This is a genomic window from Bacteroidales bacterium, assembly GCA_029210725.1.
Classification (GTDB): domain Bacteria; phylum Bacteroidota; class Bacteroidia; order Bacteroidales.
The window spans coordinates 1-53,061 of record JARGFM010000022.1; the positions used below are offsets into that span (position 1 = coordinate 1).

The window sequence follows — 53,061 nt, forward strand, 5'->3', positions numbered from 1 at the left end:
TAACAATCCTGCTGCTTTTTTCTTTCTATATCTTGTTAGTTTTCAACATCTAAGAGAACTGCGAAACTTTAATTAATAATAAGTAATTTTGCCTGATGGAGAGAAGGCTGATGATGACCGGGGACGGCTCCCATACCATGTTTGTACATGGAATGGAAGAGCCCTATCATTCTACCCACGGGGCTCTCCAGGAATCCTGGCATATCTTTATTAAACATGGCCTTTTTACCATGGATAAGCCTTCTGTCAGAATTCTGGAACTGGGTTTTGGTACCGGGCTGAATGCCCTTCTTACTTTGCGGGAATCGACCAGACTTAAGAAAGATATCTACTACCACACTGTTGAAAAATATCCCCTGACGGAATCCGAATATGATTTGTTGAACTATGAGTCCCTGCTTGAAATGTTACCAGAAGGCATTTTTCATCGCATCCACAGCTGTCCGTGGGGAGAAAACGTTCAGATTACCGACCGGTTTCTGCTCTTCAAGGAGAAGGCAGACTTCCGGTCCATGAATCCCCCTTCAGCGTTCAACCTGGTCTATTTTGATGCCTTTTCGCCCGATAAACAACCCGGGCTGTGGAGCGATGCAATCTTTCACTCCATCGTCCAGGTCACAGATCCGGAAGCCGTTCTTTTAACCTACTCCTCCAAGGGGCTTGTTCGCAAAACTCTGGAATCCTGTGGATTCGAAGTGAATAAGGTGGCGGGGCCTCCGGGAAAACGGGAGATAATCAGAGCCGTAAAAAGATCATTGTAATCTGTAATATTTCTTTTAACTTCGCAAACATTATTTAAACAATAACTTACATGAATAACAAACAGATTATCACACTCGTTGTAGTGGCAGTAGCAGCCCTGGTTACAGGGTACTTTATTGGAACAGGTACCAGCAGTGGGGTAAAACCGGAAAGTCAGATCACCATGAAAACCCAGTCCGACTCCCTGAACTATTTTCTTGGATTAAACTGGGGCTACAGTGTTGGGGAAGCACCCTGGGAAGTGGATGCCGACCTTCTTGCAGCCGGACTGCTCCAGGTTTTAAAAGACTCCTCTTCCTTTGATCCCATGAGTGCACAAAGTGTCTTCCGCGATCTGAGCATCTCATTTTCAGATGCCGAAGCGATGAAAGCTGAAGAGGAATCGATTAAAACCATGGAGGAGGGCATTGCTTTTCTGGATGAAAACGGTAAAAAAGAAGGCGTGATTACCACCGAATCCGGCCTGCAGTATGAAATCATTTCCAAAGGTGAAGGTCCCATGCCTGTTGAGACTTCTGAAGTCTCTGTGTTTTATGAAGGCACCCTGATCGACGGAACTGTTTTTGATAGCAGCTACGAAACCGGAGACACCGTAACCTTTCCGTTGAATGGGGTGATCCCGGGCTGGACAGAAGGCCTCCAGTTGATGCCTGCAGGATCCACCTTTAAATTTTATATTCCTTCCAACCTTGCGTACGGACCGAGAGCCACAGGTCCTATTCCCGCTAACTCAACTTTGATTTTCAAAGTGGAGTTACTTGATGTGAAATAGTCCGCCAGCTAAAAAAAGGCTGTCCGCCAAGCGTACAGCCTTTTTTTATGATCATAAAGTTCGAATTGTGGCTTTCTTCAATATACTATCCTTAAATTTATATTCTCACTGAAAAATATCGAGTATGAGCTTCGAGATTAATGGCCGCCTGGCAGAAAAATACGAAACGCAACAGGTCTCGGACCGGTTCCAGAAACGTGAATTTGTCCTTGAGATCAAATCCACCGGTGCCACCGGATACGAATTTATTGACTTTATTAAATTCCAGTCTACCCAGGATAAATGCTCATTGCTTGACCAGTTTAATATCGACGACACGGTAAAAGTCTCCTTCAACCTTAGAGGTCGCAAATGGGAAAAAGACGGCCAGGTATCCTATTTTACAAACCTGGAAGCCTGGCGCATCGAGAAAGTCCCGGGCGCCGCAGGCAATTTGGCTGACGAATTCCCAATGGATAGCGCTGCGCCGGCTCAGGATGCTCCATTTCCTCCCAATCCTCCCGAAAATGATTCCGGTTTTGATGATCTGCCCTTTTGAAAACCTGAAAACAAAAACAAAATCCCTAATTAATTTCAGGCAGAAGCATCAATCCGTTTCGTTTCCAAAGAGTGATAATACTTTGGAGTTACCATTCTCACTGGAATTGAAAATTCAATGGTAATACCTTTAAAGGAACTGTCTGTAACCCTGATCTCTCCGTTCATGGATTTTACCAGTCCGCTGGCCAACTTATAGCCAAGTCCGATTGTATCATTGGTATTAAACCAGTCCTCTTCTTTTTCAGCTGTTTCAAAGATCTTCTTGATCCCATCCTGTAACAACATGCTGCTGCTGTCCTTAATGGTAAAAATCAAGGTGTTTTTATCGGCGAAAGATGCGCCAAATTCTACGACACCCTTTTTTGTCTGGTTCAGGGAATTTTCAATCAGGCAGCTTAATGCTCTCGACAGGCGCTGCTTATCAGCAATGATTATAGCCTTTTTAAAAGCCTCCCTGGCATTTAAAAGTAAGGCGACCCTTTCCCTGTTAACCTTGTATCTGTCCAGATTATACTTATCATTTAAGTCTTTCAACAAATCATAAATTGCAACTTCATCCTCCTTGAGTTGAAGATTACCTGTTTCGATCAGAGTCAGATCAATCAGGTTGTCCATCATGTTTAAGAGCGAATTGCTGTTACGGGTAATGTGATCGATATATGCATCCCTCTGATTGCAATCCACATCTTCATCACCAAGAAGGTGTGAAAAACCGATGATGGCATTCATGGGAGTCCTGATCTCATGCGAAATATTGGACAGAAACCTGGTCTTCACCCGGGTACCATCGGACTGAAACTGTTTCAGGGTCTCCTCCAGTCCGGCAACCTTCTGTTCCAGTTGCCTGGTGTATTCCAGAAGCTCGTTATATGCAAGCTTTTCTACCATCACCCGTTATCCGCAATATTTCAAATATCAGTTCTGCTTCATCCTTTTAAGGATCTTAGCAGCATCATCTTTATAATAATGACTGGAGGAAGATGCGATTTTAGCCAGTTTTCTCCTGGCGTTTTCTGTTTCATCCATCGCCAGCAGGCATCCTGCCAGGAACCACTCGGCCTTCTGAATATAGAGGTTATCATCATGTTCAATAACCCGGATAAAGGATTCGCTTGCCTCCTTGTGTTGTTCAATCTCCATATAAGATACGCCCATATAAAAATCGGCTTCCATCTTATTTGTATTGATTTCAAGCACCTCGTCGAAACAATCAATGGCTCCTTCAAATTCCCCTTTGAGAAAATGCTCCTGGGCCTTATTCATCCAGTAGGTGGTAACTTCATTGTCCACAGAACGATTGGTAAGAACCAGTTCATAGGGTTTCATGTACTTGGCAAATAAATCGTTATTAGAGAGTGGCCTCCCAAGTACAGTGGCCAGACCTATGGCCACGAGCAGAGCAAGTGCTGCCGATGCTGCATAGTGCCATGGCCGGGTGAACCGAAAAACCCTTTTTCCGGTTTCCGATCTTCGTGTCTCTTCCCGCAGATCACTCAACTGGGCCCGGAAATCCAATACCTCCGTATCGGCAATTGCTTCATCAACCTCCTTATACAGGTTCAGGTCGATCAACAACTCCGGACTGGAGTTGAGCTTCTGCTCGAACCTGGCCAACTCTTTCTCCGAAAGCTCGTTGTCCAGGTACTTTTGTAAAATGTGCCTGTCTCGATTCATATCAATAAATGTTAAATTTGGTTTCAAGGATGCAAGATCCATGTACAGCCACTTCTGACCATACATTCCGGCTCTTGTTCTCCCTGGCCTCAGTATGCACGCCTGCATACTGTCCAGAACATCTTGCACAAATAATTGTGCACCCATGCAGGAAGCCCCGTTTCCGGTTTTTCCTTACCGTTTCATTGTCAGGGGGAAATTATTCGCCCTTTCAAGTTCACGGATCCATATGTTGCGGTCAAAGGACCGTCTTTTAGTCAAATCAAAATTTCCGGAATACCGGTTTACTTCGTCGGAGGATGGACCAGATCGGATACTGGATCTCCTTTGGTCAATCCGCCTTTTAAATAATTCAGTTCCACTTCACGGATCGCATCTTTTGCAAATAATTTAAAGTCTACAGTTTTCATGGCTTTTAAATTAGGGATTCAACTTCTGTTTGTTTTTGTTTTCAATAGTTAATTCCAGAAAAGGGGCAAACGTTACCCGGAAAAGTGAACTTTTTTTTTACTTTCTTTTTTGACAGCTTACATATATCTGATTTTCTGAAGATTAATCGCCGTAATTTTTATATCATTTCACAGAAATACTTGCATCCTATCCCATAATTTCGTTCATTTAAGCTTTATTCCCTGCAATGAAACAGAGCCCTGCCTGCCACTTCCTGTGTATGCTGCTTCTTGCATCCCTTTTTTCCTTCCCGGGGTCCGCTCAGGAAAGGATGGAGGAGGACCCCCAGGTGGCGGAGCTGATCTTTGATATCAGCAATAAGGCTTATGATTATTTTAAGATCAATATCAACCTGGATTCGGCCGAAATCTTTTATAAAAAGGCCATTGAGCTGGCCCATAGCTCCAACACCTACAACATCGATTACCGGGTTGCAAATAACTATATTTCCCTGGCTTCCCTGTACCGGGATATTTATAATAACAGTACAGCTCTTACATATTTAGATGAGGCCGAAAAGATCTTAAGGCAAAACGATCCCAACCACCGCTATTTTGGGACCATTTATCACAACAAGGGGAATATCTATAAGGTGCAGAATGACCTGTACAGGACCAAAGAGTATTACGAATATGCCCTGGATTTTCTGATCCGGAACGGCTACCAGAACAGCATTGATTTTACTTTTGTCTACTCTAATTATGTTGAACTGCTATTTGAACTGGAGGAGTATGAACTGGCCGAGGAAAAGCTTTCGATGATCGATCTGAAAAAGCTTAATATTAATCCGGTTATTGAATTCCGCCTGCACACTACAAAAGCATCCCTTTATTCGTTGCTGAACAATTATGATTTGGCACAAAAACATTTCGAGGAAGCCCTTAAAATTTTCAAACATCCATCTACATTAAAGGAGCATATTAGAGATGTCATCAATTACTTTTATGATGTCATTGGGTTTCATATGTTGTATGAGGAGTATGATCTGGCACTGGAGGAGTGTGACAATGCCTATATCTTTATTGAGACCCTGGACCCCCACGCCATTAAATCCAAGATTATTTACCAATCCGATATTTCTTACCGGTCTGCCACCATTCATTACCGGCTGGGAAATCTTGAAAAAGCCCTGTGGATTGTCAATAGCAGCATCGAGGTTCTGAACACTTTCCTCAGCCGCTTTTCCATTGAGGGATCAAGTAATGCCAGAAGTAACGAACTGGCCACCGGCCTCCCGGAACTTCATGTTCTGAGAAGCCGGATCCTTTTTGAACAGTTCCAAAGGTCCCGGAATTTTGAGGACCTGCTCAGGTCCTACGAGGCTTACCAGAAGGCCATTGAGACCCTGAATTATATGAAGCTGGCCATGAGCGACGAGGATAGCCGGCTGTTCGCCACGTCCCAGATTCTGGAGGTATACAGGGAGGCGGTTTACACCGGAAAGATGCTTTACGATTTGACCGGCGAGACCAGCTATCTGGAACAGTCCTTTATGTTTGCCGAGACCAGCAAGTCCTTTGCCCTCTACAGTGAAATTAAGGATGTGGAAGCCATACAGTTTGCCGATCTGCCCGAAGAGGTCAGGCAAAAGGAGAATCGCTTTATGGGAGAGATACAGGCCTATGAGGAGCTGCTCTATAAGGAGCAGATCAAGTCCGATCCGGATAGTTCCCTGATAGAGTTTTTTAAGGAAACCCTGTTTCACCTGAAAGATGACTATGACTATCTCAAGCAGGATATTGAAGAAAAATACGCAAACTACTATGAGTTAAAGTACAATCCCAGATTTGTTTCTTTAAAGGATGTTCAGGATAAACTATCCTACCGTGATGCCCTGATCGAATATGTTTTATCCGATACTTTGCTGATCACCTACGTGGTGGACAGGAAAGGGATCCATGTGTTCTCTCAGGAAATCGGGCCGGAGTTTGACACAGAATGTCTGGAGTATTATGCTCTCCTTAATAATCAGAATTTCAGCGGGGGGGTACACGACAATTACCGGAGGTTTGTGAATCTTGGATCCAAGTTCTACAAGATCCTGATAGAACCCTGCCTGGAATATACCGACCGGGAGAACTTTACCATTGTTCCCGATGGTGCCATCACCTACATTCCATTTGAAGGGCTTATCACCCGGGCTACGGATACGGAGCACATAAATTATATGGACCTGCCTTATATGATCAGAGATTTCTCTGTGGGCTATTCCCACTCCTCAACGCTCCTTTTCAGCAAGCGTTTTAAATCCAAATCGCCGGAAGAGAAGGTGCTCGCTTTTGCTCCTAAATATGAGAATTCACTGAACACCATGGATACGGCACAATTCCGCCAGATCAGCGAAAACTCCGAATTTCTTTTTCCTCTCGTGGGGACCATCAAAGAGGTACAAAGCATTCATGAAACCGTTCCGTCGAAGGTTTTTATCAATGAACAGGCCACTGAAGCCAATTTTAAAAAGTATGCCGCCGATTACAATGTTCTGCATCTGGCCACGCATACGATCATGAAAGATGATGCGCCGCTATACTCCTTACTGGCTTTTACAAACGCGAAATCGGCCGACAGCACTGAAGATAACAGGCTCTATGCCTATGAGATCTACAATATGAAGCTGAACGCCCAGATGGCAGTGCTGAGTTCATGCAACAGTGGTTTTGGAAAAATGCAAAAGGGAGAAGGAATGATGAGCCTGGCCCGGGGGTTTATTTATGCCGGCTGCCCTTCCATTATCATGACGCTCTGGCAGGTGGCCGATAAATCGAGTTCGGAGCTGATGACTTCCTTTTATAAATACCTGAAAAGAGGAAAGAGCAAACAGGAAGCCATGCGGCATGCAAAAATCGATTACCTGGAGTTAGCTGACGATCTGACCTCCAATCCATATTTCTGGTCGGGATTTGTAGTACTGGGAGACGGAAGCCCCATTTACCGGAAATCCGGATTTGCCTACTGGATGATATTGATTACCCTCTTTGCCGGGGTACTGATCTTTCTTCAATACCGGAAATCCAGAGCCAGGCTGTAAAAGCCTCAGACACCAGCCAGCCCGGCTCCCCCTTCAATGATCCCGGGGCCTGGTTCCAGGGTAATTTTCTATTCGTCCTGCGACCGTTTTCCGGTTTTTTGAACATTTGATAATCAAAAGCGTTATTATATAGGAATAATTCTTATCTAAGATTTTTTATTATGAAATCAGGTGATCATCAGATCAATCAGAAGTTAAAGGATGCCGGGATGAGAGTTACCCCTCAGCGTTTTGCCATCCTGGAAGCTGTCTGCACCCTTGGCAACCATCCCACTGCCGACCAAATTATTGATTATATCCGGAGTTCCCATCCGGGTATTGCCACAGGTACGGTTTACAATGTACTGGATGTGATGGTGGAAAAGAAACTGGTGCGTCGTGTCAAAACAGATAAAGATGCCATGCGCTACGATGGAATCCTGAAAAAGCATCATCATATCTATTGCTCTGAAACGGACCGGATCGAAGATTATTTCGATGAAGAACTGAATCAGTTGCTCCAGGAATACTTCAGCAAAAAAAGTCTGCCTCATTTTAATATTGAGGATATCATTCTGCAGATCAAAGGAAATTTTAAGCATAATAAACAAGCAATTTGATTAATCTTTAAAAACAACAAGCACAATGGAAGAACAAGTAAAAGTGACAAGCATGCCCCGTATTGGCGACAAAGCGCCCGAGTTTAAGGCCAAAACCACTCAGGGCGACATTAATTACCCCTCCGATTATAAAGGAAGCTGGACCATCCTGTTCAGTCACCCCGCTGATTTTACCCCGGTTTGCACCACCGAATTTATGACCTTCGCTACGCTGGAGGAGAAGTTTGAAAAGGCCAATTGCAAACTGGTAGGGCTCTCCGTGGATGGTCTTTACAGCCATATTGCATGGCTCAGGAGGATCCAGGAAACCATGGAATTTAATGGAATGAAAAATGTGGAGGTGAAATTTCCCCTGATTGAGGATATCACCATGGATGTTGCCAGACTTTATGGCATGATCCAGCCCAATGAAGATACCACCAAGGCGGTCAGGGCTGTATTCTTTGTGGATCCCAAGGGGATCATCCGGGCAATCGTTTATTATCCGCTCAGCCTGGGACGTAATTTCGATGAGCTGTACCGGGCATTGATTGCCATGCAGACAGCCGATGCTTTTGATTGCGCCACACCGGCCGACTGGCGTCCGGGAGATGATGTGATCGTTCCCCCTGCCGGGTCCTGTGGAACTGCAGCAGATCGTATGGAAGGAAAAGAAGATGGAGTCGAGTGTGTCGATTGGTTCTTCTGCACCAGGAAGATCAGCGAAGAGACAGTACTGAAAAAAATCCTGAACAAGTAGTTTTTCACCTTTGTTCCAGCTTAATAAGAGGCCGTCTCAAAAGTCAATTTGAGACGGTTTCTTTTTTTTATGTATTGAGCCAGGGAGATAAGCCTCCAATGGTGCGCTGGCACAAATGTCCTTTTAAACACGGCTGCCCTCAGGGGCTTTGGCCTTTATCATCCGGGGTCCGGGAGAAAGGGCTAATCGCTGAACATGGCCTGATAATCGGGATCATCCTTGATCCTGTTGATCAGGTACTCTTTGCAGAAATGCCGGCGCTTTCGAACATAGCCCTCGCTTCTGAATCCCAGTTGATGAGCAATTTCAGAGGAACTCAGATCCTGGGCAGTCAGCTGAAGTATCTTTTGACAATCTTCGGGTATGCCAAGCAGAGTACGCTGATAAATAGCCATCCGGAGATCATTGTCTTCAACAGGTAAAGGTTCTTCAAATTCGATGCGTTCTTCCATATCCCGGTTGAGCGGATCAATCTCAATCCTCTTGATCTGCCGAAGATGTTTCAACCAGAGCAAACGCGAAATGGAATAGATATAGGTGGAAAACGCTGCCTCAAGCCTGAAACTCTGGCCATTCTTTAACTTCTTGAAAATGATGATTAAAGACTCCTGGAAGATATCTTCAGCATCCGATTCAGAACCGGCATTATGAAGGACCAGCTGCCTGACCGCGGTGAAGCTGTTTTTATATATGTACTGCAGAACACGGTTGTCCCGTTTTCTGAGTCCGGCTATTATTTCTTCATCAGACAGCCTTTTCACTTGACCAGGGTTGGATTTTGCTGAACGACAAATATAAAAATTATAATGTTCTAAAGCCCTGTAACTCGTTTTATCATCCTGAGCAGTGCTTCGGAACAAACCGGACAAAAGACAGCCTCATTGGTATGCATCCGGCAATCCATCATGGGCCGGAACACCCCTTTGGCCACATATCCGCCTCCTTCATATACTCCGACTATATCCCTGTTCTTGTCTTCAGCAGGGGTCGGGACGGGAGTCCCTTCAGGGACCATCTGTTTCCATTTTGAATCAAAGTCAAGCAGGGTGGTCAGGTTGGGGTTCCATGGTTCCACATCCAGGGGAAAGTAGTCGTTATAGGCCACTGCCGAAGAGTAGTATTCATCGGCCAGTCCGCAGAATGAATGTCCGAATTCATGGATCACCACCGCCCTGGACTGGATATTGTCGGCGGCCGAGATGCTGTAGTGGTTGTAGATGCCACCTCCCCCGTACTTATCTGTGTTTACCAGGATATAAATCTGATCATAGTGCTCACAGGCTGCCACATCACAGACTGCCCGGTAATCCATGGTGGTCATATAACGCTCCACTCCAAAGGTGTAGAAGCTGGAGTTCAGCACGGTATTTTTCCATATCCCCTCTCCCGGAATATCGGTGCCTGAATCCCGGCTGAACGATTTTACAGCCCGGATGTTAAATTGTTTCCTCTTGCCTGTAAAAGGCTCCTCAGAAAAAATGTAGCCGGCCGATCGCCTGGCATCCTCCAGGAATTTATCCATCTCTTCCCGTTGATATCCCTCTGCGAGGAAAAGAATATCGACCTTCTCTTCAGGAGAGCCATGGATCTCCAGGTCGGCCGATTCAAACTGAAAGGGGTTTCCGGGATCCCAGTAGATCGATGCCGGATCAAAAGAAGCCGACCAGCCTTTTTCGAACACTCCGGCACTGTTGCGGTCATGGATCTCAACCACAACGGCTGCTTTGGGCCATGGGAACCTGAGTACGTGAGGATAGGCCCTCCTGATCTTCTGCGATTCTTCCGTTGTCTGCCACTCCCGAAAAAGGGTGCAATAACTGTGGCTGAAAATAATCTCACCGCTGGAGTCACTCTTCACCACAAATTTGTGGTCGCCGTAGTCGAAAGGGTCTGTCAGATTTAAACGGGATCCACTGTAAAACTGCTCTTTTTTCACGCCGGATAAGGCATAGCTGGTCTCCCCGGCGCTTCCCGAAAACACCAGATCGATCCTCATCACGCCCTGGTCAAAATACTGATCAAAATCCTGGCTCCTGGCAGTTTGAAAAACCAGCAGCAGACAAATGCCTGCCATAAGGGGGGAGATATTTTTCATTCCGGGGAATTTTAGATTTAAAGATCGCAATATAAGTGCTATTCCTGATTTAATATTGATATTTTAGTATCTTATTTGTGCATCAGAAAAAACTTAAATATGATGATTGAAAGATGGATTACCTGGTATATTGAGCTGCTATCCGGAACCGGACTGTCGGAGGGCATGCAGGTTATTATTGAAAATGCCACCGTTATTCTGCTTACAATCATCCTGGCAATCCTGGCCGATTTTATCGTAAAAAGGATGATCATCAGTTCCATCACCAGACTGGCAAAACGGTCGAAGAACGACTGGGACGATGTTTTTGTGAAACGGAGGGTATTTAACCGTTTTGCTCATCTGGCACCGGCCCTGATTGTTTACTATGCGCTTCAGTATATTTTTGAGGCTGAGAAACTGGTCAACTTCCTGGGTAACATCACCCAGGCTTACATGGTACTGGTGGTCCTGCTGGTCATTGATTCTTTACTTAATGCCATCCATGAAATCTACCAGAAACTGCCCATTTCAAAGGGAAGGAACATTAAGGGCTACATGCAGGTGGTGAAGATTGTATTCTATTTCGCCGCAGTGATCCTGATTATTTCCATTTTCAGCGGGAAGGCTCCCAATTCCCTGTTAACGGGTTTGGGTGCGATGGCCGCTGTTTTGATACTGGTCTTTAAGGATACCATCCTGGGATTTGTGGCCAGCATACAGCTTTCGGCCAATCAGATGGTCAATGTGGGCGACTGGATCTCCATGCCCAAATACAATGCCGACGGGGATGTGATCGACATCAGCCTCAATACGGTGAAAGTGCAGAACTGGGATAAGACCATTGCCACTATTCCCACCTATGCCCTGGTTTCCGAATCCTTCAATAACTGGAAGGGGATGGAGAAAAGTGGTGGCCGAAGGATCAAACGCTCCGTAAACATCGATATGAGCAGTGTCACCTTCCTGAATGCTGAACAAATTGAAAAACTTGGCAATTTCCACCTGCTAAAGGATTATATCAGCAGCAAGCAAAAGGAGATTGCCGAATACAACAAATCCCTCAAGCTGGAGGAGGGGGTAGTGACCAACGGACGGAAAATGACCAATCTGGGTACCTTCCGGAAATATCTGGAGGAATACCTGTTGCAGCATCCGAAGATCCATAAGGATATGACCTTCCTGGTCAGGCACCTTCAGCCCACCGACAAAGGTTTGCCACTGGAGATTTATGTCTTCTCCAGGGACCAGGCCTGGGCGAAGTATGAGGCGCTCCAGGCAGATATCTTTGACCATATCCTGGCCATCTTGCCGGAATTTGACCTGCGTATATTCCAGAATCCTACCGGTCAGGATTTTCATAAACTCACCGAATAAAATCAGATGTAAGGGTTTTGGGGGCTAATATGTTTAAAATCACACCTCCGCTTGTTAACTTCTTTCAAATTGTAACTACATTTGAATATTCATAACAGATTATAAATTCGCTTCCGCATGGATGAGACGCATCATATTGACGACCTTGATCGCAAGATCCTCTCCCTGATTACTAAAAATGCCCGCATTCCTTACCTGGAGGTTGCCAGAGAGTGCAAGGTTTCGGGTGCTGCCATTCATCAACGAATCCAGCGCCTTTCTAAACTGGGTGTGATTACCGGATCAGAATTTAGTATCAGCCCGAAAAAGATTGGCTTTAATACCTGCGCCTATGTGGGTATTTTCCTGGACAGTGCCAGCCTGTATCCCCAGGTGGTGGAGCAGCTGAAAGATATTCCCGAAATCACTCAATGCCACTATATTACAGGCGGGTACTCTATCTTTATTAAAATATACACCAGGAACAACGAAGACCTGAAACTTCTTCTGGTCGATAAAGTACAGGCTATCAAGGGTATATCAAGAACTGAAACCTTCATTTCCCTGGAGGAGAGTTTCAACCGGCAGCTCCCCCTGGGATAGGGCCTCCTGAGTTTATTTGCTCCTTTGCCGGAGTGTCTCAAACAGGATCACGCCTGCAGCCACAGACACGTTCAGCGAAGAGATAGAGCCTTTCATCGGGATGGAGATCCAGGAAGCGGCCACCTTAAGCAAGGGGGCGGAGATTCCCGAATCTTCACTTCCCAGAACGATTCCGGCCGGACCGGTCATATCGCTGTCATAAATGGAATCGCTGGCTTTTTCCGTGGCGGCAAACAGTCGCAGTCCGCTATCTGCCAGGAACCTCATTACTGTCAGCAGATCGCGGTGCCGGCATACCGGGATCCGGTGCAGCGCTCCTGCCGAAGTTTTGATGGCATCGGCATTTACAGCCGCGCTTCCCGAGGCAGGAATAACCAGGGCATGAACACCGGCACATTCCGCACTGCGCGCTATCGCGCCGAAATTGCGAACATCTGATATCCCGTCGAGCAGGAGGATCAGGGGGTCCTCCCCTTTTTCAAAAATGGACGGAAGCAGGCTGGTAATATCCGCGTAGGATATCTCCGAAAGGTAAGCGATTACTCCCTGGTGGTTCTTCCCGGTAATCCTGTTCAGTTTTTCCACCGGGACCTGATGAACAGGAATCTCCATCCTGCTCAGAACTGCCAGCAGTTTTTTCAGAAGATCCGATCCTGCTCCTCTTCTTACAAGCACCTTATCCAGATCCTTTCCAGCCTGGACAGCTTCCAGAACCGCATGTATGCCGAAAATATAGTTGTTGTTTTTTACCATCAGGAACCCATTGAATACACCTTTCCGTTTCTCCAGGACCTGATGGCTTCGTTCCGGAAAGACTGCGACTCGGGGGTCTTCTGCCACATCATATTCTGGTCGGAAAAGGCATCCTGCACACGCTCAAATCTGAACTCCACAACTTTGCTTCTGCGCTTTGCAAAATAATACCAGCTCTCTCCCCTGCTGGTCATCTGGATCCTTGCAGGAGGTCCGAAAAGTATAAATATCATTCCCTGGTCGGTCTTCCAGCCCTCCTTATTGGAGGAGAAGTACAAATTTGAATAGACCACCCTGTTGTAGTAGATCCGGATCAGTTCCCTGGATCTTTCCACACTGTTTCCCATTTTTAACCAGAAATTATCTACGGCCAGCTTCCTGTTTGGCTGTGTTCTCAGATCCCTGTATTCGGCAAGGGTAGCCAGGTAAAAGAGTGGCTCCATCAACTCCCTGGTGGTCTTTACTTCGGGAAAAGAGCCTCCGAAATTAAAAAGGGTAAGCCCCTTTTCGTGTTCTTTATCCACTTTTACATGGTACATACCTTCCTGGCGGAGATCATAATCAAAGGTGTCGATCAGGGGAAATATATAACTGGTATCTGGTGTGTAATTCATGGTATAATCAGAAGTGGCTGTGACGGGAGGACGGGGCAGTTCACTGGAGAACCTGAAATAGTCCACATAGATCGAGTCATATCCCCGGTCCCTGTACCTTATATTGAATTTTTCGCCCGCCAGGAAAAAACGCATGAATTTGGGATATCCCGAATAGGAGGAAATTACTTTGAAATTCTGGGGACTGAAGAGACTGGTTTTATCCACATAGAGGTACTCCAGGCCAATGCTGCCACGGTTCAGATCTGTTGTTTCCACCTTAAGCAGGTAACGGGAACCCTGTCTGACCGGGATGGTGAGCGATGCAAAAAAAGCCGGGCTCTTCTCATCCTTTTCCAGTAACTTGTAAACCACCGAAGCCGAATCGGCCAGAAGGTCCTCCTCTCCGTTTTCTCCCATGATTAAAAGCTCGTAGTTGACTTTAAGCAAGGCGCGGTATTCGAACTCTTCGTTGGTCTGGTTAAACCTCAATTCCGAAGGATAGGCCCTGATATACAGAACGCTGTAGTTATCGTTCTCATGATAAAGAGAGAAATCGGGATGCAGCGAAAGCTTACTGGGGTTGTACAGGGAGGCCATCTGCCCCTCCTTTTCGCTGCCGGCTGTATTTTTTGAAGAGCTGCATCCGGCAGTCAGCCCGGCTAAGATACAGCAGGTCATCAAGCATACATGGATCCGTCCCATATCCCTAAAATTAACTATTTTCTTTTTCCCATCGCTTTTTCAAGCAAGAGAGTCTGCTTTTCCCAGGAAGCCAGGGCCTCATCATGCTTCAATTTGAGCTGCTCATAGGTCTCATAGACATGCATTCCATCAATATTGTCGGGATTCATTAACATCTTATCCATTTTTGAAAGCTCCTCCTCGATCTGCTCAATTTCATGCTCCAGCCCTTTTACCCGGTTCGCAATCTTTCTGACCTTCTTCTCCTCCATCTTCTTCTCTTCATACTGCTCCTTGTTCGACTGTTTTACAGGCTCCTGAGGATCCCGTGCAGCCTGCGTTTTCTTTCCGGAAGAGGCGGAAGCCTCCCTGTTTCCTGCTTTTACGGGCTGCTCTTTTCGTTCGATCTCCCGGAGCGATGTGAGTTTCCTTCGCTGCAGGAAGTCGTAAATGCCTCCCAGGTGCTCCTTCACCTTCTGTTCCCTGAACTCATACACTTTATCAACCAGTCCGTTCAGAAACTCCCTGTCGTGAGAAACCACAATAAGCGTACCATCAAAGGCCAGCAATGCCTTTTTCAGGATATCTTTTGAACGCATATCCAGATGATTGGTGGGTTCATCCAGGATCAACAGGTTGAAAGGCTGCAGCAACATCCTGGCCATGGCCAGCCTGGAGCGTTCCCCTCCCGACAATACGCTCACCTTTTTATCCACATCCTCACCCCTGAACAGGAAGGCTCCCAGGATATCACGGATTTTGTTACGGATATCCCCTACCGCAGCATGATCGACCGTTTCCATCACAGTGAGCCTGCCATCCATGATCTCATCCTGGTTCTGGGCAAAATATCCAAGCTCCACATTATGTCCCATCTTTAATAGTCCGCTATAATCAAGCTCTCCCACCAGAATCCTTGATAAAGTGGTTTTTCCTTCCCCGTTCTTTCCCACAAAAGCAACTTTTTCGCCCCGTTCGATCACCATATCCAGACCATCGAGCACCTTGATCTCTCCAAAACTTTTCTTCAGTCCCACTGCTTCCACCACGATGGTCCCTGAACGTTTCGAAGGGGGAAATTTCAGGTTCATGACCAGGTCATCCTCCTTCTCCACCTCGAGGCGGTCCAGCTTCTCCAGCTGCTTGATCCGCGACTGAACCTGCACGGCCTTTGTCGCCTTATACCGGAAGCGGTTGATAAATTCCTCCGTATCCTGGATCAGCTTTTGCTGGTTCTCATAGGAGGCATGCTGTACGGCGATCCGCTCCTTCTTCAGATCCACATATTTGCTGTAGGAGACTTTATAGTCGTATATCCTGCCCAGGGACAGCTCCAGAGTCCGGTTGGTGACATTATCGAGGAAGGCACGGTCGTGGGAAATGATCAGGACCCCTCCCGGGTAGGATCCAAGAAATTCTTCCAGCCACTGGATGGACTCAATATCCAGGTGATTGGTGGGTTCATCCAGCAGGATATAATCCGGCCGGCGCAGCAGGATCTTGGCCAGTTCCACGCGCATGCGCCAGCCACCGCTGAATTCATGCACCGGGCGCTCCATATCGCTCTTCCTGAAACCCAGACCCAGTAAGGTCTGCTCCACTTCGGCATGGATGGCATGCCCGCCTTCCAGTTCAAAGAGTTCGTTGGCGTTGGCAAGCTCCTGGATCAGATCCAGGTACGCACTCGATTCATAGTCACTTCGTTCACCCAGTTCCCTGTTTATGGCATCGATTCTTTTTTTCAGAGCAATCACCGACGCAAAAGCATTCAGGGCCTCCCGGTAGAGCGTCTTCCCTTTTTTATGCTTCATCTGCTGCGGCAGGTACCCGACTTCAATACCCGAGCTTTTAACCACCCTCCCCTGATCCGGATCCTGTCGCCCCTCAATCAGGTTCAGAATGCTTGTCTTTCCGGCCCCGTTACGCCCTACCAGTCCGATACGGTCTCCAGGGTTCACCTGAAAGCTAATCTTGTCGAAGAGGACAAAAGCCCCGAAACGGATCGTTACATTATCTATGGATATCATTCTGCGGGCAAAAATAGAACAATTCAGCGAGTCAGTTGTATATTAGGCATTACAAACACTAATCTGATTTATTAATGAACCGCATGTTAACAGGAATTATTATCGGAGTTGTATCAGGATTGCTTCTTGGACTGCTCATCGTTTTTTTTATCTCCCCGTCCCTGATGTTCCGGGAGGACAGGAATACAAAAGATTTTGAAACAACAGTCGCTGATCTGGAAAAGGCCATTGAAAATCAAGGTTGGAAAACTCCCGTGGTTCACGACCTGCAGGCTACTATGAAGAAATTTGGAAAGGATGTAAGAAGCGTCAAGGTCCTGGAGATATGTAACCCGGATCTTTCCTATGAAATTCTGAGTCAAAACGATGAAATGATTGTCTCCAGCATGATGCCCTGCAGGATCTCTGTCGACGAAAAAGAGGACGATTCTTTCTGGATCTCCAGGATGAATACCGGCTTTCTCTCCAGGCCCATGTCGCCGCTTATCCGGAAGACCATGTCGAAAGCTGCCAGGGAAGTGGAGGAGATCATTGCAGATGTGATGAAGGAATAATACTTTTGTTCCCAAATCTGATATATGGGCAGAAGAAAGAATTTACCTCTGCTGGAAAAGGTAAGCATTGAGAATATTGGTGCGGAAGGTAAATCTCTTGCCAGAGCCGATGGCATGGTGGTATTTGTGAAGGATGCCGTTCCCGGGGATGTGGTGGATCTCCAGGTATTCAGAAAAAAGGGGAGGTATATGGAGGCCCGCGTGGTCAGGTACCACAGCTACTCGGAGCAAAGAACAGATCCTTTCTGCGAACACTTCGGGGTCTGTGGCGGATGCAAATGGCAGCACCTTCCCTATGAGCGTCAACTGCACTACAAGGAACAACAGGTGGTGGATGCCTTCCGGCATATCGCCGGGGTCGAGATTCCCCGGGCTCTGCCCATCCTGGCTTCCGACCCGGTCACCCAATACAGAAATAAACTGGAGTACACCTTTTCGAACCACCGGTGGCTGCTGGAACATGAAGCCAGACAGGATATTCCTTTTGAACATACCAATGCCCTGGGACTGCATGTCCCGGGCCGCTTCGATAAGGTGGTAGATATTTTTACCTGCTACCTGCAGGGCGAACCCACGAATGCATTGCGCAATTTTCTCAGGGAGACAGCCCTGAAAATGAAACTCAGCTTTTACGACCACCGAAGTAATGAGGGTTTGCTGAGGAACCTGATCATCCGGACAAGCACCCTGGGGGAGGTGATGGTGATCCTCTCGGTTCAGTTCGATGTGCCGGAGGTGTATAAGGTGCTGGATGCCATCAGGGAGAAGTTCCCCGGTCTGACCAGCCTGATGTATGTGATTAATCCCAAGAAAAATGAGACCCTTTATGACCAGGAGATCCTCACCTGGTTCGGAAGGGATCATATTTTTGAACAGCTGGAGGATTTGAAATTTAAGATCGGGCCCAAATCTTTTTTCCAGACTAATTCGTACCAGGCTCTCAGGCTCTACCAGGTGGCCAGGGACTTTACAGATCTGAAAGGTCATGAGGTCCTGTATGACCTCTATACGGGAACCGGGACCATAGCCAATTTCATGGCTGGAAGGGCCCGTTCGGTGGTGGGTATTGAGTCCGTGCCCGAATCCATCGAGGACGCAAAACAGAACTCGGAGCTAAACGGAATCCGGAACACCCGGTTCTTTGCCGGCGATATGAAAGATCTTTTTACCGACCACTTTATCGAGAAGAATGGCAAACCCGATGTGATCATCAGCGATCCTCCCAGGGCAGGCATGCATGCCAGGGTGATCGGGCAGATTCTGAAGATTGCTCCCAAACGGATCGTTTATGTCTCCTGTAATCCGGCCACCCAGGCCAGGGATGTGGAGCTGCTTTCCGGCGCGTACAGGGTCACCCGGATCCAGCCCGTGGATATGTTCCCCCATACCCATCATGTAGAGAATGTAGCGCTCCTGGAGGCTGTCTAAGATCGTTTTATTCCCATGGGAAGTTTCTCGGCGGGCCAGTCCTTTCTAAAATCTGACCAGTAGGTCCCGATGGTGCTTTTTATATCCTTCCGGAGAACCAGAAGTCCAAAGAGGTTGGGGATGGTCATCACCGCAATGGTGATATAGGAGAGGTTCCACACAATGGTGGTATCGGTAAAGGAGGCCAGGAAAAACCCCAGTACATAGATCATGCGGTATACGATCACATAACGGGTACCAAAAAGATAGGTCACCGCCCTTCCCCCGTAGTAGGACCATGAGATGGCTGTTGAAAAGGCAAAAAGAAGCAATCCTATGGAAACAATGTACTGTCCCCAGTCGCCCAGAACACTTCTTTTAAAAGCCTCGGTAGTCAGCGCCGCACTATGAATCAGTGAGTTTCCGGTAAAATATACCGTTTCACTTTCAGAAGACAGTTCGCTGAACTGCACCACCCCTGCGGACACCGGTATGGCGCCGGTGAATAAGCCTTCCCCCTGGGTGATCACCACATCCTCAGCAAAAGACTCCGCATGAATAATGGTAATCCCATTTGTTATCACGGTCCCCTCTTCCACCTGAAGGGAGCCTGTAAACAGGGCCAGCGTGGTATCCATGCTGAAGGTCCTTGACATCAGGGCACGGTCGCTTTCCTTATCCTCGAGGTAAGTCCCCTCGATAATCTGCAAGTCGGCCTGCTGAAAGCGGTTCTCAATCTTCTCGTTCCATACTCCCGATGACAGCAGCACCAGTCCGGTTATGGTGCATATGATAATGGTATCGATGAATGGTTCCAGGATGGCCACCATTCCCTCTGATACGGGTTCCTGGGCTTTGGCTGCACTGTGCGCTATGGGAGCGGAACCCTGTCCCGCTTCATTGGAAAAAAGACCCCTGTTAACCCCCTTGTTAAAGGTAAAGGCAAAGCCTGCTCCAAGAAAGCCCCCAACTGCAGCACTGCCAGTAAAGGCATCGGTAAAGATGGAAGCCACGGAGGGTAGTATATTCTGATAGTTGGAAGAAATCACCAGGATGGCTCCAATTACATAGATCAGTGCCATTAAAGGAACCAGTGTGGAAGTCACTTTGGCAATCCGCCTGATGCCCCCGATGATAACCAGTCCCAGCAGCACTGCCAGTATGCCTCCGGTGAGTGTATGGTTGATCCCGAAGGAAGTAAACATCGATTCGGAGATGCTGTTGATCTGCGGCAGACTCCCCGTCCCGAAGGAGGAGAGAATCGTGGCAAAAGCAAAGAATGCTCCCAGCACGGCTCCGGTTTTGATAATTTTACCCTTCCTGGTGGTAATATTCATGCGCTTCTTCATGTAATACATAGGACCGCCGGAAATGGAGCCATCAGGAAGTATGTCCCTGTATTTATGAGAAATGGTAACTTCCACAAATTTGGTGGTCATTCCCAGAAGTGCGGTAATCAACATCCAGAAAAGGGCGGCAGGCCCCCCCAGGTGAATGGCCAGTGCAACTCCTGCAATGTTCCCGGTCCCTACCGTGCCTGAAAGAGCGGTGGTCAGAGCCTGAAAATGAGAGGTGTCCCCAATGTCTCCCTTTCGATCATATCTGCCCTTGACGATCCGCAGGGCATGACCAAAATACCTGATCTGGGGCAGGCCCAGGTACAGGGTGAAAAAGATGCCGGTTCCAAGCAGAAAATAGACAAACCACTGGTGTCCCCCCAGATAGCCGTTCAGGAAAAGCAGGAATTCATTGACTTTTTGCATGCAATAGGGATTAGTTCAATTACAAATTGGAAGGAATAAAAGTAACAATTATTTGAAAAGGGGAAAACCTCTTACTTCAGACCTGCTTATCAGCGAGATTCAAAAGGACCTGTTCCAGCTGCGCGGCTGTAAACGGTTTGGAAAGATAGTCGTCGTACCCTTCTCCGAGGAAACGCTCCCGGTCGCCTCTTAAGGCATGGGCCGATTGTGCAACAACCTTTAAATCCGGATATCGCCCCCTGATCAGCTTCAGCGTATCTGTCCCGCTCATCACCGGCATGGAGACATCCATCAGGACCAGGTCGGGCAAAGGAAACAGCTCCAGAATCCGGAGGGCTTCATATCCGGTTTCGGCAACCGTGACATGATGACCCATCTGGGTAAGAAGGGCACTGTACAGCTCGAGAGTATCTGGTTCATCGTCTACCGCCAGGATCGCAGCTTTCCTCCCGCTTAAGCCTTTGTCCGCAATTCTGTCCGGTTCTTTTCCGGCCAGCGGATCCGTTTCAGAGGATTTAAGTGGGAGTTCCACCTGGAAAAGAGCCCCTCCGCCCATTTCCGACTCCACCCAGATCCGGCCACCCATTAAACGGACAAGATTCTTACAAATGGCCAGTCCCAGCCCGGTTCCTCCATATTTCCTGGTATTGGATCCGTCAATCTGTCGGAATTGATCGAAGATAAGCTCAAAATGCTCAGGCGCAATGCCGATTCCGGTGTCTCTGACATAAAAACGAACCGTCCGGTCTGAATCCCCTTTCACACAAGCAATCTCTATACTTCCCTTATCTGTAAATTTAATGGCATTATTTATCAGGTTTTTCATTACCTGGGCAATCCGGATCACATCCATCTCCATTTCAAGATCTTTCGATTCCATAGCCGTCACTACCCCGATATCCTCTTTTTTCAGCCGCAAAACTTCATTATGCGCATACTGCTCCAGATCCGAAATCAGCTCAGATACCCTGAGCCTTCCATAAATAATACGGAGCTGACCGCTCTCAATTTTTGCCAGGTCTATGATATCGGAGATCAGGGTCAGCAGCATCTTCGAATTAGTGATTATCCGGTGCACATAAAGCTCCCGCAATGGTTCCTCCAGATCTGACTGATTCAGGAGATTGGAAAATCCGATGATAGAATTCATGGGAGTTCTGATCTCATGGGACATATTGGCCAGGAAGGCAGATTTCAGCTGATCGCTCTCTTCCGCTCTTTCTTTTGCCTGCTTCAGTTCCTCCATGGCCTTTTTTAAGCCGGAAACGTCACGAATAATCGTTAAAATCAGGTCATCATCCCTCTGTTCACCCTTTATAAGCACATTCCTGGAGGACATATGAAGAAAATAACCCTCCTTATGCTGAGCGCGGAAATCAACAGCCACCGCTCCTTCCTGGTGAAGTTTTTGCTCCATCCTTCCCAGGAGTTCTTTGTCATCCGGATGGACAATATCCATCATAGTAAGTGCCTCGTACTCCTCCTTGGTATATCCAATCACCTCATGCATGGCCGAATTCATAAGAATAATCTTACGGTCCCGGGTAAAAAGCCCGATGGAGTCTTCTGCAGCCTCAAAAAGGACCCGGTACAGCTTTTCACTTTCCCGGAGAGCTGCCTCGGTCCTCTTTCCCGAAGTCTTGTCTTTAATCAGGGCAATCATCAGGTTTTCGCCGGTCAGGGTAAAGGCATGTAAAGTAAATTCCAGCCACAGATCTTTTCCGTCGTCCAGTTTTACTTTCTGCTCCACCCTGCTAAATCCTTTCTCCACGATGTCTTTCATCAGCGCCCCCCCCCTGCCGATCACTTTATCCTGCAGGATGTTATCCGGTAAAGGCCTGCCGAAGACCTCCGGCCCCTTATTAAACAAATCCAGGGCGGCTTTATTGGCATCCAGCACCACTCCTGCTTTTCCTTCAGCCAATTCAATAATAACGATGGCTTCATTGGAATGCCTGACAATGAATTCGAACTTCTCCTTCTCCTCGACCATGGAGAGAAGGCGCCTGAACTGACCGGAAATATCCATGGATATGCCGCCTATAACCAAAGGTTTGCCCGCCTCGCTTTTCTGAACAATGCTCCCTCTGTTATAATACCACCGCCACTTCCCGGTCTTATCTTTTATCCGGTATTCTATTTCGTAGAGATCATCTTTACCGCCATAAAGATGCTCTAATAAAACCTTGTTCCGCTGCGCATCCTCGGGATGCACATTCTGATAGATGGAATCCGGATCATATCCTTCTGGGTGATGCGCCAGACCAAGGATACGGGCCAGTCCATCACTCATCCGGATCCTTCTGCTTTTATAATCCCAGTGCCACCAGTACAGGCCCACACTGTCCGATGCTGCCTGGAACTCCTGTGAAGGGGATAGAAGCTCCCCGGGTACCTCTGTATGATTGCCTGCCATGTATTTTAAGAGCTGTACTAATCTAAAGATACTAATTCTGTCGAGATGTCCGACTGAGCTGCTGCAAGCCTTTGAACTTTCTACCCCTTCTGCTGTTCATACTTTTAAACTTTCTTTTATGCAATCCGTTCTCAGCTTCATCGGGGAGCTTAGCGAAAACAACAACCGCGATTGGTTTAATGCCAACAAGCAGCGCTACCAGGAGTCGCTGGAGATTTTCAGGAATTTTGCCGGCGAACTGTTAAGCGGAATTACAAAATTTGATCCTTCGGTGGGAAACCTGTTACCCAAAGACACCATCTTCAGAATCTATAAAGATGTGCGGTTCTCCAGGGACAAGCTTCCATATAAGACACATTTCGGTTGCTGGATGGCCAAAGGGGGACGCAAATCGACAGATGCCGGGTACTATTTTCACCTGGAGCCGGGAAAAAGTTTTATGGCTGCAGGGGTCTGGATGCCTCCGGGCGAGCAGCTTAAACTCATCCGGCAGGAGATCCTGTTCAATCCGGAACCCTATCTGAAGTTGCTCCGAACTACCGAAATGAAAGAATACTATGAACGGGGAGGAATGGAGGACAGGCTTAAAAAAGGTCCGGCCGGTGTCCCCAAAGATTTTATTCACCTGGAGGAATTAAAATACAAACACTACATATGGTCCAGAAATTACGGGGATGAGGTCATCCGGAAAGCAGGTTTTTCCGGCAGGCTTGTTGAAGATTACAAGGGGCTCTTTCCGCTGGTCAGCTACCTGAACCATGCCATGTCCTTTACAGGAAATCAGTGAGTGTGACTAAAGTTACAGTGGGAGTGTAAGTTTCCCTTTATTTTTGCGACAGAATCAAACAAAGAGTGCATATAACAAAAAAACATACAACATGAAACTGGAACATTTAACAAACGAGACTTTTAAAGAAAAGATTTTCAATTACGAAACCAATAAGGAATGGAAATTCGAAGGTAGCACTCCTGCCATTATCGATTTCTATGCCGACTGGTGCCAGCCCTGTAAGGTGGTTGCACCCATCCTGGAAGAACTGAAAGAGGAGTATGGCGACAAGCTTGATATTTTCAAAGTAAATACCGAGGAGCAGCGTGAACTTTCATCCGTATTCGGGATCCAGAGTATCCCCTCCCTGCTTTTCATACCCAAAGAGGGTCAGCCTCAGATGGCCATGGGAGCCCTTCCAAAAGAGACTTTCAAGCAGGCCATCTCTGAAGTTTTAAGTGTAACCCAGTAATATAACCCCCGGCAGATCATGCCGGCAAAAAAGAAACAATTATGAAAAAAATCATATTAAGCCTTACTGCAGCAGCATTCCTGAGCATATCCTGCACCAATGGTTCAGCCACATCGCTGGAGAATACCGGCCAGGCCGCAGTTCCGGTGGTAAATGCGCCTGCTGTACAAGCAGGGGACAACCAGTCCCAGGCATCCGGGAAACCGGTTTACCTGACCAAACAGGATTTTCTGGAGAAAGTAATGAATTACGAAAAAAACCAGAGCGAATGGGTCTACGAAGGGAACATGCCCGCCCTGATCGATTTTTACGCCGACTGGTGTGGCCCCTGCCGTAAAGCAGCCCCGATCCTTGAGGAGCTGGCCAAAGAGTATGAAGGTCAGATACACATTTATAAAGTAGATACTGAGAAAGAGCAGGAACTGGCAGCAGTTTTTGGAATCCGGAGCATCCCCGCCTTCCTTTTTGTCCCGCAGGATGGCAAGCCCACTATGAGCAACGGGATTGCCCAGACCGATGAGGAGACAAAAGCCATGTTCAAGCAGATGATTGATGAGCTCTTGCTTGGCAAAACCAGCAGCTAGAAAATAGTAGTTTAGGTACATAGTCTGAAAGTTGACAAGAGGCAGTCTCATATGAGGCAGCCTCTTTTCATTGATACCGGGTTGAAATAAAAGTGACGATTTATAGAAAGTAAATTTCCTGATTCAATCCATTAAGAATACCTTTGTTTCCAAAGACCCAATGATGCGACACGAAAGATCCCACACCAAAGTTATTGCCACCATCGGACCCAGAACAAGGAACAAGGAGATTCTGGAAAAAATGATCCACGAAGGCGTGGATGTACTGCGAATAAACCTGTCGCACGACACGCACGACGAACATCTAAAAACGATCAGGTTCGTCCAGGAGCTCAATAAGGAGCTGGGCTCCAGCGTGGCCCTTCTGGGCGATCTCCAGGGGCCCAAATTACGGATAGGGATGATGGAAAATGATGAGGTGCTGCTGGAGGACGGACAGGAATTCTCCTTTGTGACCACTCCCTGCACGGGCACCAGAGAGAAAGCCTACCTGAGCTACGGTCACCTGCCGGCCGATGTCTCCCGGGGGGATAAAATTCTGGTGGATGACGGGAAACTGATTTTTGAAGTAAGTGCAAGCAACCTGACAGACACCGTTACAACCAGAGTTATTTCCGGCGGGCCTCTCTCCAGCAATAAGGGTGTGAATCTGCCGCACACCAGGATCTCCCAGCCCAGTCTGACCGAAAAGGATATCAGGGATGCAAAATTCCTGCTGGATAACCAGGTCGACTGGATTGCACTCTCCTTTGTAAGAAAAGAGAAAGATATCAGGGATCTCCGGAAGATCATAGACGAACACCCCTCTAATGCGAGGATCATCGCAAAAATTGAAAAACCGGAAGCCCTGAATGAGCTTGATGCTATTATAGAGGCATCCGATGCTGTGATGGTGGCCCGGGGCGACCTGGGGGTGGAGGTCGATTTCCATAAGGTGCCCCTGATCCAGAAGAATATCATCAAAAGATGCATAGAGAAATCCAAGCCGGTGATCGTGGCCACACAAATGATGGAGAGCATGGTAAACAATCCCTCTCCCACCAGGGCCGAAGCCAATGACGTGGCCAATGCTGTTCTGGACGGAGCCGATTCGGTCATGCTAAGCGGCGAAACATCAGTGGGCAAATACCCGGTTGAGACCATCAGGAGCATGCAGATGATTATTGACTCCACCGAAACCGAAGAGTACATCTATTACAAGGAGCATCGCTCCATACCGTCAGCGAAGAACTATCTGGCCGACTCCATCTGCTACTCTGCGGTGCAACTTGCCGAGCAGGTAAATGCTGCAGCCATTGTCAGTCTTACCTACTCCGGGTTTACTGCCATCCGGATCAGTTCACACAGGCCTAAAGCGCCCATTTTTACCTTTACCATGAACCAGGATCTGATCAATGACATGTCCCTGGTCTGGGGCGTCAGGGCCTTCTATTTCGGAAAATGCAATCACATTAACGAATATATAGAGTATACCGAAGAGTTCCTGATCAGTCAGAACCTGTTAAAGAAAGGGGACCTGGTTGTCCATGTGGGCAGCATTCCAATTATGGAGAAGGGAAAGACCAATATGTTGAAGCTGACCCGGGTAAGCTGATCATATTTGAATCCTGAGCTGAAAATATGGATGGATATGGCCGAAGCCGGATGGCTGGAAAATTTGTACAAGCATGCAAAGGCCCTTTTTCGGAACAGCGACCTTCCTTCTCACGATCACACCCATCATATAAGAGTCTGGAACCTCTGCAAATCTCTGCTTGGGGAGATCGCCACATTTAACTCCGGCACAGACCAATCACTGGTGGAAGGGGTATTGATTGCTGCACTCTTCCACGATCTGGGGATGGTGCACTCCACCCGCGAAGATCATGGCAAAGGGGGGAGCGGACTTTGCCAGTCCTGGTTCAGAGAAACCGGCAGAACAAAACCGGAACGATTTGAGGAAATCCTGCGAGCCATTGAACTGCATGACCGGAAAAAAGTGCAGATATATAACTCTTTCACCACGGAGTCGCCACCCGGGATCCTGGAGATTCTGTCCGTGGCTGATGACCTGGAAGCTATGGGTACTATCGGGATTTATCGTTATGCTGAAATTTACCTCAAACGCGGTATTCCAATGGAAGAGCTTGGCATCAGGGTCCTCCGGAATGCCTTTGCCAGATTTGAAAATCTTAAGCTTTCCTGCCGGCTTTGCAGCCGGGTGCTTGAGCGCTTCCGGCCGCAGTATAAGGAACTGCGCCATTTCTATGAACAATATAATCTGCAGCTCCATAAGACTCCGGAACCGGAATCCGTACAATCAGGACCCCTGGGGGTGATTAACTGTATCCGCCGCGGCGAAGCGAATAATGCAGGGCACAGCCATAGATATCCGGAGCTAAAGGACTATTTTAGAAAACTGAACGATGAACTGGAACAGGCACGCCTATAAATATATTTTTCACCATCTGGCAGCATTCTCCCTCGTGCTGAACGGAATCTTCATTCCGGCCGCTGCCCAGGTCGAACTGAGGTATAAAAACAACGAGACGGTCACCTGGCAGGAGGCCATAGATATGTATGAATGGCTGGACGAGCAATATGAGGATGCCCGCCTGCTTCAGGTGGGATTAAGTGATGCAGGCAAAGCCCTTCATCTCTTTGTCATCGACCGCAGCCGGACTTTCTCGCCGGAAAAAATACGGGAATCCGGAAGGAATATCCTCTTTATCAACAACGGGATCCACGCGGGTGAGCCCTGCGGTGTGGATGCCAGCCTGAAACTGGCCGGCGATCTGCTGTCGGGTGCCGACAGCTGTGCACATTACCTCGATCATACCGCTGTGGCCATTGTTCCCCTGTTTAACGTGGGGGGTGCCCTCAACCGCGGATCTTACCACCGGGCCAACCAGAACGGACCGGTGGAGCACGGATTCAGGGGCAACGCCCGAAACCTGGATCTGAACCGCGATTTTATCAAGCTCGACTCCAGGAACACCCAATCGCTGGTCGCCTTGCTCAGAAGCTGGGATCCGGATATTTTTGTGGATACCCATACTTCCAATGGCTCCGACTATCCCTACACCATCACTCTAATCAACAGCCACAGTCAGCGCCATGAACCGTCCCAGGCCGGGTTCCTGAATTCGACGCTACTACCCTTTCTCTACGAAGGGATGGCCCGGTCCCCCTACCTGATGAGCCCCTACGTCTGGAGCTTCAATCGTACACCCGACGAGGGGATCATTGCATTCATGGACTATCCCAGGTTCACCTCGGGCTACGTCAGCCTCTTCAATACCTTCGCTTTCACCGTGGAAACCCATATGTTTAAGTCCTTCGAAGACCGGGTTCTTTCCACCTGGCACCTCTTAAGAGAAACCCTGCGCTTCAGCGGGATATACGGAAAAGATCTGGCCCGGGTAAAAAGAGAGGCATGGAAAGAGAAGCTGAACCGCAGGGAGTTTACCCTGCAGTGGCAGCTCGATAGCTCCAGGGCCGACCCGGTTCACTTCAGCGGATATGCGGTGAAGCAGAGAAAAAGCAAAGTAACAGGACAAAATAACTATTACTTCGACAGAAACGATCCCTGGGAAAAGGTGATCCCCTATTATAAGTACTTCAGTCCCCTGATCACGGTCCCGGTACCGGACTATTATATTCTCCCCTCTGCATGGAGAGAAGTGGTCAAGCGCCTTCAGCTTAACGGGGTGAAGATGGAGCAACTGGAGAGGGACAGCCTCATGGAGCTGGAAATCTATTACATCGACAAGTATAAAACCCTGGATCATGCCTATAACGGGCATTACCGCCATTACGATGTGGAGACCAGGACCCTTACCGGCGAGGTGCAGCTGTTTTCGGGCGACTGGATCATTCCGGCCCGACAGGAGGCTGTCGAGTACCTGGTTCAGACGCTGGAACCCCGGGCTTATGACTCCTTCTTCAGCTGGAACTTTTTTGATGAGATCCTCTCCAGAAATGAGTACTTCTCCCCCTATATCTTTGAAGAGACCGCCGGGGAGCTGCTGAAGAGTGATCCCCTTTTAAAAAAGGAATTTAAAAGGAGACAGGATGAAGATCCTGAGTTTGCCAAAAATGCCCATAGCCAGCTCCGCTTTATTTATGAACACTCCCCCTGGTCGGAATCCACCTATCTGCGCTATCCCGTATACCGCATGAGTCACTAATCTGATAATGAGCCTATGAAAAAGCTATTCCTTACCTGGGCCCTTCTGGTTCTTGTTGTATTACAGGGCCTTGCGGCCATCAGCCTGGACGAATTCCTGAACAGGAAAGAGGTCAGGGAGGTCCGGACCATTCAGAATGAATCGGGCTTTGAACGTATACTGGAGCTAATGATCGAACAGCCCCTGGATCACCACCGGCCCGACGGGGAAACTTTCTGGCAACGGGTCTATATCTCTCATGTGGATCCCTCCAGACCGGTGGTCATGGTGACTGCAGGATATGATGCAAAATACTACTACACCTCCGAAATCACCGCTCAGCTCAGCTGCAACCAGCTGATGATCGAACACCGCTATTTCGGGGAGAGCGTACCCGACAGCATTCAGTGGGAGTATCTGGATACCTGGCAGGCGGCCTCGGATCACCACCGGATCGTTGGTATGTTCAGAGAGCTCTATCCCGGACCATGGATCTCCACAGGGATCAGCAAAGGGGGACAGACCGTCATGTACCATAGCTTCTATTACCCCGGAGATGTGGATGTAAGGGTACCCTATGTGGCTCCCCTGAATTTCGGACTTGAAGATAAGCGTATCTACTCCTTCCTGGACCAGGTGGGGAGTGCCGGGGAGCGCAGGAAGGTGATGAAATTCCAGAAGATGGCCCTGAAAAGGCAGGAGGAATATCTGGAAGCTTTCAGATCCTTCTCTGAAGACAAGGGATATAGCTATGAGCTGGCCGGCGGTGTGGAAAAAGCTTACGAGTATTGTGTGCTGGAGTACTCCTTTGCATTCTGGCAATGGGGCTATGTTCCTTCCGGTAAAATTCCCGGCAGGCAGGCTTCGCCTGAGAGGGTCATTGAACACATGAACCGCGTAGCCGGATTCGACTACTTTTCCGACCAGTTTATCATTGAAAACAGGCCCTTCTTTTACCAGGCTCTCACGGAAATGGGTTACTACGGCTATGATCTGGAAGCTTTCAAAAAGTACCTGAAACATGTCGATAATCCGGTCTTTACCTTCACCATTCCTGAAAACGTGGAGCTTTCATTCAAAAAGGAGTTGTCTTATAAACTTCAGGAATACCTCAGCCAGGAGGCGGATGACTTCATCTTTATCTACGGGGAATACGACACCTGGTCGGCTACAGCCGTCACTTCCACCGGCCAGACCAACTCCAGGATTTTTGTAAAGGAGGGGGGATCGCACCGGACCAGGATCAACAATATGCCGGAAGAACAGAGGAAAAAGGTCTACGCCACCCTGGAAACTTTCCTTGATTAACTTCCGTACCTGGCTATGGCCGTATCATACTCCTCCAGGAATTTATCAAAGGAGAAGGGACGGCCGTGGGCCGGATAGATGCTCTTCACCGGAAGGTTCCGGATCAGCTTCCAGCTCCGGACCAGTGCACCCGGATCCTCGGCAAAGGGAGGAAAGTGCAGTTTATTGGCCAGTCCGAACAGGGTATCCCCACTGATCAACTCCCCATTCTCCATCAGTAAGATCATGGATCCCGGGGTATGACCGGGAGTGTGCAGCACCCTGCCGGGAAAGCCGTAATCCCCCAGGTCAAATTGCTCATCCGCCAGAAGATCGGGATCAACACCCGGGAATTTCATCAGTTTCCTGGCAAAAATCCTCCCCAATCCCACCAGCAACCTGGCCTTCCATCGGGTTCCCGGCGGAATGGGCGAATACCCCCAGGAGAGACGTTCACTCTCGGAGCGATGGACCACTATTTTGCAGCCGGTCAGCTCCTTCAGCATCCCGGCCGACCCTGCATGATCGAAATGAGAATGAGTCAGCACCAATAATTTGAGCATTTCCGGCTCCAGACCCAGTCCCCTGAGGGCTTCCAGGATTTTGACCTCCGAACCGGCATTCCCGCAATCTGCCAGGATAGCCTCACCGGGCCTGTAAATCAGGTAGCAGGAGACATTCACCAGTCCGATCCGGTGAACTTTATAGCTTTTTCCGGACATTATTTTACAGGAAAATCCATCAGTTTTTCACCCTCCAGGTAGGCTTCGAGCCGATCGTTGATGGCTACGGGCCCCACCCCTGCCGGAGTACCGGTAAAGATCAGATCGCCGGTCTTCAGAGTCATAAAACGGGATACATAGGCAATGATCTTCTCAAAACTAAAGATCATCAGGGAGGTGGATCCTTCCTGGACCATCTTCCCATTGATATCGAGCCTGAAGGAAAGCTTGTGCAGATCGCCGAACTTCTCCACAGGTAAAAATTCACTGACGGGAGCCGAATAATCAAAGCCCTTGGCTATTTCCCAGGGAAGGCCCTTCTTTTTCTGTTCTGCCTGCAGATCACGTGCAGTAAAGTCAACTCCCAGGGCAACTTCATTAAAATAACGTGCGGCATAAGCTTCCTCAATGCTTCTGCCCAACCTGTTGATCCGGATCACTACCTCAAGCTCGTGATGCACCTCCTTCGAAAACCCGGGATAGAAAAACGGACGGTTGCCGGTGACCAGGGCAGAGTCGGGTTTCATAAAAAAGACCGGATTTTCAGGGACTTCATTGTTCAGCTCCCTGGCGTGAGCCACATAGTTCCTTCCAATGCAAATGATCTTCATGAGGCTATTTCTTAATGGAGCCCAGCTTGATGCTGGTCAGCACCTTTTTTGTATAGAGAGGAAAATCCCCGTTCATCATCCAGCCATAGTAGCCCGGATCCTTCTCCAGTACTTCACTTACAGGCTTGCCTTTGTGCTTCCCGAAATTAAAAACCTCCACATCCTCCTCATTTAATACAATCCTCCCGGCAAAATCCACATTGCGGTTGTGGGCGGAGAATTCCGCCAGCTTCCCGATGTCGTTCTCCAGATTTGGATAGCGGTCCAGCTGAGCCTGCAACACTTCATAGGTGGCCCTGGTATCGGCCTCTGCAGAATGAGCGTTGTTCAACTCCTTGTTCAGAAAGAACTTGTAGGCAGCGGAGAGCGTACGGGGTTCCATTTTCATAAAGATCACCTGCACGTCCACAAATTTCCTCCTCTTCAGGTCAATATCCACGCCTGCTCTCAGGAACTCCTCCGCCAGAACGGGTATATCAAACTTCACAGAGTTATATCCGCCCAGGTCACAGCCTTCAAAATCCCTGGCCAGGCTTTTGGCCACTTCGTTAAAGGCCGGTGCATCTTTCACATCCTCATCCGATATTCCATGAATGGCTGTCACCTTCTCGGGAATGGGTATCCCGGGATTCACACGAAAGGTTTTGGAGCTTTCATTGCCATGGAGGTCCACCTTCAGATAAGAGATCTCAACGATTCTGTCAGAGGCGATATTAATTCCGGTGGTCTCGAGATCGAAAAAAATGATTGGATTCTTCAGTTTCAACCTCATGCGCTATGCGTTTATCATCATAGGCATCAGAAGCATCAGAATATCTTCGCTTTCATTCTGCGTTTCGGAAGGAAGCAGGATCCCGGCACGGGTAGGATCGCTCATCTCCAGCACCACATCGTCGGAAGGAAGGTTTGCGAGAATTTCGATCAGAAAGGTCGATTTGAAGCCAATCTCCATATCCTCCCCTTCGTACAGACAGCTTAATCTTTCGGTAGCCGAAATAGAAAAATCGATGTCCTGAGCGGAGACATTCAACTGATTTCCGGTGAGACTGATTTTCACCAGGTTACTGGCCTGGTTGGAGAAGACCGAAACCCGCTTCAGCGTATTATAGAAGGTCAGGCGATCGATGCTCATCTTATACGGATTGTCGGTCGGAATAACAGAGTTGTAACTGGGATAGTTGCCTTCCACCAGCCTGCAAACGAGTTTGTAATTGGTCAGTGTAAAAGAGGCATTGCGGTCATCAAACTCCAGAACCACTTTGTTCTCCTCCCTGGGCAGAATATTCTTCAGCAGCGATGCCGGCTTCTTTGGAAGAATAAAGCTTGAAGCACTTCCTGCAGAGGCATCGGTTCTCTTATAACGTACCAGTTTATGGGCATCGGATGCTACAAAGGTGATGTCATCGGGAGACAGCTCTATAAAAATGCCGTTCATGACCGGTCGCAGTTCATCATCGGCAGTTGCAAACAGAGATTTGCTGATTCCGGCAAGAAGAAGCTCCTGCTCAAGCTCCAGGGTCTGCTTCTGATCATCCTTGATCACAGGCATCTGCGGGAATTCTGCCCCATTCTGACCTGGAATGGAGAATTTTCCGTTCTCGCTCTGGATCACAACCATCAGGCTGTCAGGGTTGATCTCAAAGGTCAGCGGAATATCCGGGAACTCTTTGAGCGTATCATTTAACAACCGTGCAGGAATTGCCACAGCTCCCGAACCATCTGTATTTTCAAGCTCGATGTGCGTAACCAGGGTCGACTCCAGATCGGATGAGGTAATCTCCAGAATCCCTTCCTCCAGAGAGAAAAGGAAATTGTCTAAAATGGGGAGTGTGTTCTTGTTACTGATCACACGACTGATGGCCTGCAGATGACCCAACAGTTCCATACTGGACACAACAAATTTCATATATGTTTGCTTTTATTTAGTGAGTCAATGAACCATCAATTATACGAAAAAAAATCCTTATTGCCGCAGCTACTTTTCCCGAAAATAATGGGATAAGCCGCGCATCAGAACATCCAGGTAGATGTAGTTGACAATCATGGCATCCTGCATATCATTGTACAGGACCAGGGCCCGGAACAGATCGGGTTCTGAACCGGGTATTTCAGAGTAGGGAAAGATCTGCAGAGAGTGCTGCTCGCCCTGAAAAGTTTCCACCCTGATACTGGCCAGTTTTTCAACATGATCCCCGCTTCTCAGGAGCGAGTCGGCGCTTATACCGGTTCTCCGTTCATACCTGAGAGAGGTGAAATAACTGAATAGAAGTTTCATCGAAAGCTCCCTGGCTTCCCCCTCGGGCAGCTTCGTATGCTCATTGCCCGGCTCACAGCGTATATTCCCCTCCCGGTCCTGTGTAAAGCGAAATGCCTCCCCCGAAAGGAGCGCGATCTTTATGCCTGAAATCCCGGAAGGGGGGAGGTCCATCAGAAGATGATCCCTGTAATGATCCGGGGTTGCTGAAAAAACCCGCTCCAGGTCCAGGCCGGGATATCCCGGCACAGACACAAAATAGGCCTGTTCTGATCCCTGAGGGCTCAGAAGGTACCCGCCCATGGCCTTCCTGAGCCCATAACTCAGAAGAAGCCTGTCGTCCCTGAAAAACGCCAGCTCCCTGGACTCTCCCTGTGGGTCCTCATAGCCCCTGGCCTGCTCCGCATCCACCACGGACGCTACTTCCAGCCGGCTGGCTGCGATCAGCAGATTTTCCATCGATACAGGATTTACCTCCTCTGTTCCAAAGAGGTACCATCCATCCTCCACCCTGATCAACTCGACAGAGTTATAGGGGTCCACCAGTACAATGCGGTCCACATCCTTCATGCTCCGGATCGCCACACTCCGACCCTCCCTATCCGGCCAGTTCCAGGGATTGAACAAAAGCAGGAGCAGGATCAGGAACAGGAACACGCCTGCGACGACCGGGATGGCTTTACGGCTCTTCATCTCAGTGTGCATATCTGCGTTTCCTGACTACCTGAATGATAATTCCCGAGAATACCACCATCAGCAGCGGCAACAGGGTGTTTACAAGTTTCCATTTGAGAAGCCGGGACTTTTGACTGATCAGTTCATTGTTCAGGAGACGAAGCTTAAACTCCCTGGAGCGCAGCTCCATTAAGCCGGTCTCATCGGTCATATAGTTAACCACATTCATGATGAATTCACGGTTTCCAAAGGTCTGCCGGGTATACCTGTCAAATCCCAGGGGCTGAGCCCTGAATGCTCCACGCTCATATTGCACTTCGTTGGCGGCTATGTCGCCATCGGAGAGGACAAATACGGAAGATGGCTCTCCCTTTTTGATGCTTTGCCAGTTTGAGGGTGATACCCCCTCCGGCACGGGGTAATTGAGGTAAAAGGATTCGAATCTTCCCTCCAGCAGAATACCAACCGGAAGCCGGGCAGAGCGGTAGAGTGCCGGATCGGGTTTTGCGGTCACCTCCTCCATATTGATGTAGAGGGGAACATCCCTCTTGCGGCTGGCCTGCGATGTGGCCAGCAATACTGTTTTTCTAAGCTGTCCGGAGGTGCCGGAAAGAGTGTCCATGGAGGAGGCAAACTGGCTCAGAACATAGTTAATCCCCTTGCTTACAGGGTGGTTATCCGGTCCTGCCAGCAGTGGATGGTACACCCAGGGCATCATGGTGAAGCGTGCCTGCTCCCCTGCCGGAGCCGTATTCACTGGAACATAATTGCACTGCATATCCGCCACCAGGTTATAGTTGATCCGGATCCCGTACTTAAACAGAAGGTCCTCCAGTCCCACCGGGTTGGCCAAAGCCACCGTGGTCCCTGTGGAGAGGCTGTCGGCAAAAGGGTGCACCGGATCGAGGAAAAAGAGGACCTTTCCTCCCTGCATAATGTACTGGTCGATTGCATATTTATCAGCCTCACTGAAGGGATAACGGGGACGGGCAATGATCAGAGCCTCGTAGGGAAGTAAAGCCTCCACATTTCCATGGATATACCCGCGATCCACCTGGAAAAAAATTTTCAGTTCGTCCATCAGGCTGTGAGTCTGCAGGGAATCAAGCTCTCCATGTCCCTCTATAAAGGCAATGCGCGGGACCTCTTCCACGGTCAGGCTGTGAATGGCCCTGGCAAATTCATATTCCAGGGTCTGAATGGAGTTATTCAGATTCACTTCATGCGAAAGGGAAGGATTATTCTTCAAAAGGTTCACAGGCATCTCATAGGGACCGCAGGCCACAATGGCACCCGGAAAGACGGTCCTGGTGGCACTACCTCCTTCATCGTCCCGCACCTGGATGCTGGTCACATTCAGGCCCCGGTCGTACAACTCCCCGATCATCCTGTTCCGGATAGCCTCATCGGGTTCGTCGTACAGATTTATAAACTCGTATTGCAGTTTCTCTCCGCCATAGGCCCTGAAATCGTCCATCAGTTCCCGGATCGATTTCCGGAAATTGACAAATTCAGCCGGGAGGTCCCCGTCCAGGTATATTTTCACATAAACCACATCATCCAGTTCCCTCAGGAACTGTTTCGTAGCCCTTGAAAGGGTATATTTTTTTTCAGAAGTCAGGTCGATCCGGAAAAACTTTATTTCTGCCAGCAGGCCAAGTACCACAACCAGGACCAGGGCAATTCCCAGCTCAGTCAGATGTCTTCTTTTGAGTCCTTTCCTGTCCATGCGCGCCTTACCATTTACTGCTTTGTAGAACGGTGCGGGTTCCAAGCAAAAAGAGCAGGATCACACCGGCGAAATAGAGCATATCCCTGGAATCGATCACTCCCCGGCTGATGGAGTTATAGTGGTAACTGATCCCCAGGCGCGAAACCAGGAAAACAATACGCCCCGATTCGGCCATTCCGCTCAGGAATTCAAATCCCATATACATCAGGAAGGATAGAAAGACCGCCAGAATGAAGGCAACAATCTGGTTCCCGGTAAGAGAAGAGGAGAACATGCCGATGGCTGCATAAATCCCGCCCAGGAAAAGCAGGCCCATGTAGGAACCCCAGGTGCCTCCTGCATCCACATTTCCCGGGGGACTGCCCAGTCGGGAAACGGACCAGAAATAGATCAGCGTAGGAATAAGCGAAAGAAGCACCAGAATCCAGGAGGCCAGAAACTTGGCCAGAATAATCTGCAATTCCGACACCGGCCTGGTATACAGCAGATCCAGGGTCCCGCTTCGCCTTTCCTCTGAAATCATCCTCATGGTAATAGCAGGAACCAGGAAAAGAAAGAGCCAGGGAGCAATGGCAAACAGGGAGTCGAGGGTGGCGTAGCCGTTCTCCGGCACATTAAACTGCCCGGGCACGATCCACATAAACAGGCTGTTGAGCAGAAGGAATACCACAATCACCACATAGCCTGTAAGGCTGCTGAAAAAACCATTGATTTCCTTCTTAAAAAGTGCCCACATCTTCCCGGATCCTTATTTGTCTTTCAGAGACTCCGGAAGGCTGGAGTCCGGTAAATCGCGATAATCCATGATCCGCACTTCATGAAAATAGAACTTCAGTATATCCTGGTATGAGAATCCGTCCCTGGCCATTTTCATGGCACCCTCCTGGCTCATTCCAATTCCATGTCCGAATCCTTTCCCCCATACCAGAACATGATCCCCATCGGGGAACATATCAAAAAAGCTTGATTTGAAACCCCAGTCCTCCCGGATCTTTGCCATCCGTATGGAATCCTTATCAAGAATAAAATACTTCTTCCGCTTCATCTGTTCAATATAGATGATCTCATCCGGAATCCGGGTAACAGATTTCATCCCGTTCTTCAGCAAATAGTCCTTCCACGCTTTAAAAGAAATGGTATCCTGCCATTTGGCATGTGACTGATGCAGGGAGTAGGGGTCCACCACGGACTGAAGGTAATCGACATCTGAAAGCCAGACATCTGCAGCCCTCTGGGTTTGTCCCCCGCTGTTGGCATGATAGGCCGCTGAAATCAGTTTGAAATTGTAATCGGCCAGCACAATGGCACTGGTTTCCACAATGGCCTCCAGTATTTGCGGATTGCCGGCTCTCTTTCCCTTGTAAGCCTGGCAGTGCGACCTGTCGCACAGTGCGAAACCCTCGTTCAGGTGCCTGTCCATCTGCTTCATGGCAAAGGTCCTGCAAAGTATGGATTGCGCCTTATAAAACTCTTTTTCAGCATTTGGCCCCGACTCGGCTTCAACGACTCCGGCCAGGTATTTATCCATATCCACCTGGTTTACCAGGGTCATATAACGATCCTCAGGGATCACCAGCAAATTGTCATCGTATTGCCTGGATGTTATTTCCGGTGAAAGGGTCCGAACACGGAATACCGATTCTGCGGACAGGGCCCTTAACAGAATATGGGATGCAAATCCAAAATCGTGCTCCGCGTCCAGCACTTTCACCCTTCCCTCCTCGTGGGTCAGGTAGAAGATATCTCCCACTTCAAATCTGAGTTTCACTTCCCCGTCCAGCAACAGCTGGTAATGTCCCGAAGAGCAGTAAACCACCGCTGCCCTGACCAGATGATCCTGGAAAAGCCCCACCTCCACTGTCTGTGCCGTCAGTCCGGTCCAGGAAGCCACCATCCACAACATCGTAACAATCCGCCTCATTTACCTTCTTCTTTTAACAATTCGAACATACGTTCTCCGATTCTGCGGGAAACCCCCGGATCGCCCAGCCCCGCTTTTATAACACCATAACCCTCCTGCAAGACCTTCCTGTGCCCGGCATCGTACAGGATCCTGACAAGTTCATCGCGGGTGCGCCTGGTCAGATCTTTCTGGATCACTTCCTCCACCAGTTTCTTCCCGTAAATCAGATTCACAAGACTTATAAAATTAATCTTTATTAATCGTTTTGCAATGCCGTAAGCCAGCTTACTGGTTCCATAAAGGACTACCTGGGGCAGATCAAAGAGGGCTGCTTCCAGGGTGGCGGTTCCGGAAGTAACCAGACCCGCCTCTGCACACTCCAGTAAGGCATAGGTTTCATTATAAACGATCCTGACCCCGGTCCCCCGAAGGTATTGCTCATAGAGTGATGCATCTATGGAGGGTGCCCCCGCCACTACAAACTGATGCTCCGGATGTCCGGCTGCCAGTTCCAGCATGGAAGGTAAAGTGCTTTCAATCTCCTTTTTTCGCGAACCGGCGAGAAGTGCCACCAGCGGTTTTTTATCCAGGCCATGACGCTTTTTCCACGCTTCCTTCCCTTCAAATTCCTCCCTGAACCAGGCCACCTGGTCGACCAGGGGATTTCCAAAATACTCCACTTCCATATGGAAGCGCTTAAAAAAATCCCTCTCAAAGGGAAGAATGGTAAAGAGCCGGTCCACATAGAGTTTCAGCGACTTCACCCTTCGCTGTTTCCAGGCCCACACCTTGGGGGAAATATAATAAAAAACCCGGATCCCCCGGCCGGCAGCGAAGCGTGCCATCCGCATATTAAACCCCGGATAATCGACCGGGATCAGCACATCCGGGTCCCACTCCAGGATCTTTCGTTTCATAAGACGCAGATTCCGGAAAATTTTCCGCAGGTGAAACAAAACATCCAGCATCATAAAGCTGGTCTCCCGGTAATGCATCACCATCCCGCCAGCCACTCCCTGCATCAGATCGCCTCCCATATAACAAAACTCGGCCTCCGGATCCATTTTACAAAGTTCCTTCATCAGGCTGGATCCGTGAAGGTCGCCCGAAGCTTCTCCTGCTATGAGAAAGTATTTCATTCCGACTTCAGACAAATTTGAGCAGGAGCATAAGAAATGCCAGCAGCAGTGTGGAAAAAATAACTCCCCTGGCCGCAAAATTCCGCTTGGTCCAGATGCATATGAAAAAAAGTAAGAGGTTAGGAAGTGCTGAAAGACTTATCAGTTTGGACAGCATCCCGAGTTGCTGGAAGCTGACCAGAAAGTCCGCCAGCCCCTTTTCACTTTTAATGATCCAGATGATCAGCATGCTCAGGGCAGGTACTGCCAGTGCAGGAAGCAATCCGCTTAACAGGGTATCGTATCTTTTCTTACTCATTCCTGCTGCTTTGAGCAAACTCCATGGTTTTCAGCTTATCCAGCACCTCGTAGGCAGTCAGATCGGTATGGATAGGCACGACGGAGACATAGCCGTTCTTCAGGGCCCACTCATCGGTGCCTGTTCCACCGTTCTCAGGCTCCCTGTTCTGGAAGAAACCCGTAAGCCAGTAGTACTCGGAGCCATTGGGATCCATTCTTTTTTCAAATTCCTCTTTCCAGTAGCCATTGGCCTGGCTGCACAAGCGGATTCCCCGGATCTCCATGGAAGAGAGGTCGGGAACATTTACATTCAGACAGATTCCATCGGGCAGGCCACTCTCCAGTACCTGCCGGATAAGCTCTTCCGCGACCTCTGCAGAGGCGCTGAAATCGGCATCCGGATCAAAATTGAGCAAGGAAAAGCCGATGGAGGGAATATGGTTCACCGCACCTTCCATGGCAGCAGCCATAGTTCCCGAATAAAGCACACTGGAGGAGGAGTTGGAGCCATGATTAATGCCCGATAAAAGCAGGTCGGGCCTGCGTTCGGACAGACTGTTAAAAACCAGTTTTACACCATCCACAGGAGTTCCGTTGGTCACATAGGAGCTAAGTCCGGGCTCTTCGGAAACAAGTTTAACCCGGAGGGGTACCTTGACGGTGATGGCATGGGACATGCCGGACATGGGCTCCTGAGAAGAGATTGCAATAACATCTCCAAATTTGCGGGCCACGGTAAGCAGCGCTTTCATGCCCCGGGCATGAATACCATCGTCGTTGGTAACCAGTATCAAAGGGGTTCTGTTCATCATCACTTTATAAGCATACAAAAATATCTAAAATCCCCGAGAACCGGGGTTTTATTTTGTAATTTCATGCAATGGGCACTATCGGGACAGCTGTCACAAAAATACTTGCTCCCGGCTCTCTGGATGACTCTGAACTGACTTACGTGGTCATGGGGGCCAGGTACCGGGGACAATGGATCTTTGTGCGGCACCGGGAGAGGCAAAGCTGGGAGCTGCCGGCCGGACATATTGAAGCGGGCGAGGGACCCGACCAGGCGGCGGTCAGGGAGTTGTATGAAGAGGCCGGGGTGGTGAATTCGACCCTGAGCATCATTTCCGACTACGGGGTGAAAGTTGAAGAGCACCAGGCTTTTGGACGCTTGTATTTTGCCGATGTGAAAGAACTGGAACCCCTTCCCGACCATGAAATTGAGGAGATAAAGTTTGGTAAAGAGCTCCCGTCCAATCTCACCTATCCGGAAGTTCAGACCCTGCTTTTTTCCCTTTTAACTCTGCACTAAAAGCACTACTTTTGTTGCTTATTCGTAATGCAGCAGCAATGAAGATTTCCTATAACTGGCTTAAAGAATATATCGATACCATTCCGGGTCCTCAAGAGGTCAGCGAAATTCTGACCAACACCGGACTGGAAGTGGAGGGACTGGAAGAAGTTCAGTCCGTGAAGGGGGGACTTGAAGGAGTAATTATCGGGGAAATACTCAGCTGTGAAAAGCATCCCGATGCGGATAAGCTTACCGTAACAAGGGTAAACCTCGGAGCAGATGAACCGGTACAGATTGTTTGCGGGGCTCCCAATGTGGCAGTGGGTCAGAAGGTCCCTGTAGCCACCGTTGGCACCACTCTCTGGCCCGACGACAAGGGCTTTACCATAAAGAAGGCCAAAATCAGGGGAACGCTCTCCATGGGTATGATCTGCGCCGAAGACGAATTGGGACTGGGCCCCTCTCACGAGGGCATCATGGTCCTGGATCCGGAGGCTGTGGCGGGCATGCCTGCCGCCGAATACTTCCGGGTGGAAAGTGATTTTGTATTTGAGATCGGACTGACTCCCAACCGCATAGACGGGGCTTCTCACCTGGGGGTAGCCAGAGACCTGGCCGCTTTTCTGAAACAATCGGGCAGGGCGAAACTGGAGAAACCCTCCGTGGACTCTTTTCGCATCGACAACACAAAGCTGAACATTCCGGTAGAAATAGAGGAAAAGGCCGGATGTAAACGTTATTCGGGCCTGACCATCCAGGGGGTGAAAGTGACAGAGAGCCCTGCCTGGCTTCAAAAGCGTTTAAGATCCATCGGACAAACCCCCATAAACAACGTGGTGGATATCACTAATTTTGTTCTGCACGAATCGGGTCAACCCTTACATGCCTTTGATGCAGAAAGGATTACGGGCCGGAAAGTGATTGTCAGAACCATGCCGGAGGGCACTCCCATGATCACCCTGGATGAGCAGGAGCGCAAATTGCTCAGCTCCGACCTGATTATTTCCAATACCAAAGATCCGATGTGTATTGCCGGGGTTTTCGGAGGTATCGATTCGGGAGTCAGTGAAAATACCAGCTCTATTTTCCTGGAATCGGCCTGCTTTGATCCGGTATATATCCGGAAAACAGCCCGGTACCACCAGCTGAATACCGATGCTTCATTCCGCTTTGAAAGAGGATCGGATCCCAACAACACGGTCTGGGCCCTGAAACGCGCCGCCATTCTGATCAAAGAGATTGCCGGGGGTAAGATCTCTTCAGAAGTGGTGGATGTATATCCCGAACCGGTGGAGGAATGCCGGGTCGCTATCTCTTTTGCGCACGTGGACCGGCTCATTGGAAATCCCCTGGAGCCTGCCACCATCCGTTCCATTCTGGAATCTCTGGAGATCCGGGTGGAAGAGGAGAACAAAGAAGGAATGATTCTGCGCATACCCACCTACCGGGTGGATGTGCAGAGGGAGGCCGATGTGATCGAGGAGATTCTCCGGATCTATGGCTTCAACCGGGTGGAGATCTCCGGCGGGCTCCGATCGACCCTCTCTTCCACGAAAAAACCGGATAAAGAACTGGTGGTCAACAAAACTTCGGAGCTGCTCACAGCCCAGGGCTTCTTCGAATTGAAATCCAATTCGCTGACCCCCTCCGCCTATTATGATACTGAAGAGAATAAGGACCCCGGAGCCGTCCGTCTGTTTAATCCCCTGAGCCAGGACCTGTCCCTAATGAGGCAGAACCTGCTTTTCGGCGGACTGGAAGCCATCGCTTATAACCTCAACCGGAAGCGGAAGGATTTGAAACTATATGAATTCGGGAACTGTTACTTTCTGAATGAGAAGAGCCTGGGGAAAGATCCCCTGGATAAATATAAAGAAGCTTTCCATATGGGTATTTTCCTTTCGGGAAATGTCCGGACGGGCAACTGGATTCAGAAGCCGGAGGAGGCTTCGTTCCCTCAGCTGAAGACCTGTGTGGAGACGGTTCTGATCAAGCTGGGGATCGATCCGGTGACGTTGGATCGTGCCGGTTCAGAAAATCCGGACTATGTGGAAGGGCTGGTATATAAGTTCCATGAGCGCAGGCTGGCAGAATTCGGTGAGGTGGCGCAGCGTACGCTTAAAATGTTTGACATCAAACAGCGGGTATTTGCCGCCGAATTCAACTGGGACCTGGTGTTAGAAGCCCTTTCCGGACACCGGATTCTCTTCCGGCCCCTACCCCGTTTCCAGGTGGTCACTCGCGACTTTTCCATACTCCTGGACCGGAAGGTAAGCTATGAAGCACTCCGGACACTGGCGTTCAAAGCAGAAAAGAGGCTCTTGAAAGAGGTGACTCTTTTTGACGTATACGAAGGAGATAAAATAGAGCAGGGAAAAAAATCCTATGCCCTGAGCTTTACCCTTCTGGATGAAGATAAAACCCTTACCGACAAACAGATCGACAAAACCATGCAAGGTATTGCCCATGCCTTCATCCGGGAACTCGGAGCCACGATCAGGGGAATGTAAGCTTTATGAATCCGGCCGCAATATGGCTTTATCATTGAGCGTTATTGAAATAAAAGTCCAGATATGAAACGAGTAATAATCTTGCTGCTGGCAGTGTTAATCACCCTCCCCGTTTTTAGCCAGGAACTCAGCAGACAGGAACAGAAGAAGCTGGAGAAGGAGTTAAAAAAGGAGCAAAAAGCTGAGGAGGCTGCTAAAAAAGCAGCCGTGGTCGATGCCATGGTGCTTTACCGGCGTTTTGTTCTGGAGGCAAACACCTTAAAGGACAAACGAGGTAATTCGCTCAATGTGTCGAGCAATATAAACTTTATCGCAGCGGACTCCCTCACCGGGGTCATACAGGTAGGCTCAAATACCTATATCGGAAGCAATGGTGTTGGTGGGGTAACGGTGGAAGGATCCATATCCGACTACAAGTACAGCAAACATGAAAAAAGCGGTAGTTACAGTGTATCGTATTACCTCCGAACACCCTTGGGGAGCTATGATGTCCGCCTGACGGTCTATTCCGACGGCAGAGCAGATGCGGACGTAAGTTCAACCACCTGGGGCGACAGGCTCCGGTACGCAGGTTACCTGGTGCCTCCCGGCATCTCGCGGGTATTCAAGGGCAATTCGCTCTAGTTCCGGGTTACTCCTCCAGTTTGTAGAGAAAACGCTTGATACTGCGTTTCGGGGTCTTCTCAAACTCCGATTTATGGATATGAATCTTTAAGAGTTTCTCAAATGAAACTGCATGCTGGTTGTACTCTTTTCTGTTCTCTTCCATTTTTGTCTCCAGTTCTGCCTCCACCCGGTCGGTTTTGGCCTGGTCATAATCGGGATACACCAGCGCTTCCAGCTTGTGCTTGTTGTTCATGAGCACCACTGCCTCACTGATATAGGGCAGGTTGCATAATTTAGACTCGATCTCCTCCGGATAGATATTCTGTCCCGAAGGCCCCAGAAGCATGCTTTTGCTCCGGCCCTTTATATAGATAAATCCATCCGTGTCGGTGACACCCAGGTCCCCTGTATGCAGCCAGCCATCTTCATCGATCGTGGCTTTGGTAGCCTTATCGTTCTTATAGTATCCCTCCATCAGGTTTTCGCCTTTCACAAGAATTTCACCAGGAACGGTATAAGGCTCCTCCGAATCGATCTTCAGCTCCATAATATCCAGGATCTTCCCACTGGAGCCCTTCCGGGTGGTGGCATATCCCTCGTAGGACATCAATGGTCCGCATTCGGTCATCCCGTAGCCTATGGTAAAGGGAAACCTGATCTTTCTCAAAAAATCCTCCACTTCTGCTCCCAGTGCAGCACCTCCCAGCACCGCTTCCCTGAAGCGTCCCCCGAAAGTTTCGATCAACGATTTCCGCATCTTACCATAAATCAGGCCCCTGATGCCCGGAATGCTGGTCAGCACTTTTACAGAGCCTTTCTGTAAAACAGGCAGAAGCTTTTTCTTGTAGATTTTTTCAAAGAAAATGGGCACAAAAAGGATCAGGTGGGGCCTCACTTCCGAAAACGCTTTGATGATTACCGGGGTGGCCGGCAGTTTGCCCAGGATGGTTACATGCACCCCGACCGCCATGGGAAAGAGATAATCGAAGGCACAACCATAACAGTGTGCAAGGGGTAAGAGGGCCAGCATCTTCTCCCCGGGATTAAGCTCTATGGAACGCATGGCAAAATCCACGTTCCCTGCAAGACTATTGGCTGAAAGAACCACCCCCTTGCTGAATCCCGTTGTCCCCGAAGTATAATTAATCTCCACCACCTCGCTGTTGTCCACCTCTGCATACTTAATCTGATCCCTGCCAAATCCATCCGGATATCTATTTTCAAACAGCTGGTCCAGCTCCTGATGGGCCTTTTGAACCGCCGCCAGCGCTTTGGCAGACAAAATGCCAAAATCGCCCAGTGATAGAATGATTTTCACTCCCTTTATCTCCTCTTCGGAGAGCCCGTCCAAGGTCTGCCTGTCGACCAGCATCATCACCGAATCGGAGTGATTGATAATGGAATGGGCATCGGCCGGTTTAAAGTCGGGGAGAATCGGAACAACCACGCCCCCAAAGGTGATCACACTCATGAAACCCACACACCAGTTGGAAGAGTTTTTTCCAAACACCGCAATTTTATCTCCCTTCTTCACCCCTGCAGCTTCGTATATCAGGTGCAGACGTGCAATCTGGCGGGCCATTTCGCCATAGGTATAAGAGACATCGCTGGTGTAGTCGGACAGGGCCGGGAGATCAAAATTATTTGCAAAACTCTCCTCGTACATCTTAATAAAATTCTTCTGGATCATGCTCAGGGTTTTATAGTTTGTGTTAAATATATTCATTTAAAATCAATGTTAAAAAAGCAGGGGCGAGAATCAAACAAAGCAATTATCTTTATACCATCTTTTTAAGCTTCTAAATAAACAACTTATTTCATGATCTATTTTTTCCGGGTCGCCCGCAACCCGATCATTGCAGTCGAGGCAAACAGCAAACTGGATGAACAAACCACCGGGAAGCTGAAATGGCTGTTTGGAAACGCCATCGTCCTGAGTGAAACCGAGGTGGATGGATGGTTTGTAGGACCCAGAAAAGAGATGATCACCCCCTGGAGCACCAATGCTGTGGAGATCACCCAGAATATGGGTATTCAGGGGCTCCGCCGGATCGAGGAGTTTGTTAAGGTGGAGGACAGAGGGGCCTCCTATGATCCCATGCTGCAGGTTCTTTACGATGGACTGGATCAAAAGCTGTTTACGATTGAGCGGAGCCCTGAGCCTGTTCTGGAAATCCACGATATTGCTGCTTATAACCAGCAGGAGGGACTGGCTCTGAATCCCGATGAGATCGAGTACCTGGAAGGCGTCAGTAAGCGGATCGGCAGGAAGCTGACCGATAGCGAGGTTTTCGGATTCTCCCAGGTAAATTCGGAGCATTGCAGACATAAAATATTTAACGGGACCTTTATCATTGACGGCGAGGAGAAGGAATCCTCCCTGTTTCAGCTGATAAAAAAGACCACACAAACCAATCCCAACCATATTGTCTCGGCTTACAAGGACAACTGTTCTTTTGCGGCGGGACCGGCCATTGAACAGTTTGCCCCTGCTTCGCAGGACAAATCCGACTATTTCAGGGTCACAGATATTAACTCGGTGCTCTCCCTGAAAGCGGAGACCCATAACTTTCCCACTACTGTGGAACCCTTCAACGGGGCAGCCACCGGTACAGGCGGTGAGATCCGTGACCGGATCGCCGGGGGGAAAGCGGCCATCCCCCTGGCCGGAACCGCTGTCTACATGACCTCCTATCCGAGGCTTGAAAACGGACGCAGCCTGAAAGGAGTCATGGCCGAGAGGCCCTGGCTCTACCAGACCCCCGAGGAAATCCTGATCAAAGCCTCCAACGGGGCCAGTGATTTTGGAAACAAATTCGGACAACCCCTTATCTGCGGAAGCCTGCTGACTTTTGAACATGAAGAACTGGGTAAAAAGTTCGGTTTCGACAAGGTGATCATGCTGGCAGGAGGAATTGGCTTCGGGAAAAGCGAGGATGCACAGAAAGACACTCCGGAGAAGGGAGATCTGGTGGTGCTGATGGGTGGCGACAATTACCGCATCGGAATGGGCGGAGGGGCCGTATCCTCTGTGGATACCGGTGAGTTTGAGAATGCCATTGAGCTGAATGCGGTACAACGGGCCAATCCGGAAATGCAGAAAAGGGTTTACAATGCCATTCGTGCCCTGGCCGAATCGGGAAAGAATACCATCGTCAGCATTCATGACCATGGAGCCGGCGGACACCTCAACTGCCTGTCTGAACTGGTAGAGGAAACAGGTGGAAAGATCAACCTGGATAAACTGCCTTTGGGCGATCCCACGCTCTCCGCCAAGGAACTTATCGGGAACGAATCGCAGGAACGGATGGGGCTGGTCATCAAGGCCGGCGATGTGGATAAGCTGCTGCGCATTGCCAGTCGCGAGCGGGCCCCCGTTTATATCATCGGTGAGATCACCGACGATCACCGTTTTGTTTTTGAAAGCGAACAGACAGGTGAAAAACCCATGGACCTGGAGCTGGTCGATATGTTCGGGAAACCACCGCGCACCATTATGGACGACCGTACCCCGAACATCCGCTATAAGAGGATTCCTTATAAAACCAGCGAACTGGCCAGGGACCTGGAGGGCGTTTTGCAGATGGAGGCAGTGGCCTGCAAGGACTGGCTGACTAATAAAGTGGACCGTTCAGTGAGTGGTAAGGTTGCCCGCCAACAGTGTGCCGGAGAACTGCAGCTGCCCCTCAACAACCTGGGTGTCGTGGCACTGGACTACCAGGGATCCAAGGGATACGCCACCTCCATCGGACATGCCCCGGTGGCAGCCATGGTGGACGAAAAGGCCGGTAGTGTACTCTCCATTGCTGAGGCTCTGACCAACATTGTCTGGGCCCCCATGCCCGACCGGATCAGGAGCATCTCCCTGTCTGCAAACTGGATGTGGCCATGTAAAAATGAAGGCGAAGATGCCAGGCTCTATCATGCAGCCAGGGCAGCCAGTGACTTTGCCATAGCACTGGGAATCAATATCCCCACCGGAAAAGATTCTCTTTCCATGACCCAGAAATACGGGAAGCAGTTGGTCTATGCCCCCGGAACGGTTATTATCTCCGCTGCCGGCGAAGTAAGCGACATCCGGAAGATCGTTGAACCGGTCCTTCGGCCCGATCCGGAAAGCCGGCTTATTTATGTGGATCTGTCCAAAGATGATTTCAAACTGGGAGGAAGTTCCTTCGCTCAGTATAAAAACAGGCTGGGCAGGGCAACACCCACGGTGACCGACCCTGACTACTTTGTAAAGGTATTCAACCTGCTTCAGGACCTCATTGAGGAGGGCCGGATCCTGGCCGGACATGACGTGTCGGCCGGGGGACTGATTACCACACTCCTGGAGCTCTGTTACTCCAGTACCACCGGAGGTCTGGAAGTGGATATAACCGGGATTCCCGGAGAGACCACCCAGGTGCTGTTCAGTGAAAAGCCCGCCGTGGTGATCCAGTCAGGGAATCCGCACAGAATGACTGCCCTCTTTGAGAAAGAAGGGATAAATCATCATCTTATAGGACGGCCTCTGGAGGGTCGTTCTCTCGAATTGCGAACCAAGGAAGAAAACCTGAACCTGGATATTGATCACTATCGTGACCTCTGGTTCCGCACCTCCTACCTGCTCGACCGGAAACAGTCGGGCAAACAACTGGCTGAGGAACGATATAAAAACTATAAGACCAATAAGCTGGATTTTGATCTGGGCGATTTCAAAGGCAGCTTTCTTAGCCTGGGCATTGATCCCAAAAGACGCAGCGATAGTGGAGTGAAGGCCGCTATCATCCGGGAAAAGGGTGTCAATGGAGATCGCGAAATGGCGCACGCCTTATATCTGGCAGGTTTTGACGTGAAGGATGTCCATATGACCGACCTGATAGCAGGACGCGAAACACTGGAGGAGCTTCAGATGATCGTCTTTGTGGGCGGCTTCTCCAACTCCGATGTGCTGGGATCGGCCAGGGGCTGGGCAGGGGCATTCCGTTACAATGAAAAGGCCCGCCTGGCCCTGGAGAAATTCTATGCCAGGAAAGATACCCTGAGCCTGGGGGTATGCAATGGCTGTCAGTTAATGATCGAACTGGACCTGGTGGTCCCGGACCACGACCGGTCGCCCCGCATGGAACATAATGCCTCCGGAAAGTTCGAATCATCCTTCCTGGGTGTAGAGGTTCAGGAAAATAAATCGGTGATGCTGGATTCGCTGGAAGGAATGAAGCTGGGCATCTGGGTGGCTCATGGAGAAGGCAGGTTTGTACTTCCCAAACCTGAGAATGCCTATAACATCCCCTTAAAATACAGCCGTTCCAACTACCCTGCCAATCCCAATGGTTCCGATTTCGATGCAGCCGCCCTTTGTTCGGCCGATGGCCGGCACCTGGCCATGATGCCCCATCTGGAGCGTGCCTACCAGCCCTGGCAGTGCGGCTACTACCCCGGGGATCGCAGGAAGGACGAAGCTACTCCCTGGCTGGAGGCCTTTGTGAATGCCCGAATCTGGATCGAAGAACGGAACAGCCGGAATCTCTCCTCCACTAAAGAATGAAAGGCAGGATGGCCTTTCTTTCCGAGGGATAATCAGAAAAGGCAGCCCGGTACCATTTATGATGGGCCAGGGCCCTGGGAACCAGGTTAAAGAAGGTCCAGAGAGCAAATACCAGGGCCGCAGGGCTCCTGGTCATCACTGCAAAACCGGTCCACTGCAGAATCTCTCCCAGGAAATTGGGACAGGAAACCCAGCGGAACAATCCTCCCGCGGGTATGAAGTATCCTTGCTTCCCTCCCTTGCGAAGCCGCAGCAGGATCTGATCGGACCACCAGTTCAGGAAGGCCCCTCCCCCATACAGAATCGCCCCGCCAATAAAGCGTGCATCGGTGAGCCACTCCGGGCTGTACTCCCTGGCAAAAGCGGAGAAGTAGTAGCCGTTCAAAAAGCCGTTCACCAGGTTGAAACAAACTGCCATCAGGGCCACCACCAGGGGCATGAGCTTTCCGGAGGTTCTTGTCCGCCAGGGCCAGATCAGGGAACGGTTGACATAATGAGATACGTAGAGCGCAAAAAATATCCAGGTGAGTGGCTGCAGCTTTCCGGGGCCGGACAGGAAACACAGAACAAAAACAAGCAAAGAAGGAAACTCCATCAGGAACCAGGCCAGACGGTTGTGTATAACTGGCCCCCAGTCTTTTCGGCTGTGCCGACCGTATGGGGCCTTTACAAAGAGAAGAAGGATAAAAACGGCCAGCCCAAGAAAGGTCCAGCCCCATAAGACAGTGTAAAAGCTTTCGCGATCCATATCTGAAACAGAGGAAAGCGAAGATATGGGTTTTTTTCAGATAAGAAGCTACCTGCTATCCTCCCTGTCTTCCGTATAGAGGTATTTGATGGCCAGTTCGTCTGCATCCAGCGAAACGATCCGGATCTGGTAGGTCATCATCCCTCCCCAGTAGGCTACTGTAATATCCAGCAGGCTGTCAGAAACAGCCTCCCAGGTGCCGTCAAAATTATCGTAGGAGATGGGAGGAGTACCGCACCACCCGGCATTCTTCCGTTCAATAAAGGTGCCGTCTTCATTCAGGGTGAAGCCGTATTTATCCTTTTCAAAAGCGCCGCTGCGATGAAGAAGCAGGGTATCTCCCTGATATTCAACCTCCACCCAGGTCCCGACAATATACGAGTTTGCACCCAGCGCATCCAGTCCCGGGAGATCTTTCTCACAGGATACCAGAAGCACAACAATACACAAAAAAATCAATCTCTTCATACAAGCGGTTCTATCTTTTAAATGAAAGATGAGTGAATGTGCCGATGGGTTGCTTCAAAAATATACAAATCCTTACATTTGAAAAAATCCATCCTCTGTCATGAAAAACAGATTAGCGCACATGGTGTTCACACTTCCCCTGATCCTGATCCTCCTGTGTCTTGCTCCGGAGGGTAATTCGCAGGCGATTGTTGAAAAAATCTATTTGAAACCGGGACCCGAGGATATGGTACTCGATACCCTGCACGGAGATCCTGCACTGATCATCTCCTGCTGCGGAAGGCGTGAAGCCCATAAGCCTTTCGGCGAGATGGTACTCTATAACCTGAAGACCGGGCAGCAGCAGCTAATGGAGAGGCTGAACGAACCGGATGAAATCCTGTTCCGACCCCACGGTTTATACATGGACGGCGATCTTCTCTATGTGATCTCTCACGAAAAGGAACCGGACTACCACCCGGTACTGGTCTACCGGGTAAACGGAACACAGCTGAGATTTATGGAGCTCATTAATACCAGTCTACAGCACTCCCCCAATGCCCTGGTCACCGGTCCCGGTGGAGAGATCTACCTGGTGAACGATTCGGGGAAACGCGGAAGTCTCACAGAGAAAGTACTGAAACTCAGACGGGCCAGCGTGATAAAACTGAAAAAAAACAGCGATGCAGAGTGGGAAGCGGAAATGGTGGCCGACAAACTGGGCTACCCGGCCGGGATCAACCGCATCGGGGACCGGCTCTATGTGGGCGATGCTGTTCTTCATAAGATCCATGTGTATCAGATAAACCCCGACGGACTCCGTCCTGTGGGTGAGATCTCCGGCCTGAAAGGCAATGACAACATCAGGATTCACGGGAAACAGTTGCTCACCCCCGGACATGTAAAAGCCTTGAAGTTTGTCAGGCATGCCAAAAATCCTGAGAAGAAGTCACCTGTCGAAGTCTTCCTGGCAGATCCTTTAACGGGTGAGCACACCATCCTTTATTCCACCGATGGCTCCACCATCAGTGCCGGTTCCTCAGCCATCATCTTCGGGAATTACCTGTATATCTGCCAGGTATTCGATCCCTATCTTCTGAAAGTGGAGCTGGAACACTAATTTCACCGATAAACCAGCCACTTTTATCGAAAAAAGTTGAATGGCTTCACTCTTCTGCTCACTTTTGTCCTGAAATCAAAACCGAACAGCTATGAGACCGTTAAAAATAATGATTGCCATAAGTCTGCTGTTCCTGGCGACCCTGAGCGCTTGCCTGGTCAGCTCTCTCCACCCCTTCTTTAAAGAAGAAGACAAATATTTCAATGAAAGTATGCTGGGAAACTGGATAGACGGGGATTCATGCATCTGGACCATCCATCCCAACATGGTACCGAAAGAATTCCCGGGGCCGGATGAACCTGATGGCTCCTACCAGATAACCTACTACGAAGAGGAGGACCAGGTTTCGGTCCTGACAGCCACCCTGTTTCAGCTGAACCGTGTCGATTACGTGGATTTCGTTCCGGATCTCAATGAAGAACACTTCACCTCCGATATGACCTCCTATCACCATATTCCGGTTCATACGCTGGCCAGGGTGCAGTATAACAAAGACTCCATTTTGCTTTACTGGTATGGAGATGAATGGCTCAATGAACTCTTTGAGCAGAACCGGATCCGCATCAAGCACGAAACCGTGGAAAACCATGATTACGACAGACAGGTTCTGACTGCCTCCACCGATGAACTTCAGAAATTCATGAAGAAATATGCCAACGATAAGAAAACCAACGAGGAAATCGAACAAATCTTCGCCCAGGGATATACGGATGGCCAGGAGGCATACGGGGTCTTTCTAAAGCTGAAACCCTATTCAGGCCCCCTGCCTGAAGAAAGAGCCAGAGAGCTTGAACCCGTATACAACAATTGATCAATGACCTTTAAAAAGACAGTTGCTATTTCAATTTTTTCAGGGCAGCAGGGACCACCTTGTTTACAGTTAAGCGCTTTTCGCCCTTGATAAAGGCTGTCAACTCCTCCCTGGTTTTAAAGGTCCTGAGTTTTGTTATGGCCTCACGCACCTTATAATCAGAACTGTGGTCGGCCTTCCCGGCAGCAGGTTTAGCTTTGGGGGCGGCGGGTTTTGCAGCAGCTTTTGCTGTGGGAGCAGCAGGCCTGGCCGCAGGCGCCGGAGCAGGCGCAACAGCCCGTTTAGCCACAGGTGCAGCCACAGCTTTCGGTGCCGGTGCTTTTGATTTCTTTTTCTTGGAATCCTTTTTCTTGGAATCCTTTTTCTTGGAATCCTTTTTCTTGGAATCCTTTTTCTTGGAATCCTTTTTCTTAGCAACTTTCAGTTTTTCCAGGATACTCTTCTTCTTCTTGCTTTTTTTGTCTACATCCTTTTTTGTTTTCTTCTTGGCCATGATTTATTGATTTAAAATGCAATGGGAAACTGAAGCTAAGATAATTGTTTTTTGAAAACTTCAGAACTCCTTACTTGTCGCAATCTAAATTAGCGGAAATTTTGAAAACCATCCGTAAATCTGATCCTGGAAATGT

47 protein-coding genes are annotated in these 53,061 nt (G+C 49.1%); 23 read left to right on the forward strand and 24 right to left on the reverse strand.

The window, feature by feature from the left end:
- Positions 1–95 precede the first annotated feature (95 nt).
- From mnmD to P1P86_12165, 3 genes are all read left to right on the forward strand, one after another.
- Positions 96–761, forward strand: a complete 666-nt coding sequence (gene mnmD / locus P1P86_12155) for a tRNA (5-methylaminomethyl-2-thiouridine)(34)-methyltransferase MnmD (protein ID MDF1575930.1) — start codon at positions 96–98, stop codon at positions 759–761.
- 50 nt (positions 762–811) lie between these two features.
- Positions 812–1,534, forward strand: a complete 723-nt coding sequence (locus tag P1P86_12160; GenBank protein MDF1575931.1) for an FKBP-type peptidyl-prolyl cis-trans isomerase — start codon at positions 812–814, stop codon at positions 1,532–1,534.
- 124 nt (positions 1,535–1,658) lie between these two features.
- A complete protein-coding gene (locus P1P86_12165; GenBank protein ID MDF1575932.1) occupies positions 1,659–2,072 on the forward strand; it encodes a DUF3127 domain-containing protein in 414 nt (137 codons plus the stop codon).
- A gap of 35 nt (positions 2,073–2,107) precedes the next feature.
- On the opposite strand, the gene P1P86_12170 is transcribed toward P1P86_12165, so the two are convergent.
- Both P1P86_12170 and P1P86_12175 read right to left on the reverse strand, forming a co-directional pair.
- Entirely contained in the window at positions 2,108–2,962 is an 855-nt protein-coding gene (locus P1P86_12170; GenBank protein ID MDF1575933.1) for a histidine kinase dimerization/phospho-acceptor domain-containing protein, read from the reverse strand.
- A gap of 27 nt (positions 2,963–2,989) precedes the next feature.
- A complete protein-coding gene (locus P1P86_12175; protein MDF1575934.1) occupies positions 2,990–3,748 on the reverse strand; it encodes a hypothetical protein in 759 nt (252 codons plus the stop codon).
- A gap of 637 nt (positions 3,749–4,385) precedes the next feature.
- Between P1P86_12175 and P1P86_12180 the strand changes: the two genes are divergently transcribed.
- From P1P86_12180 to P1P86_12190, 3 genes are all read left to right on the forward strand, one after another.
- Positions 4,386–7,226: a CHAT domain-containing protein gene (locus P1P86_12180; GenBank protein ID MDF1575935.1), complete on the forward strand. Its 2,841-nt coding sequence runs from the start codon at positions 4,386–4,388 to the stop codon at positions 7,224–7,226.
- 161 nt (positions 7,227–7,387) lie between these two features.
- On the forward strand, positions 7,388–7,825 hold the full coding sequence (locus P1P86_12185) for a transcriptional repressor (GenBank protein MDF1575936.1): 438 nt from the start codon (positions 7,388–7,390) through the stop codon (positions 7,823–7,825).
- Positions 7,826–7,850: 25 nt separating this feature from the next.
- Positions 7,851–8,564: a peroxiredoxin gene (locus tag P1P86_12190; GenBank protein MDF1575937.1), complete on the forward strand. Its 714-nt coding sequence runs from the start codon at positions 7,851–7,853 to the stop codon at positions 8,562–8,564.
- Positions 8,565–8,746: 182 nt separating this feature from the next.
- Here the strand turns inward: P1P86_12190 and P1P86_12195 are convergent, their stop codons facing one another.
- Entirely contained in the window at positions 8,747–9,325 is a 579-nt protein-coding gene (locus P1P86_12195) for an RNA polymerase sigma factor (protein ID MDF1575938.1), read from the reverse strand.
- Positions 9,326–9,375: 50 nt separating this feature from the next.
- On the reverse strand, positions 9,376–10,659 hold the full coding sequence (locus P1P86_12200; GenBank protein ID MDF1575939.1) for a M64 family metallopeptidase: 1,284 nt from the start codon (positions 10,657–10,659) through the stop codon (positions 9,376–9,378).
- 99 nt (positions 10,660–10,758) lie between these two features.
- Here P1P86_12200 and P1P86_12205 point away from each other — a divergent pair, with 99 nt between their 5' ends.
- Positions 10,759–12,015 carry a mechanosensitive ion channel gene (locus P1P86_12205; protein MDF1575940.1) on the forward strand — a complete coding sequence of 419 codons (1,257 nt, stop codon included), beginning with the start codon at positions 10,759–10,761 and terminating at the stop codon, positions 12,013–12,015.
- 117 nt (positions 12,016–12,132) lie between these two features.
- The gene (locus tag P1P86_12210) at positions 12,133–12,597 is read left to right on the forward strand and encodes an Lrp/AsnC ligand binding domain-containing protein (GenBank protein ID MDF1575941.1); all 465 of its coding nucleotides are present in this window, start codon (positions 12,133–12,135) and stop codon (positions 12,595–12,597) included.
- Positions 12,598–12,609: 12 nt separating this feature from the next.
- Here the strand turns inward: P1P86_12210 and rlmB are convergent, their stop codons facing one another.
- The 3 genes from rlmB to P1P86_12225 are packed head-to-tail and all read right to left on the reverse strand — an operon-like array spanning position 12,610 to position 16,654.
- Positions 12,610–13,350 carry a 23S rRNA (guanosine(2251)-2'-O)-methyltransferase RlmB gene (rlmB, locus tag P1P86_12215; GenBank protein MDF1575942.1) on the reverse strand — a complete coding sequence of 247 codons (741 nt, stop codon included), beginning with the start codon at positions 13,348–13,350 and terminating at the stop codon, positions 12,610–12,612.
- Positions 13,350–14,648: a GWxTD domain-containing protein gene (locus P1P86_12220; protein MDF1575943.1), complete on the reverse strand. Its 1,299-nt coding sequence runs from the start codon at positions 14,646–14,648 to the stop codon at positions 13,350–13,352. The genes rlmB and P1P86_12220 overlap by 1 nt, the downstream gene beginning before the upstream one ends.
- A gap of 14 nt (positions 14,649–14,662) precedes the next feature.
- Positions 14,663–16,654: an ABC-F family ATP-binding cassette domain-containing protein gene (locus P1P86_12225; GenBank protein ID MDF1575944.1), complete on the reverse strand. Its 1,992-nt coding sequence runs from the start codon at positions 16,652–16,654 to the stop codon at positions 14,663–14,665.
- A 74-nt stretch (positions 16,655–16,728) separates the two neighbouring features.
- Here P1P86_12225 and P1P86_12230 point away from each other — a divergent pair, with 74 nt between their 5' ends.
- Both P1P86_12230 and rlmD read left to right on the forward strand, forming a co-directional pair.
- Entirely contained in the window at positions 16,729–17,208 is a 480-nt protein-coding gene (locus P1P86_12230; protein MDF1575945.1) for a DUF302 domain-containing protein, read from the forward strand.
- A gap of 24 nt (positions 17,209–17,232) precedes the next feature.
- Positions 17,233–18,636 carry a 23S rRNA (uracil(1939)-C(5))-methyltransferase RlmD gene (gene rlmD / locus P1P86_12235; GenBank protein MDF1575946.1) on the forward strand — a complete coding sequence of 468 codons (1,404 nt, stop codon included), beginning with the start codon at positions 17,233–17,235 and terminating at the stop codon, positions 18,634–18,636.
- Here the strand turns inward: rlmD and P1P86_12240 are convergent.
- Together P1P86_12240 and P1P86_12245 are read right to left on the reverse strand one after the other, a co-directional pair.
- Positions 18,633–20,378, reverse strand: coding sequence for an amino acid carrier protein (locus P1P86_12240; protein MDF1575947.1), 1,746 nt, complete (start codon positions 20,376–20,378; stop codon positions 18,633–18,635). The genes rlmD and P1P86_12240 overlap by 4 nt on opposite strands.
- A gap of 76 nt (positions 20,379–20,454) precedes the next feature.
- Positions 20,455–22,794, reverse strand: coding sequence for a PAS domain S-box protein (locus P1P86_12245; protein ID MDF1575948.1), 2,340 nt, complete (start codon positions 22,792–22,794; stop codon positions 20,455–20,457).
- 118 nt (positions 22,795–22,912) lie between these two features.
- Here P1P86_12245 and P1P86_12250 point away from each other — a divergent pair, with 118 nt between their 5' ends.
- From P1P86_12250 to P1P86_12280, 7 genes are all read left to right on the forward strand, one after another.
- Positions 22,913–23,581: a DUF2461 domain-containing protein gene (locus P1P86_12250; protein ID MDF1575949.1), complete on the forward strand. Its 669-nt coding sequence runs from the start codon at positions 22,913–22,915 to the stop codon at positions 23,579–23,581.
- A 91-nt stretch (positions 23,582–23,672) separates the two neighbouring features.
- Positions 23,673–24,035, forward strand: coding sequence for a thioredoxin (gene trxA, locus P1P86_12255; protein ID MDF1575950.1), 363 nt, complete (start codon positions 23,673–23,675; stop codon positions 24,033–24,035).
- A gap of 41 nt (positions 24,036–24,076) precedes the next feature.
- Positions 24,077–24,619 carry a thioredoxin gene (gene trxA / locus P1P86_12260; GenBank protein ID MDF1575951.1) on the forward strand — a complete coding sequence of 181 codons (543 nt, stop codon included), beginning with the start codon at positions 24,077–24,079 and terminating at the stop codon, positions 24,617–24,619.
- A gap of 163 nt (positions 24,620–24,782) precedes the next feature.
- Positions 24,783–26,213 carry a pyruvate kinase gene (gene pyk / locus P1P86_12265; GenBank protein ID MDF1575952.1) on the forward strand — a complete coding sequence of 477 codons (1,431 nt, stop codon included), beginning with the start codon at positions 24,783–24,785 and terminating at the stop codon, positions 26,211–26,213.
- Between the two features lie 6 nt (positions 26,214–26,219).
- The gene (locus P1P86_12270; GenBank protein MDF1575953.1) at positions 26,220–27,050 is read left to right on the forward strand and encodes an HD domain-containing protein; all 831 of its coding nucleotides are present in this window, start codon (positions 26,220–26,222) and stop codon (positions 27,048–27,050) included.
- A complete protein-coding gene (locus P1P86_12275) occupies positions 27,025–28,788 on the forward strand; it encodes a M14 family zinc carboxypeptidase (GenBank protein ID MDF1575954.1) in 1,764 nt (587 codons plus the stop codon). Before P1P86_12270 ends, P1P86_12275 begins: the two co-directional genes overlap by 26 nt.
- A 15-nt stretch (positions 28,789–28,803) precedes the next feature.
- Positions 28,804–30,075, forward strand: a complete 1,272-nt coding sequence (locus tag P1P86_12280; protein MDF1575955.1) for a S28 family serine protease — start codon at positions 28,804–28,806, stop codon at positions 30,073–30,075.
- Here the strand turns inward: P1P86_12280 and P1P86_12285 are convergent.
- From P1P86_12285 to surE, 11 genes are all read right to left on the reverse strand, one after another.
- Positions 30,072–30,776 (reverse strand): MBL fold metallo-hydrolase, encoded by a 705-nt coding sequence (locus tag P1P86_12285; GenBank protein MDF1575956.1) that lies wholly within the window; start codon positions 30,774–30,776, stop codon positions 30,072–30,074. The genes P1P86_12280 and P1P86_12285 overlap by 4 nt on opposite strands.
- Positions 30,776–31,387, reverse strand: coding sequence for a fumarylacetoacetate hydrolase family protein (locus P1P86_12290; protein ID MDF1575957.1), 612 nt, complete (start codon positions 31,385–31,387; stop codon positions 30,776–30,778). Before P1P86_12290 ends, P1P86_12285 begins: the two co-directional genes overlap by 1 nt.
- A 4-nt stretch (positions 31,388–31,391) precedes the next feature.
- Positions 31,392–32,159 (reverse strand): 3'-5' exonuclease, encoded by a 768-nt coding sequence (locus tag P1P86_12295; protein ID MDF1575958.1) that lies wholly within the window; start codon positions 32,157–32,159, stop codon positions 31,392–31,394.
- 3 nt (positions 32,160–32,162) lie between these two features.
- Positions 32,163–33,293 carry a DNA polymerase III subunit beta gene (gene dnaN / locus P1P86_12300; GenBank protein ID MDF1575959.1) on the reverse strand — a complete coding sequence of 377 codons (1,131 nt, stop codon included), beginning with the start codon at positions 33,291–33,293 and terminating at the stop codon, positions 32,163–32,165.
- Between the two features lie 69 nt (positions 33,294–33,362).
- Positions 33,363–34,334 carry a hypothetical protein gene (locus P1P86_12305; GenBank protein ID MDF1575960.1) on the reverse strand — a complete coding sequence of 324 codons (972 nt, stop codon included), beginning with the start codon at positions 34,332–34,334 and terminating at the stop codon, positions 33,363–33,365.
- Between the two features lies 1 nt (position 34,335).
- Positions 34,336–36,045 carry a gliding motility-associated ABC transporter substrate-binding protein GldG gene (gene gldG / locus P1P86_12310; protein ID MDF1575961.1) on the reverse strand — a complete coding sequence of 570 codons (1,710 nt, stop codon included), beginning with the start codon at positions 36,043–36,045 and terminating at the stop codon, positions 34,336–34,338.
- 7 nt (positions 36,046–36,052) lie between these two features.
- Positions 36,053–36,784 carry a gliding motility-associated ABC transporter permease subunit GldF gene (gldF, locus tag P1P86_12315; GenBank protein MDF1575962.1) on the reverse strand — a complete coding sequence of 244 codons (732 nt, stop codon included), beginning with the start codon at positions 36,782–36,784 and terminating at the stop codon, positions 36,053–36,055.
- A gap of 12 nt (positions 36,785–36,796) precedes the next feature.
- Entirely contained in the window at positions 36,797–37,969 is a 1,173-nt protein-coding gene (locus P1P86_12320; protein MDF1575963.1) for a SpoIID/LytB domain-containing protein, read from the reverse strand.
- Positions 37,966–39,090: a lipid-A-disaccharide synthase gene (gene lpxB / locus P1P86_12325; protein MDF1575964.1), complete on the reverse strand. Its 1,125-nt coding sequence runs from the start codon at positions 39,088–39,090 to the stop codon at positions 37,966–37,968. The genes P1P86_12320 and lpxB overlap by 4 nt, the downstream gene beginning before the upstream one ends.
- 7 nt (positions 39,091–39,097) lie before the next feature.
- Positions 39,098–39,388 (reverse strand): hypothetical protein, encoded by a 291-nt coding sequence (locus P1P86_12330; protein ID MDF1575965.1) that lies wholly within the window; start codon positions 39,386–39,388, stop codon positions 39,098–39,100.
- Positions 39,381–40,181, reverse strand: a complete 801-nt coding sequence (surE, locus tag P1P86_12335) for a 5'/3'-nucleotidase SurE (GenBank protein MDF1575966.1) — start codon at positions 40,179–40,181, stop codon at positions 39,381–39,383. Before surE ends, P1P86_12330 begins: the two co-directional genes overlap by 8 nt.
- A 68-nt stretch (positions 40,182–40,249) precedes the next feature.
- On the opposite strand from surE, the gene P1P86_12340 reads away from it, so the two are divergent.
- The 3 genes from P1P86_12340 to P1P86_12350 all read left to right on the forward strand — a co-directional run bounded on the left by P1P86_12340 (position 40,250) and on the right by P1P86_12350 (position 43,794).
- Complete coding sequence (locus P1P86_12340) at positions 40,250–40,678, forward strand: NUDIX domain-containing protein (GenBank protein MDF1575967.1); 429 nt, start codon at positions 40,250–40,252, stop codon at positions 40,676–40,678.
- 38 nt (positions 40,679–40,716) lie between these two features.
- Positions 40,717–43,170, forward strand: a complete 2,454-nt coding sequence (gene pheT / locus P1P86_12345) for a phenylalanine--tRNA ligase subunit beta (GenBank protein ID MDF1575968.1) — start codon at positions 40,717–40,719, stop codon at positions 43,168–43,170.
- 63 nt (positions 43,171–43,233) lie between these two features.
- Positions 43,234–43,794: a DUF4251 domain-containing protein gene (locus P1P86_12350; protein ID MDF1575969.1), complete on the forward strand. Its 561-nt coding sequence runs from the start codon at positions 43,234–43,236 to the stop codon at positions 43,792–43,794.
- A 7-nt stretch (positions 43,795–43,801) separates the two neighbouring features.
- Here the strand turns inward: P1P86_12350 and P1P86_12355 are convergent, their stop codons facing one another.
- Positions 43,802–45,466 (reverse strand): AMP-binding protein, encoded by a 1,665-nt coding sequence (locus P1P86_12355; GenBank protein ID MDF1575970.1) that lies wholly within the window; start codon positions 45,464–45,466, stop codon positions 43,802–43,804.
- Between the two features lie 129 nt (positions 45,467–45,595).
- Here P1P86_12355 and purL point away from each other — a divergent pair, with 129 nt between their 5' ends.
- Positions 45,596–49,306 carry a phosphoribosylformylglycinamidine synthase gene (purL, locus tag P1P86_12360; protein ID MDF1575971.1) on the forward strand — a complete coding sequence of 1,237 codons (3,711 nt, stop codon included), beginning with the start codon at positions 45,596–45,598 and terminating at the stop codon, positions 49,304–49,306.
- Here purL and P1P86_12365 read toward each other — a convergent pair.
- Entirely contained in the window at positions 49,296–50,054 is a 759-nt protein-coding gene (locus tag P1P86_12365) for a DUF1295 domain-containing protein (protein ID MDF1575972.1), read from the reverse strand. The two genes, purL and P1P86_12365, sit on opposite strands and share 11 nt — an antisense overlap.
- A 48-nt stretch (positions 50,055–50,102) precedes the next feature.
- Positions 50,103–50,522 carry a hypothetical protein gene (locus P1P86_12370; GenBank protein MDF1575973.1) on the reverse strand — a complete coding sequence of 140 codons (420 nt, stop codon included), beginning with the start codon at positions 50,520–50,522 and terminating at the stop codon, positions 50,103–50,105.
- 100 nt (positions 50,523–50,622) lie between these two features.
- On the opposite strand from P1P86_12370, the gene P1P86_12375 reads away from it, so the two are divergent.
- Both P1P86_12375 and P1P86_12380 read left to right on the forward strand, forming a co-directional pair.
- On the forward strand, positions 50,623–51,621 hold the full coding sequence (locus P1P86_12375; GenBank protein MDF1575974.1) for a hypothetical protein: 999 nt from the start codon (positions 50,623–50,625) through the stop codon (positions 51,619–51,621).
- 91 nt (positions 51,622–51,712) lie between these two features.
- Entirely contained in the window at positions 51,713–52,432 is a 720-nt protein-coding gene (locus tag P1P86_12380; protein ID MDF1575975.1) for a hypothetical protein, read from the forward strand.
- 25 nt (positions 52,433–52,457) lie between these two features.
- Here P1P86_12380 and P1P86_12385 read toward each other — a convergent pair whose 3' ends face one another.
- A complete protein-coding gene (locus tag P1P86_12385) occupies positions 52,458–52,925 on the reverse strand; it encodes a hypothetical protein (protein ID MDF1575976.1) in 468 nt (155 codons plus the stop codon).
- Between the last annotated feature and the right edge of the window lie 136 nt (positions 52,926–53,061).

Coding starts and splice junctions, on each gene's coding strand:
- P1P86_12330 (MDF1575965.1), bottom strand. CDS start 39,388: ATGAGTAAGAAAAGATACGATACCCTGTTAAGCGGATTGCTTCCTGCA.
- P1P86_12220 (MDF1575943.1), bottom strand. CDS start 14,648: ATGGGACGGATCCATGTATGCTTGATGACCTGCTGTATCTTAGCCGGG.
- P1P86_12385 (MDF1575976.1), bottom strand. CDS start 52,925: ATGGCCAAGAAGAAAACAAAAAAGGATGTAGACAAAAAAAGCAAGAAG.
- P1P86_12160 (MDF1575931.1), top strand. CDS start 812: ATGAATAACAAACAGATTATCACACTCGTTGTAGTGGCAGTAGCAGCC.
- P1P86_12180 (MDF1575935.1), top strand. CDS start 4,386: ATGAAACAGAGCCCTGCCTGCCACTTCCTGTGTATGCTGCTTCTTGCA.
- P1P86_12275 (MDF1575954.1), top strand. CDS start 27,025: ATGAACTGGAACAGGCACGCCTATAAATATATTTTTCACCATCTGGCA.
- P1P86_12175 (MDF1575934.1), bottom strand. CDS start 3,748: ATGAATCGAGACAGGCACATTTTACAAAAGTACCTGGACAACGAGCTT.
- P1P86_12280 (MDF1575955.1), top strand. CDS start 28,804: ATGAAAAAGCTATTCCTTACCTGGGCCCTTCTGGTTCTTGTTGTATTA.
- P1P86_12375 (MDF1575974.1), top strand. CDS start 50,623: ATGAAAAACAGATTAGCGCACATGGTGTTCACACTTCCCCTGATCCTG.
- pheT (MDF1575968.1), top strand. CDS start 40,717: ATGAAGATTTCCTATAACTGGCTTAAAGAATATATCGATACCATTCCG.
- P1P86_12355 (MDF1575970.1), bottom strand. CDS start 45,466: ATGATCCAGAAGAATTTTATTAAGATGTACGAGGAGAGTTTTGCAAAT.
- P1P86_12285 (MDF1575956.1), bottom strand. CDS start 30,776: ATGTCCGGAAAAAGCTATAAAGTTCACCGGATCGGACTGGTGAATGTC.
- P1P86_12210 (MDF1575941.1), top strand. CDS start 12,133: ATGGATGAGACGCATCATATTGACGACCTTGATCGCAAGATCCTCTCC.
- P1P86_12240 (MDF1575947.1), bottom strand. CDS start 20,378: ATGCAAAAAGTCAATGAATTCCTGCTTTTCCTGAACGGCTATCTGGGG.
- P1P86_12170 (MDF1575933.1), bottom strand. CDS start 2,962: ATGGTAGAAAAGCTTGCATATAACGAGCTTCTGGAATACACCAGGCAA.
- purL (MDF1575971.1), top strand. CDS start 45,596: ATGATCTATTTTTTCCGGGTCGCCCGCAACCCGATCATTGCAGTCGAG.
- P1P86_12250 (MDF1575949.1), top strand. CDS start 22,913: ATGCAATCCGTTCTCAGCTTCATCGGGGAGCTTAGCGAAAACAACAAC.
- P1P86_12190 (MDF1575937.1), top strand. CDS start 7,851: ATGGAAGAACAAGTAAAAGTGACAAGCATGCCCCGTATTGGCGACAAA.
- rlmB (MDF1575942.1), bottom strand. CDS start 13,350: ATGGTAAAAAACAACAACTATATTTTCGGCATACATGCGGTTCTGGAA.
- P1P86_12245 (MDF1575948.1), bottom strand. CDS start 22,794: ATGGCAGGCAATCATACAGAGGTACCCGGGGAGCTTCTATCCCCTTCA.
- P1P86_12230 (MDF1575945.1), top strand. CDS start 16,729: ATGAACCGCATGTTAACAGGAATTATTATCGGAGTTGTATCAGGATTG.
- P1P86_12380 (MDF1575975.1), top strand. CDS start 51,713: ATGAGACCGTTAAAAATAATGATTGCCATAAGTCTGCTGTTCCTGGCG.
- P1P86_12340 (MDF1575967.1), top strand. CDS start 40,250: ATGGGCACTATCGGGACAGCTGTCACAAAAATACTTGCTCCCGGCTCT.
- P1P86_12185 (MDF1575936.1), top strand. CDS start 7,388: ATGAAATCAGGTGATCATCAGATCAATCAGAAGTTAAAGGATGCCGGG.
- mnmD (MDF1575930.1), top strand. CDS start 96: ATGGAGAGAAGGCTGATGATGACCGGGGACGGCTCCCATACCATGTTT.
- P1P86_12225 (MDF1575944.1), bottom strand. CDS start 16,654: ATGATATCCATAGATAATGTAACGATCCGTTTCGGGGCTTTTGTCCTC.
- P1P86_12370 (MDF1575973.1), bottom strand. CDS start 50,522: ATGAAGAGATTGATTTTTTTGTGTATTGTTGTGCTTCTGGTATCCTGT.
- P1P86_12295 (MDF1575958.1), bottom strand. CDS start 32,159: ATGAGGTTGAAACTGAAGAATCCAATCATTTTTTTCGATCTCGAGACC.
- pyk (MDF1575952.1), top strand. CDS start 24,783: ATGCGACACGAAAGATCCCACACCAAAGTTATTGCCACCATCGGACCC.
- P1P86_12165 (MDF1575932.1), top strand. CDS start 1,659: ATGAGCTTCGAGATTAATGGCCGCCTGGCAGAAAAATACGAAACGCAA.
- P1P86_12205 (MDF1575940.1), top strand. CDS start 10,759: ATGATGATTGAAAGATGGATTACCTGGTATATTGAGCTGCTATCCGGA.
- P1P86_12290 (MDF1575957.1), bottom strand. CDS start 31,387: ATGAAGATCATTTGCATTGGAAGGAACTATGTGGCTCACGCCAGGGAG.
- lpxB (MDF1575964.1), bottom strand. CDS start 39,090: ATGAAATACTTTCTCATAGCAGGAGAAGCTTCGGGCGACCTTCACGGA.
- trxA (MDF1575950.1), top strand. CDS start 23,673: ATGAAACTGGAACATTTAACAAACGAGACTTTTAAAGAAAAGATTTTC.
- trxA (MDF1575951.1), top strand. CDS start 24,077: ATGAAAAAAATCATATTAAGCCTTACTGCAGCAGCATTCCTGAGCATA.
- rlmD (MDF1575946.1), top strand. CDS start 17,233: ATGGGCAGAAGAAAGAATTTACCTCTGCTGGAAAAGGTAAGCATTGAG.
- P1P86_12320 (MDF1575963.1), bottom strand. CDS start 37,969: ATGAGGCGGATTGTTACGATGTTGTGGATGGTGGCTTCCTGGACCGGA.
- P1P86_12200 (MDF1575939.1), bottom strand. CDS start 10,659: ATGAAAAATATCTCCCCCCTTATGGCAGGCATTTGTCTGCTGCTGGTT.
- gldF (MDF1575962.1), bottom strand. CDS start 36,784: ATGTGGGCACTTTTTAAGAAGGAAATCAATGGTTTTTTCAGCAGCCTT.
- P1P86_12305 (MDF1575960.1), bottom strand. CDS start 34,334: ATGAAGAGCCGTAAAGCCATCCCGGTCGTCGCAGGCGTGTTCCTGTTC.
- dnaN (MDF1575959.1), bottom strand. CDS start 33,293: ATGAAATTTGTTGTGTCCAGTATGGAACTGTTGGGTCATCTGCAGGCC.
- surE (MDF1575966.1), bottom strand. CDS start 40,181: ATGATGAACAGAACCCCTTTGATACTGGTTACCAACGACGATGGTATT.
- P1P86_12350 (MDF1575969.1), top strand. CDS start 43,234: ATGAAACGAGTAATAATCTTGCTGCTGGCAGTGTTAATCACCCTCCCC.
- gldG (MDF1575961.1), bottom strand. CDS start 36,045: ATGGACAGGAAAGGACTCAAAAGAAGACATCTGACTGAGCTGGGAATT.
- P1P86_12365 (MDF1575972.1), bottom strand. CDS start 50,054: ATGGATCGCGAAAGCTTTTACACTGTCTTATGGGGCTGGACCTTTCTT.